At 42.2% G+C, this 57,138-nt stretch carries 64 protein-coding genes and 1 pseudogene; 7 read left to right on the top strand and 58 right to left on the bottom strand.

What is annotated here, in order from left to right; all coding sequences use genetic code 11:
- Positions 1 to 120: 120 nt before the first annotated feature.
- The 6 genes from ispH to murJ form a co-directional block, all read right to left on the bottom strand.
- A complete protein-coding gene (ispH, locus tag IF202_RS16780) occupies positions 121 to 1,071 on the bottom strand; it encodes a 4-hydroxy-3-methylbut-2-enyl diphosphate reductase (RefSeq protein WP_191596069.1) in 951 nt (316 codons plus the stop codon).
- Complete coding sequence (locus IF202_RS16775; RefSeq protein ID WP_191596068.1) at positions 1,068 to 1,499, bottom strand: FKBP-type peptidyl-prolyl cis-trans isomerase; 432 nt, start codon at positions 1,497 to 1,499, stop codon at positions 1,068 to 1,070. The genes ispH and IF202_RS16775 overlap by 4 nt, the downstream gene beginning before the upstream one ends.
- Positions 1,496 to 2,002 (bottom strand): signal peptidase II, encoded by a 507-nt coding sequence (gene lspA / locus IF202_RS16770; protein ID WP_191596067.1) that lies wholly within the window; start codon positions 2,000 to 2,002, stop codon positions 1,496 to 1,498. The genes IF202_RS16775 and lspA overlap by 4 nt, the downstream gene beginning before the upstream one ends.
- Positions 2,002 to 4,824, bottom strand: coding sequence for an isoleucine--tRNA ligase (gene ileS / locus IF202_RS16765; protein ID WP_191596066.1), 2,823 nt, complete (start codon positions 4,822 to 4,824; stop codon positions 2,002 to 2,004). The genes lspA and ileS overlap by 1 nt, the downstream gene beginning before the upstream one ends.
- Positions 4,825 to 4,856: 32 nt before the next feature.
- Positions 4,857 to 5,786, bottom strand: a complete 930-nt coding sequence (gene ribF / locus IF202_RS16760) for a bifunctional riboflavin kinase/FAD synthetase (protein WP_191596065.1) — start codon at positions 5,784 to 5,786, stop codon at positions 4,857 to 4,859.
- Positions 5,787 to 5,924: 138 nt separating this feature from the next.
- Positions 5,925 to 7,493, bottom strand: coding sequence for a murein biosynthesis integral membrane protein MurJ (gene murJ / locus IF202_RS16755; RefSeq protein ID WP_191596064.1), 1,569 nt, complete (start codon positions 7,491 to 7,493; stop codon positions 5,925 to 5,927).
- Positions 7,494 to 7,723: 230 nt separating this feature from the next.
- Between murJ and rpsT the strand changes: the two genes are divergently transcribed.
- Complete coding sequence (rpsT, locus tag IF202_RS16750; RefSeq protein WP_191596063.1) at positions 7,724 to 7,987, top strand: 30S ribosomal protein S20; 264 nt, start codon at positions 7,724 to 7,726, stop codon at positions 7,985 to 7,987.
- 88 nt (positions 7,988 to 8,075) lie between these two features.
- Here rpsT and IF202_RS16745 read toward each other — a convergent pair whose 3' ends face one another.
- The 5 genes from IF202_RS16745 to rplU all read right to left on the bottom strand — a co-directional run bounded on the left by IF202_RS16745 (position 8,076) and on the right by rplU (position 11,529).
- Positions 8,076 to 8,438, bottom strand: coding sequence for a diacylglycerol kinase (locus IF202_RS16745; RefSeq protein WP_191596062.1), 363 nt, complete (start codon positions 8,436 to 8,438; stop codon positions 8,076 to 8,078).
- A gap of 12 nt (positions 8,439 to 8,450) precedes the next feature.
- On the bottom strand, positions 8,451 to 9,575 hold the full coding sequence (proB, locus tag IF202_RS16740; RefSeq protein ID WP_191596061.1) for a glutamate 5-kinase: 1,125 nt from the start codon (positions 9,573 to 9,575) through the stop codon (positions 8,451 to 8,453).
- Positions 9,576 to 9,629: 54 nt separating this feature from the next.
- On the bottom strand, positions 9,630 to 10,820 hold the full coding sequence (cgtA, locus tag IF202_RS16735) for an Obg family GTPase CgtA (RefSeq protein WP_191596060.1): 1,191 nt from the start codon (positions 10,818 to 10,820) through the stop codon (positions 9,630 to 9,632).
- 108 nt (positions 10,821 to 10,928) lie between these two features.
- On the bottom strand, positions 10,929 to 11,189 hold the full coding sequence (gene rpmA, locus IF202_RS16730; protein WP_191596059.1) for a 50S ribosomal protein L27: 261 nt from the start codon (positions 11,187 to 11,189) through the stop codon (positions 10,929 to 10,931).
- A 31-nt stretch (positions 11,190 to 11,220) separates the two neighbouring features.
- Positions 11,221 to 11,529, bottom strand: coding sequence for a 50S ribosomal protein L21 (gene rplU / locus IF202_RS16725; protein ID WP_191596058.1), 309 nt, complete (start codon positions 11,527 to 11,529; stop codon positions 11,221 to 11,223).
- Positions 11,530 to 11,811: 282 nt separating this feature from the next.
- Here rplU and ispB point away from each other — a divergent pair, with 282 nt between their 5' ends.
- Complete coding sequence (gene ispB, locus IF202_RS16720) at positions 11,812 to 12,792, top strand: octaprenyl diphosphate synthase (RefSeq protein ID WP_191596057.1); 981 nt, start codon at positions 11,812 to 11,814, stop codon at positions 12,790 to 12,792.
- 92 nt (positions 12,793 to 12,884) lie between these two features.
- Here ispB and IF202_RS16715 read toward each other — a convergent pair whose 3' ends face one another.
- Positions 12,885 to 13,790, bottom strand: a complete 906-nt coding sequence (locus IF202_RS16715) for an alpha/beta fold hydrolase (protein ID WP_191596056.1) — start codon at positions 13,788 to 13,790, stop codon at positions 12,885 to 12,887.
- 296 nt (positions 13,791 to 14,086) lie between these two features.
- On the opposite strand from IF202_RS16715, the gene fabA reads away from it, so the two are divergent.
- Both fabA and fabB read left to right on the top strand, forming a co-directional pair.
- Complete coding sequence (gene fabA, locus IF202_RS16710) at positions 14,087 to 14,602, top strand: 3-hydroxyacyl-[acyl-carrier-protein] dehydratase FabA (RefSeq protein ID WP_191596055.1); 516 nt, start codon at positions 14,087 to 14,089, stop codon at positions 14,600 to 14,602.
- A 27-nt stretch (positions 14,603 to 14,629) separates the two neighbouring features.
- Positions 14,630 to 15,844, top strand: coding sequence for a beta-ketoacyl-ACP synthase I (fabB, locus tag IF202_RS16705; RefSeq protein ID WP_191596054.1), 1,215 nt, complete (start codon positions 14,630 to 14,632; stop codon positions 15,842 to 15,844).
- A 280-nt stretch (positions 15,845 to 16,124) separates the two neighbouring features.
- Here fabB and IF202_RS16700 read toward each other — a convergent pair whose 3' ends face one another.
- Together IF202_RS16700 and IF202_RS16695 are read right to left on the bottom strand one after the other, a co-directional pair.
- Entirely contained in the window at positions 16,125 to 17,729 is a 1,605-nt protein-coding gene (locus tag IF202_RS16700; protein ID WP_191596053.1) for a BCCT family transporter, read from the bottom strand.
- A gap of 176 nt (positions 17,730 to 17,905) precedes the next feature.
- Complete coding sequence (locus tag IF202_RS16695) at positions 17,906 to 19,165, bottom strand: M24 family metallopeptidase (protein WP_191596052.1); 1,260 nt, start codon at positions 19,163 to 19,165, stop codon at positions 17,906 to 17,908.
- Positions 19,166 to 19,399: 234 nt separating this feature from the next.
- On the opposite strand from IF202_RS16695, the gene IF202_RS16690 reads away from it, so the two are divergent.
- A complete protein-coding gene (locus IF202_RS16690; RefSeq protein ID WP_235963590.1) occupies positions 19,400 to 20,275 on the top strand; it encodes a LysR substrate-binding domain-containing protein in 876 nt (291 codons plus the stop codon).
- A gap of 106 nt (positions 20,276 to 20,381) precedes the next feature.
- Here the strand turns inward: IF202_RS16690 and IF202_RS16685 are convergent, their stop codons facing one another.
- From IF202_RS16685 to IF202_RS17355, 5 genes are all read right to left on the bottom strand, one after another.
- Positions 20,382 to 21,134 carry a lysophospholipid acyltransferase family protein gene (locus tag IF202_RS16685; protein ID WP_191596050.1) on the bottom strand — a complete coding sequence of 251 codons (753 nt, stop codon included), beginning with the start codon at positions 21,132 to 21,134 and terminating at the stop codon, positions 20,382 to 20,384.
- 3 nt (positions 21,135 to 21,137) lie between these two features.
- Positions 21,138 to 22,259: a 1-acyl-sn-glycerol-3-phosphate acyltransferase gene (locus tag IF202_RS16680; RefSeq protein ID WP_191596049.1), complete on the bottom strand. Its 1,122-nt coding sequence runs from the start codon at positions 22,257 to 22,259 to the stop codon at positions 21,138 to 21,140.
- A gap of 53 nt (positions 22,260 to 22,312) precedes the next feature.
- The gene (locus tag IF202_RS16675; protein WP_191596048.1) at positions 22,313 to 25,234 is read right to left on the bottom strand and encodes an insulinase family protein; all 2,922 of its coding nucleotides are present in this window, start codon (positions 25,232 to 25,234) and stop codon (positions 22,313 to 22,315) included.
- Between the two features lie 150 nt (positions 25,235 to 25,384).
- Complete coding sequence (gene smrA / locus IF202_RS16670; protein WP_191596047.1) at positions 25,385 to 25,966, bottom strand: DNA endonuclease SmrA; 582 nt, start codon at positions 25,964 to 25,966, stop codon at positions 25,385 to 25,387.
- Between the two features lie 108 nt (positions 25,967 to 26,074).
- The gene (locus IF202_RS17355; RefSeq protein WP_206705547.1) at positions 26,075 to 26,326 is read right to left on the bottom strand and encodes a VOC family protein; all 252 of its coding nucleotides are present in this window, start codon (positions 26,324 to 26,326) and stop codon (positions 26,075 to 26,077) included.
- A 402-nt stretch (positions 26,327 to 26,728) separates the two neighbouring features.
- Between IF202_RS17355 and IF202_RS16660 the strand changes: the two genes are divergently transcribed.
- Positions 26,729 to 26,995, top strand: coding sequence for an Lrp/AsnC ligand binding domain-containing protein (locus tag IF202_RS16660; RefSeq protein ID WP_191596046.1), 267 nt, complete (start codon positions 26,729 to 26,731; stop codon positions 26,993 to 26,995).
- Between the two features lie 230 nt (positions 26,996 to 27,225).
- Here IF202_RS16660 and IF202_RS16655 read toward each other — a convergent pair whose 3' ends face one another.
- The 7 genes from IF202_RS16655 to IF202_RS16625 all read right to left on the bottom strand — a co-directional run bounded on the left by IF202_RS16655 (position 27,226) and on the right by IF202_RS16625 (position 36,022).
- Positions 27,226 to 28,443, bottom strand: a complete 1,218-nt coding sequence (locus IF202_RS16655; protein ID WP_191596045.1) for a phosphorylase family protein — start codon at positions 28,441 to 28,443, stop codon at positions 27,226 to 27,228.
- A 1-nt stretch (position 28,444) separates the two neighbouring features.
- Positions 28,445 to 28,912: a response regulator gene (locus tag IF202_RS16650; protein ID WP_191596044.1), complete on the bottom strand. Its 468-nt coding sequence runs from the start codon at positions 28,910 to 28,912 to the stop codon at positions 28,445 to 28,447.
- Positions 28,913 to 28,922: 10 nt separating this feature from the next.
- Positions 28,923 to 32,192 (bottom strand): hypothetical protein, encoded by a 3,270-nt coding sequence (locus tag IF202_RS16645; protein WP_191596043.1) that lies wholly within the window; start codon positions 32,190 to 32,192, stop codon positions 28,923 to 28,925.
- A gap of 169 nt (positions 32,193 to 32,361) precedes the next feature.
- On the bottom strand, positions 32,362 to 33,315 hold the full coding sequence (locus IF202_RS16640) for a nucleotidyl transferase AbiEii/AbiGii toxin family protein (protein WP_191596042.1): 954 nt from the start codon (positions 33,313 to 33,315) through the stop codon (positions 32,362 to 32,364).
- Positions 33,281 to 33,691 (bottom strand): DUF6088 family protein, encoded by a 411-nt coding sequence (locus IF202_RS16635; protein ID WP_191596041.1) that lies wholly within the window; start codon positions 33,689 to 33,691, stop codon positions 33,281 to 33,283. Before IF202_RS16635 ends, IF202_RS16640 begins: the two co-directional genes overlap by 35 nt.
- Before the next feature lie 178 nt (positions 33,692 to 33,869).
- The gene (gene ssb / locus IF202_RS16630; protein WP_206705546.1) at positions 33,870 to 34,613 is read right to left on the bottom strand and encodes a single-stranded DNA-binding protein; all 744 of its coding nucleotides are present in this window, start codon (positions 34,611 to 34,613) and stop codon (positions 33,870 to 33,872) included.
- Positions 34,614 to 34,663: 50 nt separating this feature from the next.
- Positions 34,664 to 36,022, bottom strand: a complete 1,359-nt coding sequence (locus tag IF202_RS16625; protein ID WP_191596040.1) for an MFS transporter — start codon at positions 36,020 to 36,022, stop codon at positions 34,664 to 34,666.
- 157 nt (positions 36,023 to 36,179) lie between these two features.
- On the opposite strand from IF202_RS16625, the gene uvrA reads away from it, so the two are divergent.
- The gene (uvrA, locus tag IF202_RS16620; protein WP_191596039.1) at positions 36,180 to 39,002 is read left to right on the top strand and encodes an excinuclease ABC subunit UvrA; all 2,823 of its coding nucleotides are present in this window, start codon (positions 36,180 to 36,182) and stop codon (positions 39,000 to 39,002) included.
- A 176-nt stretch (positions 39,003 to 39,178) separates the two neighbouring features.
- Here uvrA and rplQ read toward each other — a convergent pair whose 3' ends face one another.
- The 32 genes and pseudogenes from rplQ to rpsL all read right to left on the bottom strand — a co-directional run.
- On the bottom strand, positions 39,179 to 39,556 hold the full coding sequence (gene rplQ / locus IF202_RS16615; RefSeq protein ID WP_191596038.1) for a 50S ribosomal protein L17: 378 nt from the start codon (positions 39,554 to 39,556) through the stop codon (positions 39,179 to 39,181).
- 42 nt (positions 39,557 to 39,598) lie between these two features.
- On the bottom strand, positions 39,599 to 40,603 hold the full coding sequence (locus IF202_RS16610; RefSeq protein WP_191596037.1) for a DNA-directed RNA polymerase subunit alpha: 1,005 nt from the start codon (positions 40,601 to 40,603) through the stop codon (positions 39,599 to 39,601).
- 33 nt (positions 40,604 to 40,636) lie between these two features.
- Entirely contained in the window at positions 40,637 to 41,257 is a 621-nt protein-coding gene (gene rpsD / locus IF202_RS16605; protein WP_191596036.1) for a 30S ribosomal protein S4, read from the bottom strand.
- Between the two features lie 13 nt (positions 41,258 to 41,270).
- A complete protein-coding gene (gene rpsK / locus IF202_RS16600) occupies positions 41,271 to 41,663 on the bottom strand; it encodes a 30S ribosomal protein S11 (RefSeq protein ID WP_191596035.1) in 393 nt (130 codons plus the stop codon).
- Positions 41,664 to 41,727: 64 nt separating this feature from the next.
- The gene (gene rpsM, locus IF202_RS16595; protein ID WP_036163152.1) at positions 41,728 to 42,084 is read right to left on the bottom strand and encodes a 30S ribosomal protein S13; all 357 of its coding nucleotides are present in this window, start codon (positions 42,082 to 42,084) and stop codon (positions 41,728 to 41,730) included.
- 127 nt (positions 42,085 to 42,211) lie between these two features.
- Positions 42,212 to 42,325 (bottom strand): 50S ribosomal protein L36, encoded by a 114-nt coding sequence (rpmJ, locus tag IF202_RS16590; RefSeq protein ID WP_036163151.1) that lies wholly within the window; start codon positions 42,323 to 42,325, stop codon positions 42,212 to 42,214.
- 27 nt (positions 42,326 to 42,352) lie between these two features.
- Positions 42,353 to 43,681 carry a preprotein translocase subunit SecY gene (gene secY / locus IF202_RS16585; RefSeq protein ID WP_191596034.1) on the bottom strand — a complete coding sequence of 443 codons (1,329 nt, stop codon included), beginning with the start codon at positions 43,679 to 43,681 and terminating at the stop codon, positions 42,353 to 42,355.
- A complete protein-coding gene (rplO, locus tag IF202_RS16580) occupies positions 43,682 to 44,116 on the bottom strand; it encodes a 50S ribosomal protein L15 (RefSeq protein ID WP_191596033.1) in 435 nt (144 codons plus the stop codon).
- 1 nt (position 44,117) lies between these two features.
- On the bottom strand, positions 44,118 to 44,303 hold the full coding sequence (rpmD, locus tag IF202_RS16575) for a 50S ribosomal protein L30 (protein ID WP_036163144.1): 186 nt from the start codon (positions 44,301 to 44,303) through the stop codon (positions 44,118 to 44,120).
- 6 nt (positions 44,304 to 44,309) lie between these two features.
- Positions 44,310 to 44,810, bottom strand: a complete 501-nt coding sequence (rpsE, locus tag IF202_RS16570) for a 30S ribosomal protein S5 (protein WP_191596032.1) — start codon at positions 44,808 to 44,810, stop codon at positions 44,310 to 44,312.
- Positions 44,811 to 44,820: 10 nt separating this feature from the next.
- A complete protein-coding gene (gene rplR, locus IF202_RS16565; protein ID WP_191596031.1) occupies positions 44,821 to 45,171 on the bottom strand; it encodes a 50S ribosomal protein L18 in 351 nt (116 codons plus the stop codon).
- Between the two features lie 10 nt (positions 45,172 to 45,181).
- Positions 45,182 to 45,715 (bottom strand): 50S ribosomal protein L6, encoded by a 534-nt coding sequence (gene rplF, locus IF202_RS16560; protein ID WP_191596030.1) that lies wholly within the window; start codon positions 45,713 to 45,715, stop codon positions 45,182 to 45,184.
- A gap of 8 nt (positions 45,716 to 45,723) precedes the next feature.
- Positions 45,724 to 46,116 carry a 30S ribosomal protein S8 gene (gene rpsH, locus IF202_RS16555; protein ID WP_191596029.1) on the bottom strand — a complete coding sequence of 131 codons (393 nt, stop codon included), beginning with the start codon at positions 46,114 to 46,116 and terminating at the stop codon, positions 45,724 to 45,726.
- Between the two features lie 129 nt (positions 46,117 to 46,245).
- A complete protein-coding gene (gene rpsN, locus IF202_RS16550) occupies positions 46,246 to 46,551 on the bottom strand; it encodes a 30S ribosomal protein S14 (RefSeq protein ID WP_191596028.1) in 306 nt (101 codons plus the stop codon).
- 12 nt (positions 46,552 to 46,563) lie between these two features.
- Positions 46,564 to 47,103 (bottom strand): 50S ribosomal protein L5, encoded by a 540-nt coding sequence (gene rplE / locus IF202_RS16545; RefSeq protein ID WP_191596027.1) that lies wholly within the window; start codon positions 47,101 to 47,103, stop codon positions 46,564 to 46,566.
- Between the two features lie 17 nt (positions 47,104 to 47,120).
- Complete coding sequence (rplX, locus tag IF202_RS16540; RefSeq protein WP_191596026.1) at positions 47,121 to 47,438, bottom strand: 50S ribosomal protein L24; 318 nt, start codon at positions 47,436 to 47,438, stop codon at positions 47,121 to 47,123.
- 17 nt (positions 47,439 to 47,455) lie between these two features.
- Positions 47,456 to 47,824 (bottom strand): 50S ribosomal protein L14, encoded by a 369-nt coding sequence (gene rplN, locus IF202_RS16535; RefSeq protein ID WP_191596025.1) that lies wholly within the window; start codon positions 47,822 to 47,824, stop codon positions 47,456 to 47,458.
- A 51-nt stretch (positions 47,825 to 47,875) separates the two neighbouring features.
- On the bottom strand, positions 47,876 to 48,136 hold the full coding sequence (gene rpsQ, locus IF202_RS16530) for a 30S ribosomal protein S17 (protein WP_191596024.1): 261 nt from the start codon (positions 48,134 to 48,136) through the stop codon (positions 47,876 to 47,878).
- A 1-nt stretch (position 48,137) separates the two neighbouring features.
- Entirely contained in the window at positions 48,138 to 48,329 is a 192-nt protein-coding gene (gene rpmC / locus IF202_RS16525; RefSeq protein WP_024023521.1) for a 50S ribosomal protein L29, read from the bottom strand.
- Complete coding sequence (gene rplP, locus IF202_RS16520) at positions 48,330 to 48,743, bottom strand: 50S ribosomal protein L16 (RefSeq protein WP_110577369.1); 414 nt, start codon at positions 48,741 to 48,743, stop codon at positions 48,330 to 48,332.
- A 10-nt stretch (positions 48,744 to 48,753) separates the two neighbouring features.
- Positions 48,754 to 49,434, bottom strand: a complete 681-nt coding sequence (rpsC, locus tag IF202_RS16515; protein ID WP_191596023.1) for a 30S ribosomal protein S3 — start codon at positions 49,432 to 49,434, stop codon at positions 48,754 to 48,756.
- A 14-nt stretch (positions 49,435 to 49,448) separates the two neighbouring features.
- Positions 49,449 to 49,781 (bottom strand): 50S ribosomal protein L22, encoded by a 333-nt coding sequence (gene rplV, locus IF202_RS16510; protein WP_012071931.1) that lies wholly within the window; start codon positions 49,779 to 49,781, stop codon positions 49,449 to 49,451.
- A gap of 14 nt (positions 49,782 to 49,795) precedes the next feature.
- Positions 49,796 to 50,071 carry a 30S ribosomal protein S19 gene (gene rpsS / locus IF202_RS16505; RefSeq protein ID WP_191596022.1) on the bottom strand — a complete coding sequence of 92 codons (276 nt, stop codon included), beginning with the start codon at positions 50,069 to 50,071 and terminating at the stop codon, positions 49,796 to 49,798.
- 15 nt (positions 50,072 to 50,086) lie between these two features.
- The gene (gene rplB, locus IF202_RS16500; RefSeq protein WP_191596021.1) at positions 50,087 to 50,911 is read right to left on the bottom strand and encodes a 50S ribosomal protein L2; all 825 of its coding nucleotides are present in this window, start codon (positions 50,909 to 50,911) and stop codon (positions 50,087 to 50,089) included.
- 14 nt (positions 50,912 to 50,925) lie between these two features.
- On the bottom strand, positions 50,926 to 51,222 hold the full coding sequence (gene rplW / locus IF202_RS16495; protein ID WP_191596020.1) for a 50S ribosomal protein L23: 297 nt from the start codon (positions 51,220 to 51,222) through the stop codon (positions 50,926 to 50,928).
- A complete protein-coding gene (gene rplD / locus IF202_RS16490) occupies positions 51,219 to 51,824 on the bottom strand; it encodes a 50S ribosomal protein L4 (RefSeq protein WP_191596019.1) in 606 nt (201 codons plus the stop codon). The genes rplW and rplD overlap by 4 nt, the downstream gene beginning before the upstream one ends.
- A 12-nt stretch (positions 51,825 to 51,836) precedes the next feature.
- Positions 51,837 to 52,475: a 50S ribosomal protein L3 gene (gene rplC / locus IF202_RS16485; protein ID WP_191596018.1), complete on the bottom strand. Its 639-nt coding sequence runs from the start codon at positions 52,473 to 52,475 to the stop codon at positions 51,837 to 51,839.
- Positions 52,476 to 52,602: 127 nt separating this feature from the next.
- On the bottom strand, positions 52,603 to 52,914 hold the full coding sequence (gene rpsJ, locus IF202_RS16480) for a 30S ribosomal protein S10 (protein ID WP_009834626.1): 312 nt from the start codon (positions 52,912 to 52,914) through the stop codon (positions 52,603 to 52,605).
- 195 nt (positions 52,915 to 53,109) lie between these two features.
- Complete coding sequence (tuf, locus tag IF202_RS16475) at positions 53,110 to 54,333, bottom strand: elongation factor Tu (protein ID WP_191596017.1); 1,224 nt, start codon at positions 54,331 to 54,333, stop codon at positions 53,110 to 53,112.
- A gap of 35 nt (positions 54,334 to 54,368) precedes the next feature.
- Positions 54,369 to 56,462 carry an elongation factor G gene (gene fusA, locus IF202_RS16470; protein ID WP_191596016.1) on the bottom strand — a complete coding sequence of 698 codons (2,094 nt, stop codon included), beginning with the start codon at positions 56,460 to 56,462 and terminating at the stop codon, positions 54,369 to 54,371.
- Between the two features lie 21 nt (positions 56,463 to 56,483).
- Positions 56,484 to 56,957 (bottom strand): 30S ribosomal protein S7, encoded by a 474-nt coding sequence (gene rpsG / locus IF202_RS16465; RefSeq protein WP_191596015.1) that lies wholly within the window; start codon positions 56,955 to 56,957, stop codon positions 56,484 to 56,486.
- A gap of 99 nt (positions 56,958 to 57,056) precedes the next feature.
- A pseudogene (gene rpsL, locus IF202_RS16460) lies at positions 57,057 to 57,138 on the bottom strand (30S ribosomal protein S12); the annotation flags it as partial.

The following is a 57,138-nucleotide window of genomic DNA, read 5'->3' as shown; positions in this document are numbered from 1 at the left end:
AACTTCGTTGTTGTGAAGCGTTGTCCGTGTCAGCGAGGGCGTATATTAAGGATCTACAGATTTTGTGCAACCCTTTTTTTGAGATTAATTTAAATTAATCTCAAAAAAATATAAAAGGGATTAAACTTCAATGATTCGAAGCTCTTTAGGCATAGAGAAAGAAACATTTTCCTCTCTACCTTTCAACTCTTCAGGAACACTTCCACCTTCTTCTATTAAGCGGGATATCACTTCATTAACCAATACCTCAGGTGCAGACGCGCCTGCCGTAACACCAACACTAGAAACGCCCTGAAACCAAGCAGTATCAATTTCATTTGCATTATCGATCAAGAAAGCCTTAGCCCCCATTCGCTCCGCCAACTCTTTCAATCTATTTGAATTAGAGCTATTAACCGAGCCGACAACCAAAACCAACTGAGATTCTTCTGCTAATGTTTTTACTGCATCTTGTCGATTTTGCGTGGCGTAACAAATATCGTCTTTTTTAGGCCCACGAATTGCAGGAAAATGCTCACGCAAAGAATCAATCACAACCGATGTATCATCCATCGATAAGGTCGTTTGAGTTACAAACGCTAAGTGCTCTGGATCTTTTACCAACAACCCAGCAACATCTTCTGGCGTTTCCACCAGATAAATAGCACCACCTTGACGATCGTCATACTGCCCCATGGTCCCCTCTACTTCAGGGTGACCATCATGACCGATCAAAATACACTCCATTCCGTCTCGGGAATAACGCAAGACCTCCAAATGCACTTTCGTTACAAGCGGACAAGTTGCATCAAAAACTTTCAACCCTCGATTTGTTGCCTCATCGCGAACCGCTTTTGACACACCATGAGCACTAAAGATAACAATATGGTCATCAGGAACCTGATCAAGCTCATCAACAAATACAGCCCCACGCGCTTTCAATGACTCCACAACAAATTTGTTGTGGACCACTTCGTGACGGACATAAATCGGAGCTTCAAATAAATCTAAACAACGATTTACTATTTCGATAGCACGATCAACACCAGCACAAAAGCCACGAGGGTTAGCAAGCTGGATAGCAAAACTCATTCGGCAGCCTCTACAGAAATAATGCTAACTTTAAAAGTTAAAGATCGACCTGAAAGCGGATGATTAAAATCAACAACAACCTCTTTCTCACCAATTTCAGAAATAACACCTGGCAATTCGTTCTTACTCATATCTGCAAAAGATACAACCATACCCTCTTCTAGATCCATATCGAATTGAGAACGAGGAATACGCTGAACATTGCTTTCATTATAAGCACCAAAGGCATTCTCAGGAGACATAACAAAGGTGTCTTTTTGTCCTGCTGACATACCTAAAAGTGCAGTTTCAAAATCAGGCAATAGACTACCATCACCAAATGTAAAACTTGCAGGCGGTTTTTCAAAATTAGAATCTACTATCTGCCCATCTTCAAGTGACAATTCAAAATGCAACGTGACTCGGCTAGACGCTGTAATCAAACTCATTTTTTAATACCTTCTTCTTTCTTCGTCACAACACTTTCAAGTAACATCAAAACGACACCAATGGTAATCGCGCTATCTGCAACATTAAACGCAGGAAAGTACCATGACTGCTGCCAATGCAATTGAATAAAATCTACAACATGACCATAAACTAATCTGTCATATAGGTTACCTAACGCCCCACCCAACACAAAGGCCAACGCTATAGACTCTAAACGATTGGAATTTGCAATTTTAACAAGGCGCCAGCTAATACCAACAACGACAGCCAGCGCAATTAAAGAGAAGAACCATCGTTGCCAACCACCAGCTTGAGCAAGAAAACTAAATGCCGCCCCAGTGTTGTACCTTAAAGTAATATCAAAGAATGGAAGAACAGGAATTTCCTGTCCATAAGACAAAGTAGACTCGATTGCCTGTTTTGTTATCCAATCTAAAACAAAAAGAACAAAAGCCAGCGCCCACCAGCGCTGAACTCTTTTAAAAAAAACAGAAATCGTCATTAAGCGTAAAGGCGCTGTTCACCTTCCCCATCTGGTAAATTGGAAATACAACGATCACACAATTCAGGGTGCGCTTCACGCTGACCAACCTCTTTCCTATGGTGCCAACAACGAACACACTTAGTATTCTTACTCAGCTCAACATGGACTTTAAGTCCAGCTAAGTCCGTTTCAACTGCATCAGTAGGCGCATCAGACAAAGGCAACACATTTACTTCAGAAGCAATCAAAACGAAACGCAATTCATCCCCAAGACGGCTCAATGCCTCCTGCAATGCATCATCACAATAAAGTGTAATCTCTGCGCTTAAGCTAGCTTTCATTTTCCCTTCACTTCTAGCCGCTTCAATCACCTTATTTGTCGCCACTTTTGCCTCTAGCACATGCTTCCAGAACTCTCGGCCAAGCACCTCACTACTAGACAATTCCTCTAGACCTTCATACCAAGTTTCCAAGAACACAGACTGACTACGCTCGCCTGGAAGTGCTTGCCAAATTTCATCAGCGGTGAAACTTAAAATAGGTGCAATCCAACGAGAAAAAGCTTCCATCACATGATACAAGGCAGTTTGCGCAGAACGACGAGCTAAGCTGTCTGCTTGAGTTGTATATTGACGGTCTTTAACAACATCAAGATAGAAGCCACCCAAATCCACAGAACAAAAATTCTGAATTTTTTGATTCACTGTATGAAATTGGTATTCGTTATAAGCAGCGTCCAATTCTTTTTGCAACAACGCTGCACGGTCGACAATCCACTTATCTAATGCAATCATATCGCTTGATGGCACTAGATCTTTTAATGGATCAAACCCGTTCAAATTCGCCATCATAAATCGAGCCGTATTACGGATACGACGATAAGAATCTGCAACACGCTTTAGAATTTCATCAGACACTGTCATTTCCGTGGTGTAATCCGTAGCAGCTACCCACAAACGGATAATATCAGCACCTAGTGTGTCCATAACTTTTTGAGGAGATAAAACATTCCCCAAAGACTTAGACATTTTACGACCATCACCATCAACAGTAAAACCGTGAGTAAGTACTTGCTTATAAGGAGGCACGCCACGGATAGCAATCGATGTCTTAAGCGAAGACTGGAACCAACCACGATGCTGATCCGATCCCTCTAGATACAAATCTGCAGGAAAACTCAACTCATCACGCTGATCTATAACAGAATAATGCGTAACACCAGAGTCAAACCAAACGTCCAAAGTATCCGTTACTTTACTGTATTTCTCAGCCTCAGCACCCAACAAAGTCTCTGCGTCTAAGTCAAACCAAGCGTCAATACCTTCTTCTTCAATTCGCTCCGCCACCTCTTCAATAAGACGAGGCGTTTCTGGATGAAGCTCTTGGGTTTCTTTATTGATAAACAAAGCAATTGGAACCCCCCAAGTACGTTGACGAGAGACACACCAGTCAGGACTGTTATTCAACATCCCTTCCATTCGATTTTGTCCCCAGCTAGGCACCCACTTAACACCTTCAACAGCATTTTTAGCTGCATCCAACAAACCTTCTTTCGTCATGCTAATAAACCATTGAGGCGTAGCTCGAAAGATAAGTGGCGTTTTTGTACGCCAACAATGTGGATAGCTATGGAAGATTTTTGATTCAAAAACCAAGGCATCATTACGATTGAGAGCTTCTAATACGGCACCATCAACTTTATAAACATGAAGCCCTGCGAATTCGCCAGCAGCCTCTGTATAAACGCCATTATCCTGTACTAAGTTGATAGTACCTATGCCGTTTTCACGACCAACATTAAAATCGTCTACGCCATGATCTGGGGCTGTATGTACGCAACCAGTACCAGCCTCAGTTGTAACATGCCCACCTAATATAATAGGAATATCACGAATCAAGAATGGGTGATTTAACACAGTACCTTGAAGATCAGCACCTACTGCACGACCAACAACACGAAAATCAGACACACCGTAGCGAGCCATCAAGCCTTCAACCATATCTTCAGCGACGATCAGACGCTCTTTACCCAAGCCCATATCAACTTCAACTAAGGCGTAGTTGAATTCGGGGTGAACGGAAACAGCCTGACTAGCAGGAAGCGTCCAAGGTGTAGTCGTCCAAATAACAACAGATACTTTACCTTCACCCTCTACATCAGAAAACTTAGCTAACAAAGCCGCTTCGTCTTTTGGCGCATAACGCACATCTAAAGATAAAGATGTTTTGTCTTGATATTCCACTTCCGCTTCAGCTAAAGCAGAACCACCAACCACACTCCAGTAAACTGGCTTAAAGCCTTTTACTAAATGGCCGTTTTCAGCAATTTTGCCCAATGCACGAACAATGTTTGCTTCAGTTTTGAAGTTCATTGTTAGATAAGGATTTTCCCAATCCCCCATCACACCAAGACGGATAAAGTCTTTTTTCTGGTGTTCAATTTGCGTGTAAGCGTATTCGCGACATTTAGCACGAAACTCTTTATAAGAAACCTTAGTACCCGCCTTACCAATCAACTGCTCAACCTTATGTTCGATTGGCAAACCATGACAATCCCAACCAGGAATATAAGGCGCATCAAAACCACTTACGGCTTTAGATTTAACAATAATATCTTTGAGGATTTTGTTAACCGCGTGACCAATATGAATACTGCCATTAGCGTATGGAGGACCATCGTGAAGAATGAACGTCTTACGACCTTTACTCACTTCTCGCACTTTATTGTATAGATCCATATCCTGCCAATGTTTTAACATTACAGGCTCACGTTTTGCCAAATCGCCACGCATTGGGAAATCAGTATTTGGCAAATTCAGTGTCGGTTTATAATCACTCATGGTTTATCGATTTATCCTCAAAGATCATCTGTTCACTGATTATTGAAGAAGCAAATAGCTTCTTCTTTATCACATTGAATTTGTTTTTCCAGCGCATCTAAGCTGGCCATTTTTCGCTCTGCCCTAATAAAATGACAGAAAGTCACTTGCGCGTACTTATCGTACAAGTCACCATTAAAATCAAACACATGTACTTCTAGTATTGGGGTTTTGCCTTGAACCGTTGGTCTGACACCAATATTCGCAACACCATTACGAGAAATACCATCCACATTTAATGTCACAGCATAAACACCAGACAACGCAGATTTAACACCTTTCAAATGTATATTCGCAGTAGGGAACCCGAGAGTTCTACCAAGCTGCTGCCCATAAATAACACGGCCACTGAGCGTTACAGGGTGTCCCATATTTTCTTGGGCAGACAAGATATCGCCTCGCTCTAACGCTTTTCTTACTAGGGTACTACTTACTCGCTCGCCTAATAGGTTTAAAACAGATGGCGTATTTTCAACATCAAAACCATTTAACTCGCCGAATGCTTGCAAATAATCAAAATCACCCTGCCTATCGCAGCCAAAACGAAAATCATCACCTACAACTAAATGCCTAACAGTTAATCCATCCAGTAGGACTTGCTGACAAAAAGCCCGAGCATCTAACTGCTGTAATTTTGGATTAAATGGCATACAGAGCACATAATCGATGCCTTGACCTTCTAGCAAGTGAATCTTATCTCGCAGCCGACCAATACGGCCAGGTGACGTTTCAGGTGCAAAAAACTCTCTTGGCTGAGGTTCAAAAATCATGATACCTGCAGGGGAATCATACTGTTCAGCCAACGACCTAACTCGAGCTAAAATAGCACCATGCCCCAAATGAACACCGTCAAAATTACCAATCGTCAGCACGCATTCTTTATGCTTTGAACGGATATTATGAATACCGCGAATTAACTCCATAGAACCCCGTACAAAACAATTAAACACAGCATCGAAAAAATTACTCAGATTATATAGCAGTTAACACTATGAAGGTAGGCCAGACCCTACTGAAGGTATGCAAAAACAACTTCACTATTAAAACAACCTAAAAACCTCTTAATGTTTCAAAATAGAAGGCCGTAACCCTGCAATAATAGCGGTAAGAACATAGACAAACACACCTGAGAAAACAATCAACAACATATAACCCACTCGGTACAAATCACTCATCTGGGTCCATTGCCAACCTTGCTGAAGAAAGAAATACAAACACAACCCCAAAACCACGGTTGCACTCATTAATATTCGTAATAGATGCTTCCATTGAGAAGAGAATACATGATGACCTTTTTTACACAGCCCACGCCAAAGCAGAAACGCATTTAATCCAGCAGACAAACTGGTTGCCAATGCCAAACCGACATGCCCCAATGGCCAGACCAAAATTAAATTCAGCACCATATTAGACACCATAGCAATAATACCAATACGCACAGGTGTTTTTGTATCCTGCCTTGCATAATAACCTGGCGCCAACACTTTAATAAGCATCATAAAAACCAAACCAAGCGAGTAGGCTTGCAAACTCTGCGCAGCCATCGACACATCATTTACAGTCAATTCGCCACGATAAAAAATCGTCGCTATCAAAGGTTCAGCTAACATAAACAAAGCGAGCGATGAAGGGATCGCAATCAACAATAAAATCCGCAACGCCCAATCCAGCGTATCAGAAAATCCCGAAGACTCTCCACCAGCAAAGCTGCGTGATAAAGAAGGCAATATCACCGTACTAATTGCAATTGCAAAAATACCTAATGGCAATTCATACAAACGATCCGACAAATATAACCAAGTTATGCTACCTGTTTGTAAAAAAGACGCCAAGACAGTATCTAACAACAAATTAATTTGACCAACAGACACCCCAAACAAAGCAGGCCCCATTAAAAAGAGAATACGCCTCACTCCTGGATGCCGAAAACCCAGCGTCGGCATAGGCAATAACTTCAACCTTGCCAAAAAAGGCACCTGAAAAACCAGTTGAATTATACCAGCAAAAAACACACCCCAAGCAATAGCCGTTTCAGCCTGTACAGCAGAACGAGCAAAATAGACTGTCGCGACAATTAAGGAAACATTCAAAAAAATAGGTGTAATAGCAGGAACTGCATACTCGCCATGAGCATTTAGAATTCCACCGGCCAACGCCGTTAAAGAAATAAACAACAAATAAGGGAAGGTAATAACTAACAGTTCAGAAGCCAATGCAGACTGTTCAGCATTCCCAGTAAAGCCTGGCGCGAACACATATACAACCCAAGGAGCACAAACCATAAAAATAATAGTTATGAATAGCAACACCAGAGCAAGAGAACCCGACACAGCAGAAACAAGGGCACGAACCTCTTCCCTCCCTTCGTTAACTCGATAATCACTTAATACCGGCACAAATGCCTGAGCAAAAGCGCCTTCAGCAAATAAACGTCTAAAAAAATTAGGAATTTTAAATGCGACGTAAAAAGCATCCGCACTTCCGCTAGCACCTAATACATACGCCAATGAAGCATCTCTCACCAACCCAAGGATGCGAGAAAGGAAGGTACAAAGAGAAACCAAGACACCAGAACGTAATAAAGACAAAGACTTACGTGGTTTAGCCACAGAAGATTTTTTTTCAGACATACTAATTTATGGCACACAGAGAAGAAGATATCACCAAGAATAACACCAGCCGATACCAGAGCGCAGCCAAATATATAAACTCATTTAACTAATTTTCACATAATAGGGTTGTGACAACGAAAAAAACTGGTAAAATTCGCCGCGACATTTCAAAGTTAAAACTTGACATTAATTTCACGACGCAGCAAAGTGCTGAGTCGTTTTATATACAAACTTAGAGGAGCCAGACCGTGGCAAATTCAGCAGGTTCAAAAAAACGTGCGCGTCAGGCAATCAAAAGCCGCGCTCATAATGGTAGCATCCGTTCTATGGTTCGCACATACTTGAAAAAAGTAGATGCAGCTATCGAAGCAGGCAATCAAACTGAAGCTCAAGCAGCTTACGTTCTAGCGACTTCAAAACTAGACAAAGCCGCTGACAAAGGCCTATATCATAAAAACAAAGCATCTCGTCATAAGAGTCGCTTGAGTGCTAAAATCAAAGCACTGGCCTAATATATCCATAAAAAAACCGGCTTAAGCCGGTTTTTTTATGCCTCAAAAAGGCTCATCACGCTTTTTTTTAGAAATCTCGCGTTACACTCTAACCCAGCAGAACAACTAACCAAACAACAGCCGCCAACACCAAAGCCAACGTAACCGCCGCCGAACCCAAATCTTTCGCTCGACCAGAAAGCTCATGATGCTCATGACTAATTCTATCAACTACCGCTTCCACACTCGAATTTAACGTCTCAACGATCAACACCATGCCCACTGAAAAAATCAAAACAGCGCGCTCAAGACCACTATCACCTAGAAAAATAGCAAAAGGCAAAGATAATAAAAACAAACACACTTCCTGACGAAAAGCCGCCTCATGCCTCCATTGAGCACGCAACCCTTGGGAAGAATACTTTAAAGCACCAAAAATCCGATCAAATCCCGCCTTTCCCGGCTTTGCCACAGCAACACCTCTTCAAATAATAACCAAATCATCACGATGAATTAAATCAGGCTCACCTTTATAACCTAAGATTTCTCCAATCTTAGAAGATGGCTGCCCTAGCAACTTCAATGTCTCAGCCACACTGTAGTTAATCAAGCCGCGAGCAACAAGACCACCCTGCTCATCGACACAAATAACCATATCACCACGAGAGAAAGAACCTTCGGCATCTTTAACACCTACAGCCAACAAACTAGTTCCTTCTTTGCGAAGCGCTTTCACGGCACCAGCATCAAGCACTAAGGAACCACGACTCTTAAGATGTCCAGCAAGCCACAATTTACGCGCAGCCTGGCGACAATGATCCGGCTCTAACCAAGTACCAATAAGCTGACCTGCCACGACTTTAAGCAAAACATCTTCTTCACGTCCCGACGCAATCAAGGTATCAGCACCAGAGCGAGCGGCCAAACGAGCCGCTCGCACTTTAGTTAACATGCCACCGCTACCCAAGACACCAGCTCCACCACTCGCCATAGACTCTAAACGGTCATCAGATGCAGAAACATGAGCCATCAGTACAGCATCTTTGTGATCGCGCGGATTCTTATCAAACAATCCTTGCTGATCAGTCAATATAATTAACAAATCCGCCTCAACCAAGTTAGCCACTAAAGCACCAAGCGTATCATTGTCACCAAAACGAATTTCATCGGTTACAACAGTGTCATTTTCATTGATTATAGGTACAACACCGAAACCCAGCAGAGTCCGCAACGAGGATCGCGCATTTAAATACCGACGGCGATTAGATAAATCATCGTGGGTAAGCAAAATTTGCGCAGTACACAAATCGTGCTTCTCAAAATAAGACTCATAAACACCAACCAACTCCATTTGACCTACAGCGGCCGCAGCCTGAAGTTCATTAACCTGTGTGGGGCGAGAAGAAAAACCAAGACGCTTCATGCCGGCCGCAATAGAACCAGAGGAAACTAAAACAACCTCTTTTCCTTGAGATCGCAACTGAGCAATTTGAGCAACCCAAAGACCAATCCGAGCAACATCCAAGCCCTGACCATCATTTGTTAGCAACGCACTGCCTATTTTAACAACAATTCGCTGCGCCTTCGTTATCTTTTCTCGCATTTCCATGATACCACTTCTACTCACCAGAACTTTTTTGCCCACCAGAACAGCCGGCTCAAACTAGCCAACGTATTCCACTTCAACATCATAATCATCTTCATCAAAATCGTCATCATCAAGCAACAACCCTGCTTTACGACGTTTTTCACGTAATGACATAATACGATTTCGGCCCTCTTCATCAATCAAGGCTCGCACTGCTTTTTCTGCTTCTCGAGCTTCTTCACTATCTGCAAGCAAGGCTTTTTGCTCATCAAGCGCAGTCATCAAGTCTAAACAAAGAACTTCTGTCCCTTCACCAGATATTGCTGAGATACGGTAAGCTTTACCCTCCCAACCAAGCGCATCAATAACACTCTGACAACGCTCTTCTAACTCACCTTCAGGAACCATGTCTGTTTTATTAAGAACCAACCAACGATCTCGTTCCGCCAAAGCAGGACTAAATTGATGCAATTCATTTACAGCAATAACCGCGGCTTCAGCTGGGGTAATTTCATCCCAGGGCGCCAAATCGACAATATGCAGCAAGATACGGTTACGCACCAAATGCTTCAAAAAGCGAATACCAAGACCTGCACCTTCAGATGCACCCTCAATAATCCCGGGAATATCTGCAATAACAAAACTCTGATGTTTTTTAACTTTAACCACACCAAGGTTTGGCACAAGTGTTGTAAAAGGATAATCAGCCACTTTAGGCTTAGCAGACGACACAGCACGAATGAAGGTTGATTTACCTGCATTTGGAAGACCAAGTAAACCGACATCAGCCAATACTTTCATCTCAAGCTTAAGCGAACGCTCTTCACCCACAGTACCTTTTGTCGTTTGACGTGGCGCACGGTTGGTACTTGATTTGAATCGAGTATTACCCAAACCATGATGACCACCCTGCACTACTTTTAATTTTTGGCCGTCACGAACAAGATCACCCAGTGTCTCACCAGTATCCTCGTCAATAACTGTCGTACCAACAGGCACTTTAATCTCAAGATCTGGACCTTTTGAGCCAGTCATGTCCCGCCCTTGACCAGTCTCACCACTTTCGGCAATGTATTTCTTCGTAAAACGAAAATCAATCAGGGTATTTAAGGCATCATCAGCGACTAGCACTACACTACCGCCATTACCGCCATCACCACCATCAGGACCGCCTTTAGCGACAAATTTCTCACGCCAAAAACTCAAGCAACCATTACCGCCTTTACCCGCTCTTACATAGATACTGGCTTCATCAACAAATTTCACAGATACACCTCTTCGGTGGATTATCAGAATCAACAGATTCTAATTATAGAATTCTTCCAAAAAAAAAGCCCCGCGTCGCGGAGCTCTTTTTAAGTTTCTAGCAAATAATTAAGCAGCAGTAACGACAGAAACCGTACGACGCTTCAACTTACCTTTCACTTCAAACTTCACTTGGCCTTCAACAACCGCGAACAAAGTATGATCTTTACCAATTTTAACACCTGCACCAGGGTGGAACTGAGTACCACGCTGACGAACAAGAATGTTACCTGGGATCACAACTTGACCACCAAAACGTTTGACACCTAATCGTTTCGACTCGGAATCGCGACCGTTATTAGTACTACCACCTGCCTTTTTATGAGCCATGGGCTACTCCTTAAATTAGTTTAGTTAGGGCTTATTTAATGCCAGTTATTTTCACTTCCGTGAACCACTGACGATGACCCATACGCTTCATAGAGTGCTTACGACGACGGAATTTCAAAATTTTCACTTTGTCTCCGCGACCATGAGCAACTACTTCCGCAGTAACTTTAATGCCATCTACAATAGGAGCGCCAACTTTAACGTCGTCACCATTGCATACAAGAAGAACGTCGTCGAATTGAACAACGCCACCTTCTTCGATAGCTAATTTCTCAACTTTAAGGGTTTGGCCTTCTTCTACACGGTATTGCTTACCGCCAGTTTTGATCACTGCGAACATATTCTTCTCCAATAAGACTTACCCGGCTACTGAAATTGAATTTGACCTACTTCTAGTGGCAATAACTATTTGACCAAACTGGACAAAAATCACTAACCATATGATAGGGAGCAAAATGTGGGTAAATCGGACGCGAGATTGTACAAAATCGCACCAACCAACACAAGTAAAAACCATCATCTTTATACATTTTTTGTATTTTGGGTTGACCCTGACACTAGCCTTACCTAGCATGAGGCAAACTTGCTGATCAGCTTGAAATATTTTAGCCTCGGAAATTGCATGCAACCTACACAAATACATGATGTTGTGGCCAATGAATTTGGCCTAGTAAATGAATATATAGTGTCACAGCTTAGTAGTGACATTCCTCTTATTGAGCAAATAGGCTATTACATCATCAGTAATGGCGGAAAACGACTCAGACCATTATTAGTGCTACTGGCCGCCAAAGCGAGTTCAGAGCTGGACACTAAAAAACAGCATAAAGCCATTCAAGTGGCGACTATTATTGAGTTCATCCACACATCCACGCTATTACACGATGATGTTGTCGATGAATCAGACATGCGTCGTGGAAAAAAAACAGCCAATGAAGAATGGGGTAATGCGCCAAGCGTCCTAGTCGGTGATTTCCTTTATTCGCGCGCTTTCCAAATAATGGTCGATGTTGGCAGCATGCAATGCATGAGCGTATTAGCAAAAACCACCAACATCATTGCAGAAGGCGAAGTCCAGCAACTAATTAATTGCGGCGACCCAGACACAAGCGAAGCAAGCTATTTAAAAGTTATTCAATATAAAACAGCCAAGCTTTTTGAAGGTGCGGCGCTTTGCGGTGCAGTTATTGCTGACGCAAGTGCAGAGCATCAGGAAGCACTAAGGCATTACGGAATGTATGTTGGTACGGCTTTTCAACTGATTGATGACGTAATGGATTACACAAGCACTGCAGAAGAAATGGGCAAGAGTGTGGGTGATGATCTTGCGGAGGGTAAACCAACCCTACCTTTGATTTTCACGATGAAACACGGCAAAGCAGATGCCGTAGACAGAGTAAGGCAGGCTATTCAAACAGGCGGCCTAGAGCAACTAGACACCATAATAAATGATGTCCAGAACTGTGGCGCAATTGAATACACACAACAAAAAGCCCAAGAACAAGCAGATTTAGCAATAGAAGCTATTTCTTGCCTGCCTGAGTCGGACTACAAAGCAGCATTAATCGCTTTGGCTCACGCTTCAGTCAAGCGTCGCAACTAACTCATAGACAAACTCATAGACAAACTCATAGACAAACTCACGAACCAGCCAAGCACATCCATCTGATGTGTTTGGCTTATTTGATATGCGTTTTAAAGGTTAACTTTATTCTTATGCAGTAAATCCAATACAAGCTCAGCAGACATGGCTGGATTTTGCTGCATAAAACAGTGTCCACCCTCTACCTCAACCACCTTAATATTCGAATTCAGTTTTGCAGCCAACCGATAAGCCTCTTTGAAATAACTAAACGTCTCTCTACCTTGAACGATATAGGTCGGTACCGATATCTTTTTAATGGCCTTCCACATTCCTTGAGCGTAGCTTGAAAAAATTTCAGACTCCATCCAAGGAGGACAATTTAATTCATAATTATCACTACCATTAAATGTAACGGAGGAAGAAATGTAGTCATCCAAACAAACATCTTCCCACCCTTTAAACGTCCCTCTTCCATGGAAATTATGCCTTACCTGATCAAGCGTATTCCATTGGGTACGACGACGCATTGCTTGCTTAGCCAAAGGAATTTGTTTCCGTAAACCCAAATACTTTATCCCTCGCATGATCCACAATAATCGCGGAGGAAAAATAGCGGGGTCTAACAGCACCATACGGTCAAAATTTGTAGCGTCAGACGCGCTCATTAGAACGGTCATGCAGCCACCAAAACTATGCCCCATTCCAATTAATTCAGTGCTAGGTAATATTTTTCTTTGCATTGCTAGCGAATGATTAAACCGCTCAGCAGTGCCATTCCAACCAATAAATAACTTCCCTGCCGTTGATCCACCATGCCCAGCTGCGTCCTGCATGATCACATTATAATTTTCGAGTTTCTCTAGAAACTGAGAATAGGTTTTTACAGAAAAACCGTTGCCATGTAGAAAATGGATCGTTGGCTCACTATCATTGACACGCTTCAAATATCCTTGAATATGACCATCATTAAATGAACTTTTCCATTCAATCAATTCAACTTTATTACTCAACGTCATAAACACTCTCAAAGAAATTCGGCATAACTAAAACAAATATCTTAGCAGGAAACAGCAAGTAACATAGCCATACAAGCGTTCAAAAAACCATCATACGAGCAACAATTCACCACAAAAAGACCGCTTCAAGATGAAAATGATCATTTTTTATTCAGCTAATTTGGTTTTTTTCCATTCAAACGTTCATATTAAGGTTTCAAAGCGATATAATCAGCGAGATTTTATACTGCAAACTGAACCACGCAAATCCATCAGACTATTTTTAGGTCATCGCTGGATGTGGATATAGGACTACAATGACTACAGCTTCATCTTTTGAAAAAGACGAACTATTAAAATGCGGCCACGGTGAAATGTTTGGTGCAGGTAATGCACAGCTTCCTGTTGGCAACATGTTAATGATGGATCGCATCACACACATCTCTACTGAAGGCGGCGAGTTCGGGAAAGGCGAAATTATCGCTGAACTTGATATCACTCCTGACCTTTGGTTTTTTGCATGTCACTTCCCAGGCGACCCAGTTATGCCGGGCTGTCTTGGATTGGATGCAATGTGGCAACTTGTTGGCTTCTTCCTTGGCTGGAAAGGCAACAAAGGCCGCGGTCGTGCATTAGGTTCTGGCGAAGTGAAATTCACTGGCCAAATTTTACCTACAGCGAAAAAAGTTACTTTCCGCATCAACCTTAAACGCGTCATTGAGCGTAAGTTGGTGATGGGCATTGCAGACGGAAGCGTTGAAGTTGATGGACGTGAAATTTACACAGCAAAAGATTTACGTGTAGGTTTATTTACCTCAACAGACAACTTCTAAAGATTAAGAATTGAAAGAGGCTCATTTATGCGTCGAGTAGTAGTAACAGGTCTTGGCATTGTTAGTTGCCTAGGTAATGACAAAGAAAACGTTCTAAATTCCTTGCTCGAAGGCCAATCAGGCATTCGTTTCGCAGAAGACTACAAAGAATATGGCTTTCGTAGCCACGTTGCTGGCCGCATTGATTTAGATGCAAGCGAAATTGATCGTAAAGTTCGCCGTTTCATGGGGCCAGCTGCGACATATGCATACGTCTCTATGCAGCAAGCAATTGCTGACTCTGGCCTAACGGAAGACCAAGTGTCTAACGTACGTACAGGTTTAGTTGCTGGCTCTGGCGGCGCATCTGCTGAGAACCTAATTGAATCAGCAGATACTTTACGCGAAAAAGGCGTTAAGCGTGTTGGCCCATATCGTGTAACACAAACGATGGGGAGCACCGTATCTGCTTGTTTAGCAACACCTTTTAAAATTAAAGGCGTTAACTACTCAATCACTTCTGCTTGCTCTACCAGTGCTCACTGTATTGGTAATGCAATGGAACTAATCCAACTTGGCAAACAAGATGTTGTATTTGCTGGCGGCGGCGAAGAAGAAAGCTGGGCGCAAACATGTATGTTTGATGCCATGGGCGCATTGTCTTCAAAATATAACGACACACCAGAAAAAGCGTCTCGTGCTTACGATGCGAACCGTGATGGTTTCGTTATCGCAGGTGGCGGCGGTATGCTAGTTATTGAAGAGCTAGAGCATGCTAAAGCTCGTGGCGCAAAAATCTACGCAGAATTAGTAGGTTACGGTGCAACATCCGATGGCTACGACATGGTTGCCCCTTCTGGTGAAGGTGCAGTACGTTGTATGCAAATGGCGATGAGCACAATTGATGGAGAGATTGATTACATCAATACCCACGGTACAAGTACTCCTGCTGGTGACATGAAAGAGCTAGAAGCAGTCAATACTACCTTTGGCGATAACATTCCTTTGATTAGCTCAACGAAATCTTTATCTGGTCATTCTTTGGGTGCCGCGGGTGTTCATGAAGCGATCTACTGCTTGCTAATGATGGAAAACAACTTCATTGCAGCGTCTGCTAATGTAGATGACCTTGACCCTGCAGCTGGAAAAATTCCAGTTGTGACGACTCGTAAAGACAATGCAGATCTAAACTTGATCATGTCTAACAGTTTCGGATTTGGTGGCACAAACGCCAGCCTAGTATTCAAAAAATATAAAGCTTAATTCAAACTAGTAGTACCTCAAGTACCAATAAACCCCAACCATTGAGCTGGGGTTTATTTTTTACAACCTAGAGTAAAATATCTCACCCCTACTTTCTAACCACCATTCCTTTAATTTAAATTAAAAAACGTCTACATAATCCTAAGCTATCTAAACATACACTTTAAGCGTAAAAGAAAGCGACGCTAGTTATCTAGCGCCGCTAAAAGCCAATAATGGCTGGGAGTTCGAAAAAAACACAAGCAGAGTCTATTATTTTCAATATAGCTCTTCTTTTACTTTATAGATCAGACTTAGTCTTTCTCTCTGTTGTAAGTAAAGATTTCCCCATTGAAATACACATAAGTATCATCACGACAGAGAACGGCAAAGCGCCAATCATCATTGCTTTTTGAATCGCTCCCATGCCACCAGCCAGCAATAAAGAACCAACCACTAGAGTCAAAATAACACCCCAAATGATTCTATGTTTAGGTTCTGGATTATCATTACCGCCTGCCATAATGGTATTAAGTACAAGCACACCTGAATCTGCTGACGTCACTAAGTAGGTAATTATTAAAACAATAGAAGCCATTTTAATAATGCTACCTAAAACACCTGAATTAAGCAGATCAATAGTAACAAAGAGAACGGAAGCGATATTTTCATTTACAGCTTGTGTAATCGCTCCTTTAGCAATACCACTAAGCTCCAAGTCCAAACCGGTACCACCTAAAAAGGCCATCCAAGCAAAACAAACAAGCGAAGGTACAACGACACAACCAAGAACAAACTCACGAATGGTACGCCCACGTGAAATACGCGCTAAAAATAAGCCTACAAAAGGCGCGAAAGCAATCCACCAAGCCCAATAAAGAATTGTCCAGCCTGTTTGCCAAGCACCAATGGCTGTATTGCTATCCCAAACAGAAAAAGTTAGAGGAATTAAATTAACAGTGTAATCAATAACACTAGAAGCGAATAGCTCTAGGCTAAATAAAGTCGAACCAAAGACAATAAAGAAAACCAGCAACGCAATCGACAAAATAACATTAACTTGACTCAGCCATTTCACCCCTTTAGAAACCCCTGTCAAAGCAGAAATAGTGGACAGTAGCATCACCACCAAAAGAGTAACAATCAAAGCTGTGGCAGTAGGACTCCCATCACTTGTTACTAACCCTCCTGTTCCTGTAATAAACTCGACACCAGCAACTAATTGCGTAACACCAGCTCCCATAGTAGTTGCAACACCTAATGTCGTTGCAACTACAGCGATAATATCTACAAGATGCCCAGCTGAGCCATTTAATTTATCACCAAAAAGAGGCTGTAAAGTTGATCTAATCGTAAGAGGTAGCCCTTTTCTATAAGCAAAATAGGCCAAAGCAAGGCCTGCGGTTACGTAGACAGCCCAAGCATGCAGCCCCCAATGCAACAAGGTATATCTCATCGCACTTGGCACCGCTGCAGCATTAGCGCCTTCAGCACCACTTTGCATCAAGGCTGGATTCGTTTGAAAATGATACAAAGGCTCACCGATGGAATAGAACATCAAACCTATTCCCATACCAGCACTAAACATCATAGAAAACCATGAGAAGAATGAAAATTCAGGCTTTTCATCATCCTGACCCAACTTAAGCTTACCGAACGGACTTAAACAACATGCAAAGCAAAATATTAAAAATGTTGCTACAGCATATATATAGTAGGTATTAAATGTTGCTAACAATAAGGTGTTTACCTGACCTAAAACCTTTACAGCCTGATCTGGAAACGCCACAGTATAAATAACTAGTAGTGCAATAACCGTTTTACTAATTAAGGTAACAATAGGGTTTAGGCCCGAATAAAATCCGGATTTAGAAACTCCTATCTTAATTTTTTTTGAGCTACTCATAAGTTGTCCTTTAGTGATTTATGCGCTGATGCTTAAGCAAAAGCTTTTAGAATGAGTTCTCTCTAATGAACTTCATCGACACAAGCCACCAGAGAGCAGTACTTCACTTTTAAACAGATACCAATTAGCCAACAGGGCGTTACATTTTTCTTTTTATAAGCCAACGACACGTACAGCTAATTACTTAACAACTCCTCTTCGAAAGGAAATTTTGACAGCATTTCAATGCCTGTCTCAGTTACAAGAATTTGCTCTTCCAACTTAACGCCTTCATGGCCATCTTGTTCACCAATATAGCTTTCCACACATAGCGTCATACCCGGCAAAATGACTCCGTCATAGCCTGCGTCTTTGTAGTCTGCATGGTGGTAAAGATAAGGATATTCTCCAGTCATACCCACACCATGAGCAGAAAGGTAATAACGGTTACTGTGATATTTCTCCGGGATGTTCCAAGCTTCATTCGAATAGTCTTTAAACGACATACCCGGTTTAATAATGCTTAAATTATGTTGAACCTGTTCATAAGCGACTTTATATAAGGTTTTTTGTTGCTCAGATGGTTTACCAGGGCCTGAATGGAAGGTACGAGAAAAGTCAGAATAGTAACCAAAGCAACCAACAACATCGGTATCTAATGCTATAAGCTCATTTTCGCCAATCACCTTACTAGCCGTTTCTTGGAACCAAGGGTTGGTTCTAGCACCTGAAGATAACAGGCGAGTTTCACAATAATCACCCTCCTCCGCGATAACCGTCTGATGCAAAACAGACCAAAGTTCATTCTCCGTGATACCAGGTCTGATGGCATTTCTAAGACGCATGACACCTCTTTCCGTCATACGAAGTGACGCAATGACGCATTTCATTTCTTCAGCAGATTTAATGCAACGAGCCATCTCAATTGGCTCTTGCGCATCTACTATCTCATAGCCAGAAATAGACATAGCAATAGCCGTACCCGCATTCATACGCTCCATGCCGACTTTGCCGCCGATACCAACAAGCTCAACTAAAATAGCCGTCATTTCACGAGCCCAGTCTTTTTCTCGCTGCTTGATATTATTACCCGCCGCAACAAAGCTGGCCGTGACCGATGAGCGAACTTCATCGATTGTCTCTAGACCTTCACCTAAATGTGCACAACCAGTAAACTCAAATAAAATATTTTTATGGGGCGTAACGATAAGGTAGCGTGAAGGGGTATTACGTGCGCAGAATATCTGCATATTACGTGCACCCGTTGCATAACGAATATTGACCGGGTCTGAAATGATAAGAGCACTGATGTCTCGTGCTTCCATTTCTTGCCTAACCCTCTGTAGTCGATACTTTTGAACAGAGTTCATATCTATATCTAAGCTTTCGGGAGTTTGATCTAGGAGAGTCATCCCAGCCAAATCACTGCGTTCAGCATGCCAATCAAAAGTTGTCATAATAAGGCCTTAAACATTTAGTAAAAATAACGGAGCATATTGATAACTTTTTTTACAACAATTTAGATCTGAAAAGTTATACATTTGGCTTATTCCCAAAAAAAAACCTAGTATTGGTTAATAAAAAGTATATATTGCGACTTTTCCATCGTACATCCGTTAATATTTCATCCTAATGGATAACTTGAAGTTATGAAGAGTCTACGACACAGATTGCCCACCCTAACCAGCTTAATGGCTTTTGAAGCCGCCGGAAGAACACTTAATTTCACCCAAGCTGCGCAAGAGCTACACGTTTCACAAGCCGCGATTAGCAAACAAATAAAATATTTAGAAGGCTACTTTGGCTTTGCTTTATTTGAACGCCAGGGCAGAAAGGTTTCTTTGTCTTCACGAGGCTTGCAGTTTCACAACAAAATAAATGCCTCATTTAATTTTATGGCAGATGCGGTAGAAGAATATCTTGAAGATGAAGACAACAGCTCGGTGACTGTTTCAGCGAATAGTGCCATGTCTCATTATTGGTTAGGGAATGCTATTAATGAGTTCTATAGAACTCATAAAAAGACGCCAAATATAAGAGTGATCACGTCCGACATCACTCGCGACCTTTTCGTTGATGAAGTAGATATCGCAATTGCTTACGAGCCTGGCCAACGTATCGGCTGGAAAACAAGCTTTCTCTTTAAAGAAGAAATGTTTCCGATTGCCAGTCCTGATTATTTAAAAACACACCCTTTCCTGGGCAATAACCCTGAAAATTTGTTTAAGCATGAACTTCTGGATTTTGAACGCATAGAACCGAACTGGATGAACTGGAAGGCATGGTTTTCAGAACTCGATATAAACACCGACAAATTAATGATCAACCATCGCTTTAACAACTACATTGTGCTGATTGACTCAGCTAAACGAGGATTAGGGATCACTTTAGGAACAAGATACTTAATTGACAGTAAACTGAAAGAGAAACAACTGATTAGGTTATCTGATTTTAGTGTTTTATCAGGACGTAGCTATTGGTTAGCACTGAATGAATCAAAGCCTATGAATGATAACACGAGGCGTTTTTATGACTGGTTAAACCATTATCAAGCGATGAGAGAGTAGCTGACAAATACACCTAACAAACAAAAATACAAAATTAAATGCTTTGTTTGTTAGGTTCTAAGGATATCGAAGATGAGATTAGAACGGTTCATTATATGACACTCAACTAATCAAGCGTATTATTGCCTTTTGGCAGCTTAGCCATTTCGGTTCGCATCCAAACATCCATCTCTTCATGTAAAGCTGATGTTTTCTTACCTTCTGATTCAATCGCTTCGCCAATCACGATACGAATTGAACCGGGAAACTTTCTCCAGCGACGACCAGGCCAAGTGTAGCCCGCATTATGCACAACAGGTTGAATAGGTACGTTCGCAGAAGTCGCTAACATTGCCGCACCTTTACTAAACGATTCCACCTCATTTGGCGCAATACGTGTGCCTTCAGGAAAGATCAACACAGAACGCCCATCTTCTAAACGTTCTTTGCCTTGGCTAATAATTTGTTTTAAAGCATTCGTACGCTGAGAGCGATCTATCGCGATAGGCTGAACCATACGCAAGCCCCAACCAAAGAAAGGCACAGATAACAGTTCTTTTTTCAATACGGTAGAAATAGGCGTCATCAATACTTGAAGTATATACGTCTCCCATTCACTTTGGTGGTTAGCCACCAGCACGACGGGACGCTTATTATTTATGTTTTCTTTGCCGATAATTTCAACTTTAACACCACACAGAACACGAAAAACAAACAACAAACCCTTGTTATGTGTATTCAATACAGGCTGACGATAATTTTTCGGCAGTAATATAGTTGCGAACGGCGCAAGAATGCCAAATATAATGGTTGAAACCATATAATAAAGAAGAAAGCCGATTGATCCGATCCACGACCTCAATGTTGCTAAAACACTCACAGACTAGACACTCCCATGTTGTGTATTAAGGTATTTTTTCTGTTGTTTTAATGGGTTAGCGTACATAGCCAACACCGTTTCCTTTAACTCTTCAGGACAAGCCTCAAGATAACTTGAAAACGCACTGTCTGTTGATGGCAAACCTTGTTGTAATGCAAACGCCGCTTCATTGGTTGAATGAATCGCGTAATTAGTCAGAATTTGGCGATCTACTTCCGCAACAAAACTTTCCGGTGTTCCAAAATCATCTTTAATTACATCACCAAAAGTAACAACCACCTTACCTTTCTGACCGACTATGCCATTTTTAATACTATCTATGTCTTCGGTTTCAGATTTTTCGTAGTTACCCGTTGTTGATTTCTGGTGTAACTCTTGCGCCTTATCGAAAGCACAAGGATCGTATTCATAGGAAATAGACACAGGCACGATTTTCAAGTTTCCCATGGCTTCAGCGAAAGGTATTTTTTCTTTCTTTTGGCTCATGAAAAACATTTTAATAATCGCTGGATCTGTTTGGTCCAAACCGTCTTTTGCTCGCCCTTCTTTTTGAGCAATCCAAATATTAGACTGCTCCTTCATCAAGGACTCTGAAATATAAGACGACAACTGACCAAACGCCGCCATCATTTCTCGAATACCATTAACAGAACGCTTCACGATAAAGCTTTTGTTTAATCGCATAATGTCAGACACAAAAGGACGACTCAGCAAATTGTCCCCTATGGCAATACGTACGGTATTCAGACCCGCCAAATACAAGCCGTAATTGACGAAAGCAGGGTCCATGGCAATATCTCTATGATTCGATAGAAATAAATAGCCGACATTCTTATCTAGTTTTTCAATGCCTCGATATTCCACATTCGTGGTCGTGGTTTTAATCATGCGCTCCATGTAATTGGCAACGCGCATTTGAAATTCGTGGACATTAGAAATACTACCAATCTGACGCTTTAAAGCCGTTTTCACAAGAAACGACAGTGGCCCGTGTAAAAAACGAGGCCACTTAGCAAAGCGAAACGCGATAATAGTATTAATAAAGTCTGGTGTTTCAACCAGGTCTTTCAGAACCCCAGTGACTTCACTGTCATTGTAAGGGCGTATATCGTGAAACTGGTCCATTGATTTTTTCCGTCAGTAATAACTGTTTTATTTTTTTATTATAAAGCAGTGGTTTATAGTGCTTGAATATCGAAGCCTAACGCTTCTAATTCTTCACGTTTTGACGTAGATGTTACTACGGCAACGTTTTCATTTTCTTTCGTCAGGTAAGTCTTAGCAACTTGCTGCAGCTGATCTATGCTCACAGCCAGTATTTTGGCACGGAACGCTTCTCGATATGCCAAACTACGACCATGTAATTGCACATAGAAATCACCCTGCGCTTCACCCGCTGGTGACCCTGGTTTATCCATAGAACCAATCACACCAAGTACCGCTTCTTCTAATGCTTCTTCTGTATGAGTTTCCGTAAGCATCCACTCAATAGATGCATCAAAATCTGCCAGCGTTTCTGTCAGACGAGGATCACGATAAGAGTAGAATCGGAACGAACCAGTACTGCCGTCGAAACTTGCTCCGCCACCATAAGCCCCGCCTTGTTCACGAATTACGCGGTGTAAGAAACCATTGCGTAAAAAACCACCCAAGACGGTTAATGCCGCCACATCATCATGATCGCCGGACACTGTACGGAACGCCTTGCTACAAAAACTGACCTGAGTCGACGTTAACCACGCAAGATTTACTCGTGAATCAACAGGTTTCAGTGCAAATTTAGTGTCTTCTGCTCCTACTGGTAAATCAGCAAGAATCGCTTGCACATCGCTCACAATACTTGCTTCATGCTGTGGCTCTGCGACCAATAAAAGCTGTTTTTTCGCTTTCAATAGTTTTGCGTGCATGCCTTTAAATAAAGCTAATACATCATTCACAGCTTTATCGTCTTCTTTCATGGCATCGTCTAGCGCAATCGCTGAACGTATACCTGTCATACCACTCCATTGCTCTTGCTGAGCCGCCAAACCAGACAAAGCACTAGATGCCGCTGTCATAGCCAGCGAATGACCTTGACCAGTAATAGATTGTTCACGTCGAGCTCTACGTTGAGCCACTAGCTCTTTCACACGGTTAACTTCATCAAAGCGCACGTTCAATATAGTGTCTTTAAGCAATTCGCTCATTGCTTTTACATTTGGCACCAAGGCTTTTGTCGACAATATGAAGTAACCATTAAGCGCTTGGCGATCTTTAATCGTCGCACGAATAGAATTCGACGCACCCAAGCCACCACACACTTGAGCCTGACGCTCTTGAACTGTGAGGTAATCCGCTTCGCCTACACCGAGCTCTGTCATCATCGAAGAAAACAAAGGCAAGTAGCTAATTTCTTCTTCGGTTAACTCAGGTAAATCGATAACCAACTGCTGGTACACCAAACCATTAGTACCTTGAGGGTAGAAGGTAACAGGCAAATCGCCAGCGACTTCTTCACGCTCATATTCAGGCAAACGAGCCGGCACATCTTCCAAGCCAACTTTTGGCAAAATGCTCATATCATCGATTTGAGATTGACGCGCTTTCAAGTCGGCACTGCGTTTCACAATCTGTTGCTTCTCTGCATCGGATAAGCCGGCTTTAATTTGGCTTAAACGATCTGTTTCTGCTTGGCTACGACGTGCTTCAAGTGCATCATCAGGGCTTAGCGTTAACGTAATTCTGTGCGAATTCGACAACAACAAGGTTTTAATTAAGTTTGGGATGTACGCCTTGTCTTGAACTTTTTCACGCATCGCCTCAATAACAGGGTCAAGGTCTAGCTGAGCAATCACATCACCAGAATGCACGGCCGTAGACAAACCAGCGAGTATCAATTGCAAGCCGTAAGGATAACCACCACCGCCAATTTCACGCTGACTCAATTCTAATTGATGCAACATGGCATCAACCGATTCTTGAGGAACACCTTTCTCGGCAATCTCTTCTAGCGTAGACAAAACAAGCTTTTCTACTTTCTCTGCGTCTTCGCGTTTCACACCTTCTAAGCCACACATGAAGCTCATTTCTTTATTGCTGTCTTCTAAACCACATAATGGCGATGGTGCACGGCCAAGATCACTGTTTTCCAATACGCGAAGTAATGGCGATGCACTGTTATCCAACAACACACTGGACAATAGTTGCGCTTCAAATTGCTGATTCAAATCGGTACTTTCACCCAACAACCAACCAACAACCACATGACTGCCGTCTTCTTTTACTTCTTCCGCTGCATAGCCTTCTTCCACTCGTACAGGAGAGAAGTAACGCTTCGCGTTTGGCACACTGACTTGCGTGTCTAAACGCTCGAATCGGCTGAGCACTTTCGCTTCAAACTCGGCTTGTAATGTTTCCGCAGGAATATCACCAAACGTCATAAACACAGCATTAGAAGGGTGATAGTGCGTACGGTAAAACGCCAACAAGTCTTGGTAAGACAAGTCAGGAATATCCGCAGGCTCACCACCAGAATTAAAATGATAAGTATTATTTGGGAACAAATATTTTGTCAGTGTTTGCCACAACACAGAAGTCGTCGAACTCATCGCGCCCTTCATCTCATTGAACACAACGCCTTTGAACGTTAAATCAGATTCAACATTATCAGGTTCAGCAAACTCTAAACGATGACCTTCTTGAGAGAAATCCAACTCGTCCAAACGAGAAAAGAACACCGCGTCTAAATACACATCTAGCAAGTTATTGAAATCTTTCTTGTTCTTACTAGCAAACGGGTACGCCGTCCAATCTGAAGACGTGAACGCATTCATGAAAGTATTCAACGAACGACGAATCATCATAAAGAAAGGGTCACGAACAGGAAAACGCTCTGAACCACACAACACAGTGTGTTCAAGAATGTGTGCGACACCACAAGAATCGGTTGGAATGGTTTTTAAGCCAACCAAAAAAACGTTCTCGTCATTGTCTGATGCAATATGAAAATGCTTAGCACCGGTAACTGTGTGTTCAAACTCTTGAACGGTAACGTTAAGAGCATCGATAAACTCACTGCGAAGAAATGTGAACGCAGGATGATGTGCGGTGCGATTAGTCATTATCTACCTCGATAGAATTAGAATGCGATGACAGTAATGTTTGGGGCTGCTTGGATAAACTCAAGTCAGCAAAGTGGCGGGATTATAGCAAAAATATGGCTTTTACTGCACGAACTAACGTGAACGCTTTCTAATTCGGAAAAGAAAACATCAGCGTTTCTGATGTTTTTCCCAATCTTCCAAGCGCGCCTTCTCTGTTTTTTTGAACAAAATATACACAGCACCCAAACCACCATGGTGTCTTTGCGCACTATGAAACGCCATCACGGGGTCTAAATCTCGTAACCATTTATTGATATGACTCTTCAGCATGGCTTGGTTTTCTGGGTCTGGCTCACGATCACCCTTACCATGTACCAAAATAGACACGCGAATATCATTACGCATACAGTCATTCACAAACTGATAGACCTGCTCACGAGACTGCACCACGGTATGGTTGTGTAAATCTAGTCTGGCCTCAATACCGTATTTACCTTGTCTCAAACGTTTGAAAACACCATCTTGCACACCGGAGCGTTTAAATTGAAGCACATCATTAGGGTCAACCTTCTCCACATAATCATGGGACAAATGATTTCTATCGGCTTCTATCGCAATCATCGCTGCTTTTTGACGCTCTTCATAATCAACAGGCGCACCTTTCTTAGCAAGGTACACTTCGCTCTTTTCAAGCTTTTTAATGCCCGCTACTTCCTGAGCAAACAAAGACATTTCATCTTCGTTATCCACCAGCCCACACCTCTTATATTTAACTATTCCCGTGATTATATGAGCACAGACGAAAAAAGGCTTCTATAAATAGAAACCTTTTCTTTATGATCCACATACAGAAACCTTTTATGCCTGCCTACTAACATCCGCAGCTTCATAAACCACATGCAATTTGTTCCCATCTATATCACGACAATAAGCACCAAAGTAATGTGGTCGATATCGATAACCCGGCGCGCCTTCATCCGAACCACCCAATGCCAACGCAGCCCGATAAAAGGCTTCCACCTCTTCATTACTCGACGCTTGAAACGAAATTTGAACACCATTCCCTACTGTCGCAGGCTCTTTATTAAAGGGTTTAAAATCCAAAAGCAACTATCGCCGCCAGCAACACCGTATCCAATCTCGCCTTCCACTTCCATCGTACGAACCATATTGATCGTACGTAAAAGCCCATCGTAAAAAACACCCGCCTTCGCGAGATCATTGGTTCCGAGCATAGCGCCTAAAAGCATCGTTTTATCCTTTGTCTCTTCGAAATAACCGTCAGTGTAACCAGTTTCACCTGAAAATACCGACCAAAATCAGCGCGCTTTACTCTATTACTCACTTTGTAAAAGACTCTTAGACGAAAGAGGTGATAGCACAACGCCAATAGAGGCCTCTACGATTGCGCCAATACCCAAGCATTGCAGTAAAGATAACAGCTCTCCTAAGATAGAAAAGCTGACGATCACCCCCCATCACAGGCTCACCACTCGCCATGACACAATAAATATGCTCGTCATGCTCACCTTCGAAAGAGACAACAACGCTATCATCAACAGCGTTCTTACTCGGGTTAACAAGGAGCCAGAGGCACTCGAGTCATGGTGTGTCACAGGAGATCATGATGTGGTGCTGCAAGTGCTGCCTACCGACATGGAAGCCTTCGATGACTTCACCAACCGCGTGCGGCACAAAGACGACAGCGTGAAATACTTTCGCACCCTAGTGGTACTCAAACACTTCAAAGCCAACAGCTCAATACCGCCGGCGGAGTAGTGGCTCGCAAACAAAAAGTCTTGGAAGGAAACACAAAGACAAACTCTGGGAAGTCCAATATACCAGAAGCTAAAATTAGGCTTTACACTCCATCTCCCACTACAAAGAAGATGCTATAGTTTTGAGCTTTTGAATAGGCGAAAGAGCTTATACAAATAATAGGCTCTTGAGTTCTTTATATACAACGCAGTCCATCGAGACTGTTTTTAGTATAGAAAGGTAGCAATACCTTAACCTTTATCCATAATTTTACTACCATAGTCTTCCATTAGTTTCTTCAAAGTTAATGCACTAAAGTCAGATGCATATGCTTGATAGCCATCTTCCTTAGTCTCATCTCCATGATCACAGACTCCTTTTAGAGAAAATACTTTGGGAGGATTAAATGCTTCATGTGCAGCAAAGTAAAGACCATAAATTTCCATCTCTACCCCTAGTACCTTGCGATTTTGCTGTATGATATCTTCAATAAACTTAGAATCAGCTATAACTGCAGAACCACTAGCTATAGGTCCCGTATGAATTTGAGGACGTTTACTCTCTGGATGCTTATCAACAAGACTAAGCAGAAAGCTACTATCTTCTGCGACCTTGCTTATATGTCGCCCAACATCACTAGCAGCATGAATCTGATGAGGATCAATTAGAAAACGAGCCTCGCCATGCTCCGGAGAGTTCATTCGTTTGCCTGTTTGATAATCCCACACAGAAGTAGCATATATTAAATCACCCAGCGCGGTTTTCCCTCTAATACCTGCACAAATCCCTGTCATAGCGACAACCTTAGGATTTAGACGGGCAATAAGTGCTGCAGTAAGGGACGACGTAGCCACCATTCCCATCTTGCTAGCATGACAAGCTCCTACAGTATACCTTTTGCCTCCAGAGTGAAACGAGCCGATATGAAGATCAAATTCATTACCAAACTCCTTTAATTCCCACTCCCAAGGTAAACATAAAACAGATTTTAACTCAGGAGTTCTTAGGGCACATATAACTAATAAGTCAACTTCTATTGTTGCTGAATTATTTACGATACCCTTTTGGTACTTAATCAAGTTCCCGATTATTTCCAGCCATGATGATTTGTTTTGTTCATACTTAACTACTTTCCACCCTTGGCCATCCATTAAATTCACAGCGTCTTTAGATGCCTCTAAGTCTGAAGTAAGACCAACAACACTTCCAGGTTTTAATAAATCATCTCCTACTGTAATCTCTTTAATCAAATCCATTGAATTCTGAGAGCTAATCTGATTTTCCCACTTTTCTTTCGGTAAAAGAAGGTCTAGTATCATTAGATCAAACTGACAATCTTCAAGTTTTGAAATGGCATCCGAAGAAGAATTAGCTATAACTATATCTTCTAGATTCATTCCTTTTTCTTTTAAGCTAACAATTAACGCTTCATATCTACTAGAAGAATCATCGACAATTAAAACTTTCAATTTATATCAACCTATGTTCTGAAACTATTCTCTTCATCTCATTTTTCCACTCATTTGTCGTAGTGTTAAAATGGAGTACACCTTTTAGAAAATCACCATATTTATCTATTAATTCAATCCTCAGTTCATTCAGCCCAACCATTTCACCACTTTCTTTCAAAAATGAAGGGTACCCTGTAACAACAACGGTCGGACAAAAGTTATCTTCAAGATACATGTTTCTGAGAATTTCAATCCCTCCAAAGCCTTGAGGACGACCACCAGTTTCGTGATCAGATATATCAAAAGTTGGTAGAGACATATCTAAAATAATCAGGTCAGGACTTTCATCATCAAGGTAATCTATTGCACTGGAAACAGACCTACTTTGATCGATATTAACATTATCGATCAAATCAATAAAAAAAGATTTGATATGCTCATATTTTGGAGACTCATCCTCAACTATCAATATATTTTTTATAGCCATTTCCCCCTCCTTAAAACTCGCCTATTGGACTAACTACTTTAATGTAAAAATCACCATCATCGAATCCATAATCCAGCATAGCACCATCAACACCACTCAAAGATGCAGCAATTTTAATAATTCCACTTTTACCTTCTTTCTTAGTTCTACTTGACAAATCACCCTTACTAATGAAATCTTTTATTTTTAATATTTCCTTTTCATGCTTTGATAAAAGAGAAGTAGCTACCGAGCTTTTAAAGTCTATTATCAATGAACTATCTCTTATTTCTGATAAAAGACTTATTTTCGGTCGCTCCAGACCAGAATGTTGTTTTGCATTATCAAACAAGATAAACAAAACATCATTTATAAACACAAGATTTTCACCAATCATCTGAACCTCTCTGTCAGATGAAACTTTCAATTCCAAATCAGGTGAAAATGAATTAAATAAACTTTTAATTCCATCAACAGAGATATTAATCATTTCCTCTAAACTGAAAGTAGTTTGAATATCTTCAGATGCTGCAGGGGTGAACCAACGAATAACCTCATCTAATGAGTGCTGCACAGCAGTTGATCTCTCAGATAATACCCTATCAAACTCATTAAATTCAGGATCGCGCCCAGCAATTGAGTTCACTTTGCTTCTAAAATCATGGGCTATATTCGCTAATTTCGCTTTAAATATGTTATCAACATATTCTCTAGTTTCCTGAAGAGGAACTGCTAATAGTATATTCAATATAAAATTCAAATAATCAATAAACTCGTCTAAAGTCTCAGATTTAGACAAAGGATCATATATTATTTTCTGAATTGAATATGCATATTTAATTTGAATTAGACCTTCAGGATGTTCCTTTGACCTGATATGCAACTTTTCATCTCTAAATGAGAAGATCTCTTTATCAAACTCTTCCGAGAACACCTTAAAACAATCATCCAACTTATTGATACTTTTTACATCCAATGCCTTAAACCTTTGCATCCAATATGAGTTCGATTGATATCCTTTATCTTCTGCATCTTTGTTAACAATCAAATCAGAGAATTCGTAGTGACTTCTAATCAAACCAACAAAAGACTGGTGCCTTATCCTTTTACTCAGATAATAATCAAGTCCAAAACTAGAGTTTGTTAAAAATTGATATACAAACTTATTTACTATTTCAAAAAGTAAGGAGTTGGCTTCATTCTTTTCATAAAGGTCAATATCAAAATCGACATCCTCTTCAGAACCAGTATAATCAACTCCGCTATCATCAAAGTCCATATCCGGATTTAATCCGCTTATATCTTTAAATCTATAGTAGTCTTCCGATATATTCTTCTTAGCCCATCTTGATAATGAGTCACTATCTACATAGATCCGAGTAGAATCAAGAAAGCGTCTACCTTCTTGAAGCTGAATCTGTTTTTTTATCAACAACATCTCATCTTGGTACACTGCTTTATTAGACGAATTAAAAGCGATAAGTTTTTGGCAAATCTCAATCCTTTCATTCAATACATCAACAGTACTATTTATAGCTTTTAGAGAGTCAATTACAGAAGGAATACAAACTTTATTTAAGAAAAATATATACAAATCTTTAGATAAGCCTGCACCTTCAAAAGTAAGCTCAGATGGTTTAGCACAGCCAAGTTTTTTTATTGCGTTCTTAAAAAAATATCGAAGATCTGTAAAGCTTTCCGTTGATTCACTTCGTACCCAATCATTATAAAGAACAATTGGTGATAGTAGTAATGGTGATGAAATTTTGTAATCGTTAGTATCTAGTTCTCTAATTGCCTCTGTTATGGGAAGAAAAGACTTAATTGTTTCTTCAGAACAGCATTCATTTGAGACAAACTCCATAACTTCTTTGCTTTTATCTAAATTATAAAGACACTCTAGCTTCAACGAAGAAATACAAAAATCTATAAATAAAATATCCCCTTCAACTAACTCTAAATTAACAACCCCTTGTTCATAATCTCCTTTTTGAATAAATTTTCTCACTTCAATTATTTTATATATTTCTGTAAATTTTAATTTATTAAATATCAATTCAAGACTGACATCATATGCCATAAATAGCTTATTCAATAACGGAGTTTTGAAACTACTTCGAAAAATATCATTAAAAAAACCTAATATCATTTGAGAAAGATCAAATCCATCAAAATTAACAAGTTCCTTAATAACTTTTGAACAATCTAATCGGACATCTTTCCTTTCAGAAAAAATATCTATAACCAAATCAAAAACAGGGAAATGAAAACCATTAAAATATTTATCATATTCAGGCTTTAGCCTTAAACAAAACATCAAGAAGAACAAAAATTCATTTGATGGGTTGTCTTTATAAAGAGAAATCAACTTTGTAAAAAAATAATCAAAACCAATATTCAAACTACCAATCAATTCTTCAGAGAAGTTCAATCTCATGCTATAAAAACAATCAATCACATCAAAATCTTTTTTATAAAATGCAGGAAATGAACATTTTAATTTATTTATAACCTTCTCATAAGTTATAAAAAGGTCTGTCACAGAGTTACTTTGCTCTATTTTAAGTATCCCTGAAAGACTATCTTTATCATCAGGTAGTATTCCTGAAATGGAGTACCTTAAGTATGAGTTTGCACTTTCATCTAGCTCTGATTTCTTTAACTGCTTACTTAAATTATCTACTATGTTTTCTATGCTAGAGCGATCTTCATTTCGGACACTAATCATATATAGAATATAATTTATTAGCCCTGGCCCAACATCATTTCTATAATCCTGAGTCAACCTTTTCTGCTCTTCTAATCCTTTTAGTTTTTGATAAAGAGCTATTTTAAGCTTCATTCCCCATAGAGAACGCCCTTGATTATTTTCTAGTTCATCTATTTCATATAATGCATCTAGATACTGTTCATTTAAAAAAAGGCTTTCTATTTTTTTCCTAGACAATATAAAAACACTCAACTCTTTTGAATATTTTTTCAAATAACAAGAAACCCAAAAAATCTCTTTTTCAAGAGGCATCTCTGGTGCATCTGTATATATTCGACCTATTGCGTATTTTTTACCTTGCTTGGATTTATAAATTTCAGGAAGCCTCGACAAAAGTTCATAGCTCCAAGATAAAAAGCTCTCATAGTCAGACCGATTCAAGCTTATTCTGGAGTCAATTAGGTATGACCTATAATTAAAGCTGAATTCTCTTGTATTCACGAAATTATTCTTAAACCTCGGATCTTTCTTCCTTAAAGCCCCTTCAAAACCACGAACTTTATTTTTAATTCCTTTAAACTTATTACTCAAGATAAAACTCCATTTTAATCATTAATGCTACCTTTTCAGGAATGATCTATTTATTGTATCAATTAACTTTGATTGGTCTAGCTTAGTCATATCGACACTACACATCATGTAGAATAAAACAGGTCAGAGTTAAATTAACACCAATAAGAAGTGAGTCTGCTATCGCCTATCAATCAGAAACATACGAAGCTATTCTTTCTAAACTTAATATAGCCCTATCAAAAGTTATCTGTTGGTCATCATCAGCATAGGACATTGCTTCTGCAAACTGACGATATTCTTGAGCATACAAGAGGTCTGATTTTAGTCTATCTATCATGATGCCGATACTGTCCACAAAGCCAATGTTCACATCACGATTTGGTATATCTTGGTCGCCTTCAAACGAAGTGATGGCAATCAATTTGAACTGCAGTGCATGCTGTGAAATTTCATGTTCAAGTGCACACAAATCATGAATATGTCGAACCAATGTAGGATCATCATTTATATTGGTTCTATCACGTTTAAGCACTCTCCAGGTTAAAGCACTCAGTTTATCTGCACCAATTTCCACAGACTGCATACATGAAATACTTGTCTCGGCAGGTTCGCCTAAGTATTCATTTATCATAGAAATAATTGGTTTTGAGACAGGAGGCAGTCTAGGAGGAGTAAAACTAAATTCTAGCTCTAAATCTGTTCTTAGGGCGTCGTGGATAGACGTATTTTTACGATAGCTAAGAGGGAACTTAAAGTATTTTCCGCTTTGCTGTAGAAGCTCTTGATTAAACATTAAAAAATTTTCGATACTTAGTGAGCGTATCAAACACTCTCTCAATTCCCTTTTAGCATTGCGTCTCTGTCCCTGTGAAAGTGAGCCTATATAGTGACAGCGAAAGTCGAGATCTTCAGAAAACCTTTGAATTAGTCCATGTCCTTTTGAAAGGCTAGTGCCGCCTGAGAATATCGTTTGGATATTTTCATTCTCAGATATATTTGAAGATATTAGCTTTAATGCTTGAACGGCAAACCAATCTTTCTCAATAAAAGCCTCACTTACATTTCGCTGCGAGGCTACTTCCTGAATCAGACCTGGTTCTGGAATATTATGAGACACGTTGATACTTAATTGTTGATCCATTTAAACTCATACGTCTTGTTACTCGCCCTTTAACCGCTATAACACGACCAGTAGGAACTTGAGTGGTTTGATTTTGATTATACTGTGTCTGCTCTTTGGAGCTAATAACCTTAACATTTAACTTATTCAACGCTTCTACCGCTAAATCCGTTAAAGGCCTTACAGGTAAAACCTTTCCAGTATATTTGGATACTTTCGCTTTTGCGTATAAGCCTTGCCCAAAACGAATCAAACGTTGTTCAGACACAAGTTGTCTTAATGCTCTTCCTATCTGATCTCTATCTGAAAGGTCAAAAAAATCACTAGGCGTAAAGACATCAGATTTACTCCGGATAACACGATAATTAACCTTACTTTTAAGCGTTTTGCTAGCCATCTAAAACCCTCCTTTGAAAGTCACCTAAGATACAAAAATACGACAACGATACTTACAAATATACGACACGTGAGACAACTATACAACCTAACATCACCTACAAAAAAGCCCCGCGTATGCGAGGCTTTGAAAGTTTTTCTAAACGAACTTAAATCAACCTTTTTAAAATATGTATATTTTAAAAAGGAATGTCATCATCGAAGTCGTCAAAGTTTGGCGCTTGTTGTGGTTTTGGCTCTGGTGCTTTTGGTGCTTGTTGCGGAGCACGTTGAGGCGCAGCTTGTGCAGGAGCGCGTTGCTGTGGAGCCGCTTGAGCTGGCGCTTGTTGTGGTGCATTGCCCCAACTACCAAAAGACTGTGGTTGTGGCGCAGCTTGTTGTGGTGCTTGCTGAGCTGGCGCTTGACCGTATCCACCTTGAGGCTGATTAAAACCTTGTGGTGCTTGTTGAGGTGCAGCTTGTGCTGGCGCTTGGCCATAGCCACCTTGTTGAGGTGCTGCTTGTGCAGGCGCCTGACCGTAACCACCTTGACCCGCTGAATCGTACCCGCCTTGCTGACCCGCATTGCCGCCGTCACTACGACCATCTAATAACTGCATTTCACTAGCAACGATTTCTGTTGTGTAACGTTTGATGCCGTCTTTTTCCCACTCACGTGTACGCAATGAACCTTCCACGTAAACTTTTGAGCCTTTCTTAATGAAATCGCCAGCGATTTGACCAAGGCGGAAGTTACCGCGATCCATAAACGCAACACGATGCCATTCTGTACGCTCTTGCATTTGGCCTGTTTGCTTGTCTCTCCAGCTTTCTGTTGTTGCAAGGCTCACGTTTGCAACAGCTGCACCAGATGGCATAAAACGCACTTCAGCATCATTGCCTGCGTTACCTACTATGATCACTTTATTTACTCCACGAGCCATGATGTTCTCCAACTAAAAATAGAAATAATATTCTTTTAAAAAGATTCTGTTTAAAGAGCTACTTGAGGCGCTAAACGCTTCAATGTGTCTTTATCTAATATTTTCTTATCGACTTTAAGATAAGCAGTTTGCTCGTCTTTAAAAATTTGCATGCCTTCCACTCCTTGGACTTGCGTAAGTTGATCTGCCAATTTGGTTATTTCTTCTTCCGTTATATTCGGCAGACTAAAAGCTAAGCTGCTTAACTGACGAGGTGCAGGCTGTGTTAAACCAACCAATGACCATGCTAAAAACACAACACCCACAACCCAAAACACACCGCTTTGGGAGTAGTTTTGCAGCAACCAACCACCACCGACGCCACCTAAGAAGGTACCTAAAAATTGATGCGTAGAAAACACACCCATGGCCGTTCCGCGATAACCAACGGGAGCCAATTTACTAATGAGTGAAGGAAGTGTCGCTTCCAATGCATTGAAGCCAACAAAATACACCCAAAATAGGATACCAAACCACCAAAGGTCAGGTGCCCATTGTAAAAATATTGAGCTTGTTCCTAATAAAACCAGCACTACAACCAGTACGCCTTTCATCTTGCCTTTTGATTCAGCAATAACCACTAATGGTAGCATACCTACGAAAGCAAAACCCATCACCAACATGTAAAACCAACTGTGTTCTGACAAGGGTAAATTGAATTGATTAATCAGTAAATCAGGTACAGTAACAAACAATGCCATTAGGCTTGCATGCAATAATAATACACTCACGTTTAAGAAGCGCAGTTTTGAATCTTTTAATACCGAGCCCAATGCCTGCAGGCTGGGTGTCGTGTCTCTACGAAAAGTATGCTGAACAATATTAGGCACAGCAAAAATGATTAATACTATCCCTATTAAAGATAAAGCAAAGGAAAGGTAGAAGAGACCAGACAGCCCTACTAGAGCAAATATCCAAGGACCAAATATCAAAGACAACATGAACGAGGCACCAATACTAACACCAACGAGGGCCATGGCTTTGGTTCGATTTTGCTCTCTTGTTACATCGCTTAATAGCGCCATCAGTGTGCTCGCAATTGCGCCTGCACCTTGCACTGCTCGGCCAATGATTAGGGTCGTGATATTATCTGCATTTGCACATATCAAACTGCCTACGGCAAACAACAAAAGCCCGATGACAATGACACGTTTTCGGCCAATTTTGTCAGACCACATTCCCATAGGAATTTGCAGGCTGGCTTGTGTCAAACCATAGATACCAATAGCGGTGCCAATTAAGGCCGCGTCGGCACCAGTAAGCCCATCGGCCGCAACGCTGATGACTGGTAAAATAAGAAACAAGCCTAGCATTCTAAATAAATAGATAAGCGCTAATGCAAGTACTGATCGACGTTCTAGTAAGTCCATAATGGAATAATAACCACTTAACTTAGGGGTTAAGGAAAAAAGATGTCTATTTTACTCAAAATACCGTTGAAGCTCTATTTCAACTACTGTAAAAATAGACAGTTATTTAATTTACTGGCAGATTCATTTCTGTTGATCAATTTTACATTGGAGACTCATGGATACCATTACCATACGCGGAGCCCGCACCCACAATCTGAAAAATGTGGACTTAGACATCCCAAGAGACAAACTTGTGGTGATAACTGGACTGTCTGGCTCGGGTAAATCCTCTCTCGCATTTGATACTTTGTACGCAGAAGGCCAACGTCGTTATGTAGAGTCTTTATCTACTTATGCTCGCCAATTTTTATCTATGATGGAAAAGCCAGACATTGACCATATTGAAGGTCTGTCTCCTGCTATCTCTATCGAGCAAAAATCGACCTCTCACAACCCTCGATCAACAGTCGGCACAATAACAGAAATATACGATTATCTACGACTGTTATATGCACGTGCCGGACAACCTCGTTGCCCAGATCATGGTGAGCCTTTAGAGGCGCAAACCATATCACAAATGGTCGATAAAATTATATCTCTACCTGAAGAAACTAAGATGATGTTGCTTGCACCTATCGTCAAGGATCGCAAAGGTGAGCACTTACATACCATTAGCGATTTGTTATCAAAGGGCTTTATTCGAGCTCGTATAGACGGCATCGTTGTTGACTTAGATGATGCGCCTGCATTAGAAAAAAACAAGAAGCATACGATTGAGGTGGTGATAGATCGCTTTAAAGTACGCTCAGATTTACAGCTACGCCTTGCTGAGTCGTTTGAGACTTGCTTAGGTTTATCTGACGGTATTGCTAAAGCTCTAAACATGGACGATGAGAAGGAAGAGTATATCTTTTCAAGTAAATTCGCTTGTCCTGTATGTGGCTACAGCTTAACGGAGCTTGAACCACGACTGTTCTCGTTCAACAATCCGAATGGTGCTTGTCAAACGTGTGACGGTCTTGGCACACATCAGATGTTCGATCCAGATCGAATCATTCAAGATGAGACGCTGACGCTAGCAGAAGGCGCGATTCGTGGTTGGGGACGTCGCAGTATATTTTATTACCAACAACTTACTGCATTAGCGAAGCATTATGGTTTTGATATTGATGCAAAATATCATGACATACCAGAAGATTTTAAAAAACGCGTATTACAAGGTTCAGGAAAAGACAAAATAGATTTCGTTTATATTAATGAACGCGGCGACAAAATGACTCGCTCTCATTCTTTTGAAGGCGTTATCCCTAATTTGCAACGCCGCTATCATGAAACGGAATCCGACAGTGTTCGTGCCGACTTATCTCAATATATTAGCGTTCAAGCTTGCCCAGAGTGTCATGGAGCTCGATTGAATCGTTCCGCTCGCAATGTATTCATTTCTGAACAAACACTGCCAGAAATAGTTACATACCCTATTGCTGAATGTTTAAAGTATTTCGAAACGCTTGAACTCCCTGGAGCACGCGGCGAGATTGCCTCAAAGATACTCAAAGAAATTAGAGATCGTTTAACTTTCTTGGTAAATGTCGGCTTGGATTACTTAACCATTGACCGTAAGGCTGACTCTTTGTCTGGTGGTGAAGCGCAGCGTATTCGACTTGCTAGCCAAATTGGCGCTGGACTCGTTGGCGTTATGTACATTCTTGATGAGCCTTCTATTGGTTTGCACCAACGTGATAATGAACGACTAATTGCTACTTTGACTCGACTTAGAGACTTAGGCAATACGGTCATTGTGGTTGAACATGATGAGGACGCCATTCGCGTTGCTGACTTTGTAGTGGATATAGGACCAGGCGCTGGGGTTCATGGTGGAGAGATTATTGCCAGCGGTACACCTCAAGACATTATGGATTGTCCAGAATCTATCACAGGGCAGTACTTAACAGGTAAACGCCGTATTGAAATTCCGACTATTCGCCATAAAGCCAAAGACAATATGTCTCTTAACTTGATTGGTGCAACAGGTAACAACCTGAACACGGTTGATTTAAGGATTCCTGTTGGTGTGATGACTTGTGTGACGGGTGTTTCCGGATCTGGCAAATCAACCTTGGTAAACGGTACTTTATACCCTCTTGCGGCGACAGCGTTAAACGGAGCAACAACGTTAAAAGCAGCGCCACATGAACGCATTGAAGGCATGGATTTATTTGATAAGTGTGTAGACATTAATCAAAGCCCTATTGGTCGTACGCCTAGATCTAACCCAGCGACTTACACGGGCATATTTACACCAATGCGAGAACTGTTTGCTGCTACACAAGAAGCGCGCTCACGTGGTTATAAACCAGGTCGATTCAGTTTCAATGTGAAAGGCGGACGCTGTGAAGCTTGCCAAGGTGATGGCGTCATCAAGGTAGAGATGCATTTCCTTCCTGATGTTTATGTTCCTTGTGATACCTGTAAAGGCAAACGCTATAACCGCGAAACGCTAGAGATTCACTACAAAGGCAAGAACATTCGCGAATGCCTTGAAATGACAATAGAAAATGCTCGTGAGTTTTTTGACCCTGTGCCATCTATCGCTCGAAAGCTACAGACACTCGTCGATGTTGGTCTAGGTTATATTCGCTTAGGACAAGCCGCGACAACTTTATCGGGCGGTGAAGCTCAGCGCGTAAAACTGGCGAAAGAATTGTCTAAGCGAGATACAGGCACTACTTTGTATATCTTAGATGAGCCAACCACTGGATTACATTTCGCCGATATTGAACAGCTTCTTAAGGTTCTACATCGTCTTCGTGATCATGGAAATACAGTTGTGGTTATTGAGCATAACCTGGATGTTATCAAAACAGCCGATTGGGTTGTTGACCTGGGTCCAGAGGGTGGTAGTGGTGGCGGTTACATTGTCGCGGAAGGAACGCCTGAAGATATTGCTGAAGCTAAAAACTCTCATACAGGGCGATTCTTAAAGCTAATGCTTAAATAGGCTATAGGTTGCGTTAAGGCTCTGATAAAAAAAATACCTGATGGAAGTATTTCCATCAGGTATTTTTTTTATCAGCCAGCAATAGCCTTGTACATGCATTAGAGGCATAGACACAAAATTCAGGCACAAAAAAAGCCGAGCTTGTTAAAGCTCGGCTTTTTTATTACAAACTGATTTTACTCAGCAGCTTCTGCAACTGGTCGATCGACCAATTCAACATAAGCCATAGGTGCATTATCACCTGTACGGAAGCCACATTTTAGAATGCGAACATAACCGCCAGGACGATCTTGGTAACGAGGACCAAGCTGCGTAAATAATTTACCTACTGCATCTTTGCTACGAGTACGAGCAAAGGCAAGGCGACGATTCGCTACAGAATCAACTTTCGCCAATGTAATCAATGGCTCAGCAACACGGCGTAATTCTTTTGCTTTAGGCAACGTAGTTTTAATAACTTCGTGCTCAAACAAGGAAACTGCCATATTTTTAAACATCGCTTTACGATGTGAGCTAGTACGGTTTAAGTGACGACCACTCTTACGATGACGCATTTTATATTCCTTACCAAACTAGTGTGGTCAGGGAACAATGATCTAGCGAGCTAGAACTTTGCTATCGTCTTTTAAACTAGCCGGTGGCCAGTTTTCTAGACGCATTCCCAAAGACAAACCACGCTGCGCTAATACATCTTTGATTTCAGTTAACGACTTTTTACCTAAGTTAGGCGTCTTAAGAAGCTCAACCTCTGTACGTTGAATCAAATCACCGATGTAATAAATGTTTTCTGCTTTTAAACAGTTAGCACTGCGAACGGTTAATTCAAGATCATCAACCGGGCGTAACAAAATTGGATCGATTTCATCCTCTTCTTCTACAACAGGCGCTTCGCTTTCGCTTTCAAGGGCGACAAACACTGCGATTTGTTGTTGTAGAATAGTCGCTGCTCTACGAATAGCTTCTTCAGGATCGATCGTACCATTAGATTCGATGTCTAAGACTAACTTATCTAAATCTGTACGCTGCTCTACACGAGCATTATCGACACTGTACGCTACTCGGCGAACAGGGCTGAATGAAGCATCCAGTTGCAAGCGACCGATAGGACGAGTCTCATCATCACCAGCAACACGAGCATCAGCAGGCTCATAACCACGACCACGTGCGACTTTGATCTGCATATTTAGCTCTGCAGTGTCATCCAAGTGCGCAATAACATGATCTGGGTTAGCGATCTCCGCATCTGCAACTAGCTGAATATCACCAGCTGTTACGATACCAGGACCCTTTTTACTTAAAGTAAGAGTTGCTTCATCTTGCCCGTGTAGAGCGATCGCAACTCCTTTCAGGTTAAGAAGAATCTCAATAACATCTTCTTTAACCCCTTCGATTGCACTGTATTCATGTAATACACCGTCGATTTCAACTTCAACAATCGCACAACCTGGCATTGAAGATAAAAGAATGCGGCGTAACGCGTTACCTAAAGTATGACCAAAACCACGTTCTAGTGGTTGTAGTGTAACTTTAGCGCGAGTGTTGCCCAATTCTTGCACTTCAATGTTGCGTGGGGTTAACAATTCGCTCACTGAACGCTGCATAGATCCACCTATTTCTTGATCCTAGTTACCGACTTACTTAGAGTAAAGTTCGACAATTAGGTTCTCATTAATTTCAGCTGATAAATCGGCACGTTCAGGAGCAGCTTTATAAGTTGCTTCTAATTTGGTTGAATCAACCTCGATCCAATGGATCGCTGAACGACTTTTAGATAGCTCTAGTGCGCTTAATACACGCAATTGCTTCTTAGCCTTTTCACGGATAGATACTACGTCACCAGCTTGAACTTGGTAAGACGCGATATTAACCGTTGCACCATTTACTAGAATGCCTTTATGGCCTACTAATTGGCGAGCTTCCGCACGTGTAGAACCAAAACCTGCGCGATAAACAACGTTATCTAAACGAGATTCTAGAAGTTGCAAAAGGTTTGAACCAGTTGCGCCTTTAAGACGAGCGGCAGATTTGTAGTAGTTACGGAATTGTTTTTCAAGAACACCGTACATACGACGTACTTTTTGTTTCTCACGTAATTGTAAGCCGTAATCAGAAAGACGACTACGACGTGCACCATGTACACCCGGAACCGTATCTGCTTTACATTTAGACTCAAGAGCGCGTGAACCGCTCTTCAATTGCAAGTCGGTACCTTCACGACGAGACAACTTACAAGTTGGACCTATATAACGAGCCATGTATCTGTCTCCTTTAAACGCGACGTTTCTTAGGTGGACGGCAACCGTTGTGCGGGATTGGCGTCACATCTGTGATGTTATTAATACGTAAGCCTAAAGAGTTCAATGCGCGAACTGCAGACTCACGACCAGGACCAGGGCCCTTAATCATTACATCAACGTTTTTAAGGCCAAATTCTTGTGCGACAGTACCGGCACGTTCCGCTGCTACTTGAGCTGCGAAAGGAGTACTTTTACGAGAACCACGAAAACCAGAACCACCTGCAGTAGCCCAAGACAAAGCGTTGCCTTGACGGTCGGTGATAGTCACAATCGTGTTATTGAATGAGGCATGTACATGAGCAACACCATCGACGACAGTCTTTTTGACTTTCTTCTTGGTGGTGCGCGCTGCTGGCTTAGCCATATTGCACTTTCCTGTTTAATGCTCAGCTCCAGCCCACTTGAGGCTAGAGCGAAACGCGTTTAAATTACTTACGAATAGGCTTACGTGGGCCTTTACGTGTACGAGCGTTCGTTTTGGTACGTTGACCACGAACTGGTAGGCTGCGGCGATGACGAATCCCGCGGTTGCAACCTAAGTCCATCAAACGTTTGATAGACATACTGACTTCACGACGTAAGTCACCCTCTACAGTGTACTTAGCAACTTCGCCACGAAGTTCATCAAGGATATCATCACTTAATGAACCTATTTTCGCAGATTCTGCAACACTCGTAGCAGCACAAATAGCGCGCGAACGAGTACGGCCAATTCCGAAGATGTAAGTCAGAGAAATGACCGCATGTTTATTGTCAGGAATATTGACACCGGCTATACGAGCCATCATTTTACTCCGTTGTTATTGATGATTATTAAATAATTCATCACTTTACTATCATTAGGGCGGCTGATTATGCCTATCTTTAGGACATAAATCAACCACCCTTACCTATCATTGAGCAGACTCGTTATTAACCTTGACGTTGTTTATGACGAGGCTCAACACAAATCACTCGAACTGCACCGTTACGACGAACGATTTTACAGTTACGACAGATTTTCTTTACAGATGCACGTACTTTCATATTGATCTCCAACTAATGCTTAACGCATTACATCAGGCCATTCTGACCATAACCAGTCAGATTAGACTTTTTCATTAATGCACCGTACTGCTGACTCATCAAATGACTTTGAACTTGCGACATAAAGTCCATGACAACAACTACTACGATCAACATAGAAGTACCGCCAAAGTAGAATGGAACATTCCACGCAACAACAAAGAATTGAGGCATCAGAGACACTAGAGTGATGTATAAAGCACCAAACAATGTCAAACGAGTCATTACACCATCGATATATCGAGCAGTATGATCACCTGGACGAATACCCGGTAAAAAAGCACCGGATTTTTTCAAGTTATCTGCCACATCTTTAGGGTTAAACACTAGCGCTGTATAGAAAAAGCAAAAGAAGACAATTGCGATTGCAAACAACAACACATAGAGCGGTTGCCCAGGAGCAAGAGCTAAAGAGATATTTTGCAGCCATTCCATTCCCTCACCTTGACCAAACCATTGGCCGATCGAAGCAGGAAACAAAAGGATACTTGAAGCGAAGATTGGCGGTATAACACCAGCCATATTCACTTTAAGTGGCAAATGACTCTTTTGCGCAGCAAATACTTTTTTGCCTTGCTGGCGCTTAGCATAATTCACCGTAATACGACGCTGACCACGTTCGATGAAAACAACGAACGCGATAGTCGCAATGGCAATTATACCAATTAGCAACAAAGCTAAAATATTGATATCGCCTTGACGAGCCGATTCGAAAGAGCGAGCTAAAGCAGATGGTAGGCCTGCAACGATACCGGCGAAGATAAGAATGGATATACCATTACCAATGCCTTTTTCAGTAACTTGCTCACCTAACCACATTAAGAAGACAGTACCAGCAACAAGCGTCACAACAGCAACAGCATAGAATTCTATACCACTACTAAATGAGATCCCTTGGCTTGCAAGTCCAACTGCCATACTAGCAGACTGAACAAGTGCAAGAAGAACCGTACCGTAGCGAGTGTACTGAGTAATCTTACGACGACCCGCTTCACCCTCTTTTTTCAACTGCTCTAGCTGCGGACTCACGACCGTCAATAACTGCATAATAATAGAGGCAGAAATATAGGGCAAAATACCGAGCGCAAGAATACTCATGCGTTCTAGTGCGCCCCCTGAGAATACGTTAAATAAACTCAGAATTGTGCCTTCATTTTGGTCAAATAATGCAGATAATCTGTCAGGGTTAATGCCCGGGACAGGAATATGCGCACCAATTCGGTATACAATAATTGCTAAGAATACAAAACGAATACGAGCCCAAAGCTCACCTAATCCGTTTTGTGCACCAGCAGGTTGTGAGTCACGCTTTGCCATTTATTCCTCGACTTTTCCGCCAGCTGCTTCAATAGCGGCACGAGCACCTTTAGTCAATTTAAGGCCACGAACGGTAATAGCTTTGTCGATAGAACCAGACAAGATTACACGTGCAGTCTTAATTTGATGACCAAGAATGTCGGCGCTTTTAAGAGCAGCCAAATCTACAACTTCAGCATTTACAGCAGCAAGTTCGTTTAAACGAACTTCAGCAACATACTTTGCTTGACGCGAAGTAAAACCAAATTTTGGCAGGCGTTTCTGCAAAGGCATTTGACCACCTTCAAAACCAGGTTTTACTGAGCCACCAGAGCGAGATTTAAGACCTTTATGGCCTCGCCCGCCGGTTTTGCCCAAGCCGCTACCAATACCGCGACCAACACGTTTAGGAGCATGCTTGCTACCTGCGGCAGGACTAAGAGTATTTAAAAACATATTATTCTCCTACCACTTTAACCATGTAATAAACTTTATTAACCATGCCACGTACAGCTGGAGTATCTTCCAGCTCGCGTGTTTGGCCAACTTTGCGTAAACCCAAACCTTTAACAGTTTCACGGTGTTTTGGAAGACGACCGATCGGGCTACGGGTTAGTTGAACTGTGATGGTATTATTCGCCATAACACATTACCCCAATATTTGATCGACTGACTTACCGCGTTTTGCTGCGATTTGTTCAGGTGCTTTCATATCCTGCAAACCTTTAATCGTAGCGCGAACCACGTTTACTGGATTTGTAGAACCGTAACATTTAGCCAATACGTTGTGAACGCCAGCGATTTCTAGAACCGCACGCATTGCACCACCGGCGATGATGCCAGTACCTTGAGAAGCTGGTTGCATGTAAACCTTAGAAGCACCGTGAGATGCTTTAACAGGATACTGAAGAGTACCGCCGTCAAGTTTTACAGAAACTATGTTACGACGAGCTTGTTCCATAGCTTTTTGAATAGCTTGTGGAACTTCACGCGCTTTACCGCGACCAAAGCCAACCTTACCATTTCCATCACCGACAACTGTTAAAGCAGTGAAAGAGAAGATACGACCACCCTTTACAACTTTAGCAACTCGGTTTACCTGTACTAGCTTCTCTTGGAGGTCGCTAGTTTGTTGATCATTAACAGCCATTTGCTACCCCTTAAAACTCTAGACCGGCTTCACGTGCTGCGTCAGCAAGTACTTGGACGCGACCGTGGTATTTAAAGCCAGAACGGTCAAAAGCGACCGCAGTGACACCTGCTTCTTTAGCGCGAGCAGCAATCAAAGTACCGACTTCTTTAGCCGCTGCTTTGTTGCCTGTCGCTGTAGCACGTAGAGCTTCTTCAAGAGTAGAAGCGCTAGCTAGCACTTTACTACCACATGGAGAAATCACTTGAGCATACATATGGCGTGGTGTGCGATGTACAGTAAGACGATTCGCACCTAAGTCACGAATATGCAAACGCGCACGACGTGCACGACGAATTCGAGATTGTTTTTTAGTGTTCATGAATGCCTACCTACTTCTTCTTAGCTTCTTTACGACGAATGATTTCGTCAGCATAGCGAACACCTTTGCCTTTATAAGGCTCAGGGGGACGGAAACCGCGAACTTCTGCAGCAACCTGACCAACGGCTTGTTTATCAACACCTCTGATCACGATTTCTGTTTGAGAAGCACATTCAGCTGTTATGCCTTCAGGTAATTCGTAGTCTACTGGATGAGAAAAACCCAGAGACAGGTTAAGTACTTTGCCTTTAAGAGCAGCACGATAACCAACACCTTGAAGAAGCAATCTTTTCTCGAAACCTTCACTAACACCAATAACCATGTTGTTAATCAAAGAACGAGTTGTACCAGCTAAGGCACGGCTTTGTTTTGCACCATCGCGCGCAGCGAAGGTAATAACATTTTCTTCTTTAGTCACTTGAACGCTTGAGTGAACATTAAACTCTAAAGAACCTTTGCCGCCTTTAACAACAACATTTTGTCCATTTAAAGTTAGATCTACACCACTAGGAAGCGTCACGGGACTTTTAGCAACTCGAGACATACTAACTCCTAGAATACAGTGCAGATCACTTCGCCACCAATACCAGCAGCGCGAGCTGCTCGGTCTGTCATCACACCTTTAGAGGTAGAGATGATTGCAACACCAAGGCCTGCTTCTACTTTAGGTAGTGCAGTAGTGCCTTTGTATTGACGCAAACTTGGGCGAGATGCGCGTTTAATTTGTTCAATAACCGGCTTACCTTCGTAGTATTTCAACTCGATTGTAAGTGTCGGCTTTATCGCTTCATCTACAGAGAAGTTACCTACGTAACCTTCTTCGCGTAGAACTGCAGCGACAGATGCCTTCATTTTTGATGAAGGCATGCTCACAGATGTCTTAGACGCCATCTGTGCATTACGAATACGTGTAAACATATCCGCAAGGGTATCTTGCATACTCATTTAAGAGCTCCTAATTTAAAAAACTATCGTGCAGCAAATAGAGCTCGCGCATAGTACACAGCGGCGAGCTGGATGTCCAGCTTTTAGACACCCACTCACCGCCATGTATTATGACCGCGCTCTACTTGCTTACCAACTAGCTTTCTTCAAGCCTGGTACATCACCGCGCATAGCCGCTTCGCGCAGTTTGATTCTTGACAAACCAAACTTACGATAAACACCATGTGGGCGACCCGTTATTTGACAACGGTTACGCTGGCGAGAAGAAGATGAATCGCGTGGAAGCGCTTGCAATTTAAGCGTCGCTTCCCACTTTTCATCGTCCGAAGCATTAACATCACTAATGATCGCTTTTAATGCAGCGCGCTTTTCAGCATGCTTAGCTACCAATTTAGTACGTTTTGCTTCGCGTTGAATCATTGATATTTTAGCCATGATTCCTACCTCTTATTTCTTGAAAGGGAAACTAAAGGCTGCTAACAAAGCACGACCTTCGTCATCGGTACGAGCAGTCGTTGTGATGGTAATATCCATACCACGCACACGGTCTACTTTATCGTAGTCGATTTCTGGGAAGATAATCTGCTCTCTAACACCCATGCTGTAGTTACCACGACCGTCGAAAGACTTTGGATTAAGTCCACGGAAGTCACGTATACGCGGGATAGCAACATCAACCAAACGGTCGAAGAAATCCCACATACGCTCACCACGTAGTGTCACTTTACAACCGATCGGGTAACCGTCACGGATTTTAAAGCCTGCTACTGATTTACGAGCCTTTGTCACTACAACTTTCTGGCCGCTAAGTGCTTCTAGATCTTTTACCGCATTTTCAAGAAGTTTCTTGTCTGCGATAGCTTCACCAACACCCATATTTAATGTAATTTTAGTGATTTTCGGCACTTGCATTACATTTTGGTAGCTAAACTCTTTAGTAAGAGTCGCTACAACTTCATCTTTATAAACTTGCTTAAGTCTCGCCATGGCTATAATTCTCGCTCTTAGGCGTCAATCGCTTCACTATTTGATTTGAAGATACGTACTTTCGTACCGTCTTCGCTCAATTTAAAGCCGACGCGATCCGCTTTACCAGTAGCACTGTTAAAAATGGCTACATTCGAAACCTGGATTGGTGCTTCTTGTTCAACGATACCGCCAGTTGAACCCTTCATAGGGTTTGGTTTTTCATGTTTCTTAACAGTATTTATGCCAGAAACTAGAACTCGGCTATCGTCTACTACCTTAACAACTTTACCGCGCTTACCTTTGTCTTTCCCAGCAATCACGATAATTTCGTCGTTACGTTTGATCTTGCGCATAATGTCCCCTCTCTCTCTTACAGCACTTCTGGTGCAAGAGAAACAATTTTCATGAACTGCTCTGTACGCAGTTCACGTGTTACAGGGCCAAAGATACGAGTACCAATCGGCTGTCCTGCTGCATTCAATAAAACCGCAGAATTTACATCAAAACGGATTACGGAACCATCTGGACGACGAACACCTTTCTTAGTTCTAACGACTACGGCGTTAAGAACCTGCCCTTTTTTAACACGACCACGAGGGATCGCTTCTTTAACTGTGACCTTAATGATGTCACCAATAGCAGCATAACGACGGTGTGAGCCACCCAGTACTTTAATACACTGAACACGTTTTGCGCCGCTGTTATCAGCAATATCAAGCATCGATTCTGTTTGAATCATAACTGCTCTCCAATCAAATTAGATAACAAGTCTCACGAAGGAAAGAGCAGCTTAAACAGCTGCTGCTTTCTCGACAACTTGAACCAGATTCCAAGTCTTAGACTTAGAGTAAGGGCGTGTTTCTACGACCTTAACGGTATCACCGATCTGACACTCATTGCTCTCATCGTGAGCGTGTAATTTAGAAGAACGACGTACAAACTTACCGTATAAAGGGTGTTTTTCTGTACGTTCAACTAGCACTGTAATGGTTTTATCCATCTTGTCGCTGACTACTTTACCAGTAGCTGTACGCGCTTTTGTATCTGCCATCTTAGTTACCTGCCTTATCATTTAGCACGGTTTTAACACGTGCGATATTGCGGCGAACTTGCGAAAGCAAATGAGTTTGCGCTAACTGACCAGTGGCTTTCTGCATACGCAATGTAAATTGCTCACGCAGCAGCTCAATCAAGGTCGCTTGTAGCTCTGCTACAGACTTTTCTTGCAGTTCTTTTGCTATCATCTACATCACCGTACGCGTTACGAAAGTTGTGGACAAAGGAAGTTTAGCAGCAGCCAAAGCAAAAGCTTCACGTGCTAGCTGTTCTGAAACGCCCTCAACTTCATAAAGCATTTTGCCAGGTTGAATCTGTGCAACCCAGTATTCTACACTACCCTTACCTTTACCCTGACGAACCTCAAGAGGTTTCTGAGTAATCGGCTTATCAGGGAACACACGAATCCAGATTTTACCACCACGTTTGATGTGACGAGTCATTGCACGACGCGCCGCTTCAATTTGACGAGCGGTAAGACGACCACGTTCTGTGGACTTCAATCCGAATTCACCAAAGCTGACTTGGTTTCCGCGTAGCGCAAGACCGCGATTACGGCCCTTTTGCATTTTACGGAACTTAGTACGTTTCGGTTGTAACATGACTTACCCCCTACTTAGACTTCTTCTTTTGTGCGCCTTTGTCAGCTCGCACTTGTTCAATACCGCCCAAGATTTCGCCTTTAAAGATCCACACTTTTACGCCAATGATGCCGTAAGTTGTGTTTGCTTCATAAGGAGCGTAGTCGATGTCAGCACGTAGTGTATGTAGAGGCACTCGGCCTTCACGGTACCACTCAGCACGTGCAATTTCTGCACCGCCTAGACGACCACTTACCTGAACCTTGATACCCTTCGCACCGGCACGCATAGCGTTTTGTACTGCACGCTTCATTGCACGACGGAACATAACGCGACGCTCAAGTTGGCTGGCGATATTTGCCGCAACCAATTTCGCGTCCATTTCAGGCTTACGAATTTCTTCGATGTTGATGTGGACAGGAACGCCCATCATATCAGAAACTGCATTACGTAGTTTCTCAACATCTTCGCCTTTCTTACCAATCACAATACCTGGACGGGCAGTGTGAATAGTAATGCGAGCTGTCTGAGCAGGACGTTGAATCTCAATACGAGAAACAGAAGCCTGGACCAATTTTTTCTCTAAGTACTTACGTACCTGAAGATCATTTAATAATAGCTTAGAGTAGTTTTGATTATTCGCATACCAAGTAGAAGTATGGTCTTTAACTATCCCTAGGCGTATACCAGTTGGATGAACCTTCTGACCCATTGGGTTTCTCCTAATTAGTCAGCGACTTTAACTGTAATATGACAACCGCGTTTAAGAATACGGTCAGCACGGCCTTTAGCACGTGGCATAATACGCTTCAGAGTCATTGCCTCATCAACGTAAGCCGTAGACACACGCAAGTCATCTACATCAGCACCTTCGTTATGCTCAGCGTTAGCTATAGCAGACTCTAGTACTTTCTTGACAATTACTGCCGCCTTCTTAGGACTGAACGTTAGTATGTTCAGTGCTTCGCTAACAGATTTGCCGCGGATTTGATCTACAACCAAACGGGCCTTCTGCGCTGAGAGGCGAGCACCCTTCAATGAAGCTTTTACTTCACTCATGTTAATACCCCTTATTACCGTTTGGCTTTCTTGTCCGCAGCATGACCACGATATGTACGGGTCGGAGCGAACTCGCCCAATTTATGACCAACCATGTCTTCAGATACTAGAACTGGAACATGTTGGCGGCCATTATGGACAGCGATAGTCAACCCTACAAAATCAGGGAAGATAGTAGAACGGCGCGACCAAGTTTTAATTGGACGACGGTCTTTTTTCTCTACCGCAGCCTCTACCTTTTTCAACAAATGAAGGTCGATAAAAGGACCTTTTTTTAATGAACGTGGCACAGTCGTTTCCTCTTATTACTTAGTACGGCGACGTACAATAAGTTTATCAGTACGCTTGTTGCTGCGTGTTTTGTACCCTTTAGTAGGCACACCCCAAGGTGTAACTGGGTGACGACCACCCTTACTACGACCTTCACCACCACCATGTGGGTGATCAACTGGGTTCATTGCCGCACCGCGAACGGTAGGACGAACACCACGCCAACGCGTAGCACCAGCTTTACCAAGAACTCGTAAGCTATGCTCAGAGTTTGATACTTCACCTAAAGTAGCGCGACATTCGGTTAATACTTTACGCATTTCACCAGAACGAAGTCGAAGAGTAACGTAACGACCTTCGCGAGCAACTAGCTGAGCAGAAGCACCGGCTGAACGTGCAACTTGTGCACCTTTACCTGGCTTAAGCTCGATACAGTGCACTGTGCTACCAACAGGAATATTTTGCAAAGGCAAAGTATTACCAGCTTTGATAGGCGCATCTGCACCACTAAAAACAGTATTGCCTGCAGCCATACCTTTGGAAGCGATAATGTAACGACGCTCACCATCAGCATATCTGATTAATGCAATATTTGCAGAACGGTTTGGATCATATTCCAAACGCTCAATTACCGCTGGAATTCCATCTTTATTACGACGAAAATCAACCATACGATAATGCTGCTTATGACCACCACCTACGTGACGCGTAGTGATGCGTCCGTTATTGTTACGGCCACCTGATTTGCTTTTTTTCTCTAACAAAGGTGCATATGGTGCGCCTTTGTGCAAATCGGTATTAGTAACTTTAACAACGTGACGACGGCCTGCAGACGTTGGCTTACTTTTTACAACAGCCATTGACCTATCTCCCCTTATTCAGCGACCATGAAATCAATGTCTTGGCCTTCAGCCAAACGTACATACGCTTTTTTCACGTCGCTACGTTTACCTAGACCACGAACTGTACGCTTTGTTTTACCTTTTTGGTTCAACGTGCGAACAGACTCAACTTTGACTTCAAACAGTGCTTCGATAGCTTGTTTGATTTCAGGTTTCGTTGCATCACCAGTAACACGAAAAACGTACTGACCGTTGCCTTCGGCTACGATAGTTGCTTTTTCGGAAATGTGTGGACCCAACAGAACTTTATAAATGCGTTCGCCGATCATGCTAGTGCCTCCTCAACTTGTTTCAGAGCACCAACTGTCACCAACACTTTGTCGTAAGCAATCAAGCTAACAGGGTCGATAGACGCTGCATCACGCACATCTACGTTAGGAATGTTGCGAGCCGCTAAAAATAAATTGTCGTCCAATTCATGGGAAACAATTAAAGCGTTCTCAATATTCAACTCTGCCATTTTTGCTATGAAGAGCTTAGTTTTTGGAGCTTCCAATTTAAGATCTTCAACCACAACAAGACGGTCTTGACGTACAAGTTCAGACCAGATGGTGCGCATTGCTGCACGGTACATCTTCTTGTTCACTTTCTGAGAGTGATCTTGTGGTTTCGCAGCGAAGGTAACACCACCAGAGCGCCAAATAGGGCTACGGATAGTACCTGCACGTGCACGACCAGAACCTTTTTGTTTCCAAGGTTTGCGTCCACCACCGGCCACTTCAGAGCGAGTTTTTTGTGCGCGAGAACCTTGACGAGCACCAGCCAAGTAAGATGTAACTACTTGGTGAACTAGAGCTTCGTTGTATTCACGAGCGAAGGCTACATCAGAAACTTCTACCGTTCCTTTTGCGCCTGTAAGATTCAAGTTCATTGTCTACCCCTCCTAGCGAGCTTTAACAGCTGATTGAAGAATAACATTACCGTTCACTGCACCAGGTACGGCACCTTTCACTAGGATAAGGTTACGTTCTGTGTCTACACGAACCACTTCTAGTGATTGAGTAGTAACTTGCGCAGCACCCATATGGCCAGCCATCTTCTTGCCTTTCCAAACACGACCAGGTGTTTGACATTGGCCGATGGAGCCAGGTGCACGGTGAGACAATGAGTTACCATGCGTAGCGTCTTGCATACTAAAATTATGACGCTTAATGGCACCTTGAAACCCTTTACCCTTTGATTGACCAGTTACATCAACCATTTGGATAGATTCGAAATCAGCAACAGTTAGCTCATCACCAACATTGATTTCTTTTTCGTCACCTGCCAGGCGGAACTCCCACAAACCACGACCTGCTTCAACGTTAGCTTTTGCATAATGTCCAGCAGCTGCTTTGTTGACACGGCTCGAACGACGAGAACCTACAGTAACTTGAATAGCTTGGTAGCCATCAGTTTCTGCTGTTTTCACCTGAGTAACGCGGTTCGGTTCAACCTCGATGACGGTTACTGGCACGGATGCACCGTCTTCAGTGAAGACTCGTGTCATTCCGGCTTTGCGTCCGACTAATTGAATAGTCATTTTTTACCTCACTTGCCAGTTGTGTATGGGGCTATCACCCGCTACGGCTGGTCATTCCAGACCATTCCACTAATGTGCATAAGCCGACTGATAACCAGTCGGTTCTCGCACCCCAAACTTCAGGTTATTAACCTAAAGAGATTTGTACTTCCACGCCTGCCGCAAGGTCTAGTTTCATTAGAGCATCAACAGTTTTTTCAGTTGGCTCAACGATATCTAGAACGCGTTTATGTGTACGGATTTCATACTGATCACGCGCATCTTTATTTACGTGTGGAGAAATCAATACTGTATAACGCTCTTTGCGAGTAGGAAGTGGAATCGGTCCACGTACTTGCGCACCTGTGCGCTTCGCTGTTTCCACAATTTCTTGTGTTGAAGCATCAATCAGACGATGATCGAAGGCTTTCAAACGAATACGGATTTTTTGGCTTTGCATTTCCAACTCCAAATACAGTGTTTTAATGACTTAAAAAGTATATTTATTAAGCCACAATCCTTTTTTAAGGACGGCGAATATTAGCCATTCAAAAACTGGTTGTCAAGTAACCAATTTCTGAACCGCCAAAATAAAAAAGCCGCCCGACATGCGGGCGGCTTTTTTTAAATCATAGCAACAAGATATAAATATCTATTACTTAATGATTTTAGCTACAACACCAGCACCAACTGTACGACCACCTTCACGAATCGCGAAACGTAGACCTTCGTCCATCGCGATTGGGTGAATTAGCTCAACAGTCATCTGAATGTTATCACCAGGCATAACCATTTCTACGCCTTCAGGAAGAGAACAAGCACCAGTTACGTCAGTTGTACGGAAGTAGAACTGAGGACGGTAGCCTTTAAAGAATGGCGTATGACGACCACCTTCATCTTTACCCAAAACATAAACTTCTGCTTCGAACGTAGTGTGAGGAGTGATAGAACCAGGCTTAGCCAACACTTGACCACGCTGAACATCTTCACGCTTAGTACCACGAAGCAAAACACCACAGTTCTCGCCAGCACGACCTTCGTCAAGCAATTTACGGAACATCTCAACACCAGTACAAGTTGTTTTAGTAGTATCAACGATACCAACAATTTCAACTTCTTCTTGGATTTTAACGATACCACGCTCAACACGACCAGTAACAACAGTACCACGACCCTGAATAGAGAAAACATCTTCTATCGGCATTAGGAATGCACCGTCGATAGCACGCTCTGGCTCAGGAATATAAGAATCTAGAGTCTCAACTAGTTTCTTAACTGCTGTAGTACCCATTTCGTTATCATCTTCGCCATTCAACGCCATAAGCGCAGAACCTGGAATGATTGGAGTATCATCACCTGGGAAGTCATATTCAGAAAGAAGGTCACGCAACTCCATTTCAACCAACTCTAGCATTTCAGCGTATTCTTCAGAATCCGCACCGCCACAGTCTTCAGCCAACAAATCAGCTTTGTTTAGGAAAACTACGATGTAAGGAACACCTACTTGACGAGAAAGCAAGATGTGCTCACGAGTTTGAGGCATAGGACCATCAGTCGCACCACAAACAAGAATAGCGCCATCCATTTGAGCAGCACCAGTGATCATGTTTTTAACATAATCGGCGTGACCCGGGCAATCTACGTGTGCATAGTGACGCACTGGAGAATCATATTCAACGTGAGACGTTGAAATAGTGATACCACGTTCACGCTCTTCAGGAGCATTATCGATACCGTCAAAAGCAACAGCGGTTCCGCCGAATACTTCTGCACATACGCGAGTCAATGCCGCTGTTAGTGTTGTTTTACCGTGATCGACGTGGCCAATTGTGCCAACGTTAACGTGTGGTTTATTACGTTCAAATTTACTCTTTGCCATGATACAAGCACCTTAAGAATTAGTAAGTATGATGATTAATCTTCATTTTTGATGATCGCGTCTGCTACACTAGCCGGTGCTTCAGCGTATTTCTCAAACTCCATTGCATAACTCGCACGCCCTTGCGACAAGCTACGCACGGCCGTTGCATATCCGAACATCGCTCCAAGAGGAACTTCGACACGAATAATTTTTCCAGCCGGGGAATCGTCCATCCCCTGAACAATACCTCGACGACGATTCAGGTCTCCCATTACGTCACCCATATACTCTTCAGGAGTTACAACTTCCACTTTCATTACAGGTTCAAGAACACAAGGATCAGCATCAACCGCTCCTAGCCTTAGCCCCTGAGAAGCTGCAATTTTAAAGGCCATTTCATTAGAGTCAACATCATGGAACGAACCATCGAACAGCACCACTTTAATACCCAACAAAGGATACCCTGCGACAACACCATTCTTCATTTGCTCTGAAATACCCTTCTCTATTGCAGGGATGTATTCTTTAGGAATAGCACCACCAACAATCTCGTTAACAAACTCAAGTCCATCCTTATCGGTTGGAATCAACTTCATCACGACGTGGCCATATTGACCACGACCACCAGATTGACGCACAAATTTGTGATTAACCACCACTTCTTTGCGGATTTTTTCTCGGTAGGAAACTTGAGGCTTACCAACGTTCGCCTCCACCTTAAACTCGCGACGCATACGGTCAACAAGGATATCAAGGTGCAGTTCACCCATACCAGAAATTATTGTTTGACCCGTCTCTTCGTGCGTTTCCACTCGAAAAGAAGGATCTTCTTGCGCCAGCTTACCTAACGCAACACCCATTTTATCCTGATCCGCTTGAGTTCTAGGCTCAACCGCAACAGAAATAACAGGCTCTGGAAACTCCATACGCTCCAGCACAACAACATCGCTCATATCACAAAGTGTGTCACCTGTAGTTACGAATTTCATACCTACAATAGCGGCGATATCGCCAGCCAAGACTTCTTTGATCTCTTCACGATCATTCGCATGCATCTGAACCATTCTACCAATACGCTCACGCTTCTGCTTAACAGAATTATAAACCGCATCACCAGTTCGTAACACCCCAGAATACACCCGAATAAATGTCAAAGTACCAACAAATGGGTCTGTTGCTATCTTGAAAGCTAGCGACGAGAACGGAGCCCCATCATCAGCAATACGAGTAACAACTGTTTCACCATCCTCTAGCGTCCCCTCTATCGCTTTAACTTCAAGCGGAGAAGGCATATATTCAACAACAGCATCCAAAACGGCCTGCACACCTTTATTTTTAAAGGCTGAACCACATGTAACCAAAACTATATCATTAGCTAAAGTGCGGGCCCGCAGACCAATTTTAATATCCTCAACAGATAACTCACCCTCTTCAAGGTACTTATCCATCAATTCTTCATTCGCTTCCGCTGCGGCCTCAACCATCAGCTCACGCCACTCCAACGCAGTATCAAGTAGCTCAGCAGGAACCTCCTCCAAAGAGAAAGTCATCCCATGATCTTCTTCATTCCACATAATCGCTTTCATTAAGACCAAATCGATAACACCATTAAAGTCTTCTTCAGCGCCCATGTTAATCTGTATTGGAACAGCATTAGCACCAAGACGTTCTTTCAGTTGACGAACAACTGAAAAGAAATCAGCTCCCGTACGGTCCATTTTATTAACGAACACCATACGAGGAACTTCATACTTATTGGCTTGACGCCAAACCGTCTCAGTTTGAGGCTGCACCCCAGAAGAGCCACAAAGCACAACGACGGCACCATCAAGAACACGCAAAGAACGCTCTACTTCTATCGTAAAGTCTACGTGTCCAGGCGTATCAATAATATTGATACGATGGTCTTCAAACTGCTTACTCATCCCGCTCCAGAAGCATGTTGTTGCCGCTGAAGTTATCGTGATGCCACGTTCTTGCTCTTGCTCCATCCAATCCATAGTGGCTGCACCATCGTGCACCTCACCAATTTTATGGGACAGACCAGTGTAAAAAAGAACGCGTTCAGTTGTCGTCGTTTTACCTGCATCAACATGCGCACAGATACCGATATTACGGTAGCGGTTGATCGGTGTTTTACGTGCCACTGTGTATGCTTCTCCGGGATATTAGAAACGGTAGTGAGAAAATGCTTTGTTAGCTTCTGCCATGCGATGAACGTCTTCACGTTTCTTAACAGCAGAACCTTTATTTTCAGCAGCATCTAAAATCTCGCCTGCAAGACGTAAAGCCATAGATTTTTCACCACGCTTACGAGAAGCATCAACCAACCAACGCATAGACAAAGCTGCGCGACGAGCTGGACGTACTTCAACAGGTACTTGATAAGTTGCACCACCAACACGGCGAGACTTAACCTCAACCATTGGCTGGATAGACTCTAGTGCTTTTTCGAAGATAGCCATTGGCTCTTCAGTTTTAGCGCGCTCTGAAACAGTTTGAAGTGCATTATAAACAATGCTTTCTGCAACAGATTTTTTACCACTAACCATTACGTGGTTAATGAATTTAGCGAGAAGCTGGCTTCCGTGTTTAGGATCCGGAAGGACATCACGCTTGGCGACGACGCGTCTTCTTGGCATATCTATATCCTCTTCAGGTTCGTCCGAGACAATACGATTATTGCTCGGCCTTACTGTATTACAAAATTATGTATAAACAACTTACTAAGTAGCATTAACTTACTTAGGGCGTTTAGTACCGTATTTAGAACGACCTTGCTTACGACCTTGTACGCCTGAAGTATCTAAACTACCGCGAACT

Origin of the sequence: Marinomonas colpomeniae (assembly GCF_014803385.1) — a bacterium.
GTDB classification, from domain to species: Bacteria; Pseudomonadota; Gammaproteobacteria; order Pseudomonadales; family Marinomonadaceae; genus Marinomonas; species Marinomonas colpomeniae.
Note: the sequence above shows the minus strand (reverse complement) of the source record. Positions and strands in the feature narration are given on the sequence as shown.

What these genes read in the sequence shown, in the direction of transcription:
- ispH (WP_191596069.1), bottom strand. Translation starts at nt 1,071, where the DNA reads ATGAGTTTTGCTATCCAGCTTGCTAACCCTCGTGGCTTTTGTGCTGGT.
- IF202_RS16775 (WP_191596068.1), bottom strand. Translation starts at nt 1,499, where the DNA reads ATGAGTTTGATTACAGCGTCTAGCCGAGTCACGTTGCATTTTGAATTG.
- lspA (WP_191596067.1), bottom strand. Translation starts at nt 2,002, where the DNA reads ATGACGATTTCTGTTTTTTTTAAAAGAGTTCAGCGCTGGTGGGCGCTG.
- ileS (WP_191596066.1), bottom strand. Translation starts at nt 4,824, where the DNA reads ATGAGTGATTATAAACCGACACTGAATTTGCCAAATACTGATTTCCCA.
- ribF (WP_191596065.1), bottom strand. Translation starts at nt 5,786, where the DNA reads ATGGAGTTAATTCGCGGTATTCATAATATCCGTTCAAAGCATAAAGAA.
- murJ (WP_191596064.1), bottom strand. Translation starts at nt 7,493, where the DNA reads ATGTCTGAAAAAAAATCTTCTGTGGCTAAACCACGTAAGTCTTTGTCT.
- proB (WP_191596061.1), bottom strand. Translation starts at nt 9,575, where the DNA reads ATGGAAATGCGAGAAAAGATAACGAAGGCGCAGCGAATTGTTGTTAAA.
- rpmA (WP_191596059.1), bottom strand. Translation starts at nt 11,189, where the DNA reads ATGGCTCATAAAAAGGCAGGTGGTAGTACTAATAACGGTCGCGATTCC.
- rplU (WP_191596058.1), bottom strand. Translation starts at nt 11,529, where the DNA reads ATGTTCGCAGTGATCAAAACTGGCGGTAAGCAATACCGTGTAGAAGAA.
- ispB (WP_191596057.1), top strand. Translation starts at nt 11,812, where the DNA reads ATGCAACCTACACAAATACATGATGTTGTGGCCAATGAATTTGGCCTA.
- IF202_RS16715 (WP_191596056.1), bottom strand. Translation starts at nt 13,790, where the DNA reads ATGACGTTGAGTAATAAAGTTGAATTGATTGAATGGAAAAGTTCATTT.
- fabA (WP_191596055.1), top strand. Translation starts at nt 14,087, where the DNA reads ATGACTACAGCTTCATCTTTTGAAAAAGACGAACTATTAAAATGCGGC.
- fabB (WP_191596054.1), top strand. Translation starts at nt 14,630, where the DNA reads ATGCGTCGAGTAGTAGTAACAGGTCTTGGCATTGTTAGTTGCCTAGGT.
- IF202_RS16700 (WP_191596053.1), bottom strand. Translation starts at nt 17,729, where the DNA reads ATGAGTAGCTCAAAAAAAATTAAGATAGGAGTTTCTAAATCCGGATTT.
- IF202_RS16695 (WP_191596052.1), bottom strand. Translation starts at nt 19,165, where the DNA reads ATGACAACTTTTGATTGGCATGCTGAACGCAGTGATTTGGCTGGGATG.
- IF202_RS16690 (WP_235963590.1), top strand. Translation starts at nt 19,400, where the DNA reads ATGGCTTTTGAAGCCGCCGGAAGAACACTTAATTTCACCCAAGCTGCG.
- IF202_RS16680 (WP_191596049.1), bottom strand. Translation starts at nt 22,259, where the DNA reads ATGGACCAGTTTCACGATATACGCCCTTACAATGACAGTGAAGTCACT.
- IF202_RS16675 (WP_191596048.1), bottom strand. Translation starts at nt 25,234, where the DNA reads ATGACTAATCGCACCGCACATCATCCTGCGTTCACATTTCTTCGCAGT.
- IF202_RS16660 (WP_191596046.1), top strand. Translation starts at nt 26,729, where the DNA reads ATGCTCGTCATGCTCACCTTCGAAAGAGACAACAACGCTATCATCAAC.
- IF202_RS16650 (WP_191596044.1), bottom strand. Translation starts at nt 28,912, where the DNA reads ATGGCTATAAAAAATATATTGATAGTTGAGGATGAGTCTCCAAAATAT.
- IF202_RS16640 (WP_191596042.1), bottom strand. Translation starts at nt 33,315, where the DNA reads ATGGATCAACAATTAAGTATCAACGTGTCTCATAATATTCCAGAACCA.
- IF202_RS16635 (WP_191596041.1), bottom strand. Translation starts at nt 33,691, where the DNA reads ATGGCTAGCAAAACGCTTAAAAGTAAGGTTAATTATCGTGTTATCCGG.
- ssb (WP_206705546.1), bottom strand. Translation starts at nt 34,613, where the DNA reads ATGGCTCGTGGAGTAAATAAAGTGATCATAGTAGGTAACGCAGGCAAT.
- IF202_RS16625 (WP_191596040.1), bottom strand. Translation starts at nt 36,022, where the DNA reads ATGGACTTACTAGAACGTCGATCAGTACTTGCATTAGCGCTTATCTAT.
- uvrA (WP_191596039.1), top strand. Translation starts at nt 36,180, where the DNA reads ATGGATACCATTACCATACGCGGAGCCCGCACCCACAATCTGAAAAAT.
- rplQ (WP_191596038.1), bottom strand. Translation starts at nt 39,556, where the DNA reads ATGCGTCATCGTAAGAGTGGTCGTCACTTAAACCGTACTAGCTCACAT.
- IF202_RS16610 (WP_191596037.1), bottom strand. Translation starts at nt 40,603, where the DNA reads ATGCAGCGTTCAGTGAGCGAATTGTTAACCCCACGCAACATTGAAGTG.
- rpsD (WP_191596036.1), bottom strand. Translation starts at nt 41,257, where the DNA reads ATGGCTCGTTATATAGGTCCAACTTGTAAGTTGTCTCGTCGTGAAGGT.
- rpsK (WP_191596035.1), bottom strand. Translation starts at nt 41,663, where the DNA reads ATGGCTAAGCCAGCAGCGCGCACCACCAAGAAGAAAGTCAAAAAGACT.
- rpsM (WP_036163152.1), bottom strand. Translation starts at nt 42,084, where the DNA reads ATGGCTCGTATAGCCGGTGTCAATATTCCTGACAATAAACATGCGGTC.
- rpmJ (WP_036163151.1), bottom strand. Translation starts at nt 42,325, where the DNA reads ATGAAAGTACGTGCATCTGTAAAGAAAATCTGTCGTAACTGTAAAATC.
- secY (WP_191596034.1), bottom strand. Translation starts at nt 43,681, where the DNA reads ATGGCAAAGCGTGACTCACAACCTGCTGGTGCACAAAACGGATTAGGT.
- rplO (WP_191596033.1), bottom strand. Translation starts at nt 44,116, where the DNA reads ATGTTTTTAAATACTCTTAGTCCTGCCGCAGGTAGCAAGCATGCTCCT.
- rpmD (WP_036163144.1), bottom strand. Translation starts at nt 44,303, where the DNA reads ATGGCGAATAATACCATCACAGTTCAACTAACCCGTAGCCCGATCGGT.
- rpsE (WP_191596032.1), bottom strand. Translation starts at nt 44,810, where the DNA reads ATGGCTGTTAATGATCAACAAACTAGCGACCTCCAAGAGAAGCTAGTA.
- rplR (WP_191596031.1), bottom strand. Translation starts at nt 45,171, where the DNA reads ATGAACACTAAAAAACAATCTCGAATTCGTCGTGCACGTCGTGCGCGT.
- rplF (WP_191596030.1), bottom strand. Translation starts at nt 45,715, where the DNA reads ATGTCTCGAGTTGCTAAAAGTCCCGTGACGCTTCCTAGTGGTGTAGAT.
- rpsH (WP_191596029.1), bottom strand. Translation starts at nt 46,116, where the DNA reads ATGAGTATGCAAGATACCCTTGCGGATATGTTTACACGTATTCGTAAT.
- rpsN (WP_191596028.1), bottom strand. Translation starts at nt 46,551, where the DNA reads ATGGCTAAAATATCAATGATTCAACGCGAAGCAAAACGTACTAAATTG.
- rplE (WP_191596027.1), bottom strand. Translation starts at nt 47,103, where the DNA reads ATGGCGAGACTTAAGCAAGTTTATAAAGATGAAGTTGTAGCGACTCTT.
- rplX (WP_191596026.1), bottom strand. Translation starts at nt 47,438, where the DNA reads ATGCGCAAGATCAAACGTAACGACGAAATTATCGTGATTGCTGGGAAA.
- rplN (WP_191596025.1), bottom strand. Translation starts at nt 47,824, where the DNA reads ATGATTCAAACAGAATCGATGCTTGATATTGCTGATAACAGCGGCGCA.
- rpsQ (WP_191596024.1), bottom strand. Translation starts at nt 48,136, where the DNA reads ATGGCAGATACAAAAGCGCGTACAGCTACTGGTAAAGTAGTCAGCGAC.
- rpmC (WP_024023521.1), bottom strand. Translation starts at nt 48,329, where the DNA reads ATGATAGCAAAAGAACTGCAAGAAAAGTCTGTAGCAGAGCTACAAGCG.
- rplP (WP_110577369.1), bottom strand. Translation starts at nt 48,743, where the DNA reads ATGTTACAACCGAAACGTACTAAGTTCCGTAAAATGCAAAAGGGCCGT.
- rpsC (WP_191596023.1), bottom strand. Translation starts at nt 49,434, where the DNA reads ATGGGTCAGAAGGTTCATCCAACTGGTATACGCCTAGGGATAGTTAAA.
- rplV (WP_012071931.1), bottom strand. Translation starts at nt 49,781, where the DNA reads ATGAGTGAAGTAAAAGCTTCATTGAAGGGTGCTCGCCTCTCAGCGCAG.
- rplB (WP_191596021.1), bottom strand. Translation starts at nt 50,911, where the DNA reads ATGGCTGTTGTAAAAAGTAAGCCAACGTCTGCAGGCCGTCGTCACGTT.
- rplW (WP_191596020.1), bottom strand. Translation starts at nt 51,222, where the DNA reads ATGATCGGCGAACGCATTTATAAAGTTCTGTTGGGTCCACACATTTCC.
- rplD (WP_191596019.1), bottom strand. Translation starts at nt 51,824, where the DNA reads ATGAACTTGAATCTTACAGGCGCAAAAGGAACGGTAGAAGTTTCTGAT.
- rplC (WP_191596018.1), bottom strand. Translation starts at nt 52,475, where the DNA reads ATGACTATTCAATTAGTCGGACGCAAAGCCGGAATGACACGAGTCTTC.
- rpsJ (WP_009834626.1), bottom strand. Translation starts at nt 52,914, where the DNA reads ATGCAAAGCCAAAAAATCCGTATTCGTTTGAAAGCCTTCGATCATCGT.
- tuf (WP_191596017.1), bottom strand. Translation starts at nt 54,333, where the DNA reads ATGGCAAAGAGTAAATTTGAACGTAATAAACCACACGTTAACGTTGGC.
- rpsG (WP_191596015.1), bottom strand. Translation starts at nt 56,957, where the DNA reads ATGCCAAGAAGACGCGTCGTCGCCAAGCGTGATGTCCTTCCGGATCCT.